This is a genomic window from Micromonospora sp. CNZ297 (assembly GCF_007827625.1).
In genome coordinates, this window is the sequence record NZ_VISU01000032.1 from 1 (window position 1) to 49,736 (window position 49,736).

At 69.3% G+C, this 49,736-nt stretch carries 49 protein-coding genes; 37 read left to right on the forward strand and 12 right to left on the reverse strand.

All coding sequences use genetic code 11. The annotated features are described in order from the left end of the window. Positions 1 to 172 precede the first annotated feature (172 nt). From FB454_RS31595 to FB454_RS31685, 20 genes are all read left to right on the forward strand, one after another. The gene (locus FB454_RS31595) at positions 173 to 619 is read left to right on the forward strand and encodes a hypothetical protein (protein WP_145824068.1); all 447 of its coding nucleotides are present in this window, start codon (positions 173 to 175) and stop codon (positions 617 to 619) included. After that, positions 616 to 750 (forward strand): hypothetical protein, encoded by a 135-nt coding sequence (locus tag FB454_RS35585; protein WP_486485485.1) that lies wholly within the window; start codon positions 616 to 618, stop codon positions 748 to 750. The genes FB454_RS31595 and FB454_RS35585 overlap by 4 nt, the downstream gene beginning before the upstream one ends. A gap of 6 nt (positions 751 to 756) precedes the next feature. Further along, positions 757 to 1,746 (forward strand): DUF2637 domain-containing protein, encoded by a 990-nt coding sequence (locus FB454_RS31600; RefSeq protein WP_145824069.1) that lies wholly within the window; start codon positions 757 to 759, stop codon positions 1,744 to 1,746. A gap of 14 nt (positions 1,747 to 1,760) precedes the next feature. Further along, positions 1,761 to 2,165 carry a hypothetical protein gene (locus tag FB454_RS31605; RefSeq protein ID WP_145824070.1) on the forward strand — a complete coding sequence of 135 codons (405 nt, stop codon included), beginning with the start codon at positions 1,761 to 1,763 and terminating at the stop codon, positions 2,163 to 2,165. A 366-nt stretch (positions 2,166 to 2,531) separates the two neighbouring features. Beyond that, the gene (locus FB454_RS31610) at positions 2,532 to 3,497 is read left to right on the forward strand and encodes a recombinase family protein (RefSeq protein WP_186461700.1); all 966 of its coding nucleotides are present in this window, start codon (positions 2,532 to 2,534) and stop codon (positions 3,495 to 3,497) included. Between the two features lie 209 nt (positions 3,498 to 3,706). Further along, the gene (locus tag FB454_RS31615) at positions 3,707 to 4,084 is read left to right on the forward strand and encodes a hypothetical protein (RefSeq protein WP_145824072.1); all 378 of its coding nucleotides are present in this window, start codon (positions 3,707 to 3,709) and stop codon (positions 4,082 to 4,084) included. A 100-nt stretch (positions 4,085 to 4,184) separates the two neighbouring features. Next, positions 4,185 to 5,285 (forward strand): ParB/RepB/Spo0J family partition protein, encoded by a 1,101-nt coding sequence (locus FB454_RS31620; RefSeq protein WP_145824073.1) that lies wholly within the window; start codon positions 4,185 to 4,187, stop codon positions 5,283 to 5,285. A gap of 134 nt (positions 5,286 to 5,419) precedes the next feature. Then, the gene (locus FB454_RS31625; RefSeq protein ID WP_145824074.1) at positions 5,420 to 5,599 is read left to right on the forward strand and encodes a hypothetical protein; all 180 of its coding nucleotides are present in this window, start codon (positions 5,420 to 5,422) and stop codon (positions 5,597 to 5,599) included. Between the two features lie 418 nt (positions 5,600 to 6,017). After that, entirely contained in the window at positions 6,018 to 6,491 is a 474-nt protein-coding gene (locus FB454_RS31630; RefSeq protein WP_145824075.1) for a hypothetical protein, read from the forward strand. Next, complete coding sequence (locus FB454_RS31635) at positions 6,488 to 6,733, forward strand: hypothetical protein (protein WP_145824076.1); 246 nt, start codon at positions 6,488 to 6,490, stop codon at positions 6,731 to 6,733. The genes FB454_RS31630 and FB454_RS31635 overlap by 4 nt, the downstream gene beginning before the upstream one ends. Then, complete coding sequence (locus tag FB454_RS31640) at positions 6,733 to 6,996, forward strand: hypothetical protein (RefSeq protein ID WP_145824077.1); 264 nt, start codon at positions 6,733 to 6,735, stop codon at positions 6,994 to 6,996. Before FB454_RS31635 ends, FB454_RS31640 begins: the two co-directional genes overlap by 1 nt. A gap of 3 nt (positions 6,997 to 6,999) precedes the next feature. Further along, a complete protein-coding gene (locus tag FB454_RS35205; protein ID WP_222433950.1) occupies positions 7,000 to 7,146 on the forward strand; it encodes a DUF6011 domain-containing protein in 147 nt (48 codons plus the stop codon). Then, positions 7,143 to 7,406, forward strand: coding sequence for a hypothetical protein (locus FB454_RS31645; RefSeq protein WP_145824078.1), 264 nt, complete (start codon positions 7,143 to 7,145; stop codon positions 7,404 to 7,406). The genes FB454_RS35205 and FB454_RS31645 overlap by 4 nt, the downstream gene beginning before the upstream one ends. Position 7,407: 1 nt before the next feature. After that, a complete protein-coding gene (locus FB454_RS31650; protein WP_222433951.1) occupies positions 7,408 to 7,818 on the forward strand; it encodes a hypothetical protein in 411 nt (136 codons plus the stop codon). Positions 7,819 to 7,834: 16 nt separating this feature from the next. Next, on the forward strand, positions 7,835 to 8,332 hold the full coding sequence (locus FB454_RS31655; RefSeq protein ID WP_145824080.1) for a hypothetical protein: 498 nt from the start codon (positions 7,835 to 7,837) through the stop codon (positions 8,330 to 8,332). Positions 8,333 to 8,651: 319 nt separating this feature from the next. Then, the gene (locus tag FB454_RS35590; RefSeq protein ID WP_230650718.1) at positions 8,652 to 9,128 is read left to right on the forward strand and encodes a hypothetical protein; all 477 of its coding nucleotides are present in this window, start codon (positions 8,652 to 8,654) and stop codon (positions 9,126 to 9,128) included. Then, the gene (locus tag FB454_RS31665) at positions 9,125 to 10,141 is read left to right on the forward strand and encodes a tyrosine-type recombinase/integrase (RefSeq protein WP_186461701.1); all 1,017 of its coding nucleotides are present in this window, start codon (positions 9,125 to 9,127) and stop codon (positions 10,139 to 10,141) included. Before FB454_RS35590 ends, FB454_RS31665 begins: the two co-directional genes overlap by 4 nt. A gap of 111 nt (positions 10,142 to 10,252) precedes the next feature. Then, a complete protein-coding gene (locus tag FB454_RS31670) occupies positions 10,253 to 10,996 on the forward strand; it encodes a hypothetical protein (RefSeq protein WP_145824081.1) in 744 nt (247 codons plus the stop codon). Positions 10,997 to 11,566: 570 nt separating this feature from the next. After that, complete coding sequence (locus tag FB454_RS31680) at positions 11,567 to 11,938, forward strand: hypothetical protein (protein WP_145824082.1); 372 nt, start codon at positions 11,567 to 11,569, stop codon at positions 11,936 to 11,938. Further along, on the forward strand, positions 11,935 to 13,425 hold the full coding sequence (locus tag FB454_RS31685; RefSeq protein ID WP_145824083.1) for a hypothetical protein: 1,491 nt from the start codon (positions 11,935 to 11,937) through the stop codon (positions 13,423 to 13,425). Before FB454_RS31680 ends, FB454_RS31685 begins: the two co-directional genes overlap by 4 nt. Positions 13,426 to 13,562: 137 nt before the next feature. Here FB454_RS31685 and FB454_RS31690 read toward each other — a convergent pair whose 3' ends face one another. Then, entirely contained in the window at positions 13,563 to 13,958 is a 396-nt protein-coding gene (locus FB454_RS31690) for a hypothetical protein (protein WP_145824084.1), read from the reverse strand. A 427-nt stretch (positions 13,959 to 14,385) separates the two neighbouring features. On the opposite strand from FB454_RS31690, the gene FB454_RS31695 reads away from it, so the two are divergent. Continuing rightward, entirely contained in the window at positions 14,386 to 15,528 is a 1,143-nt protein-coding gene (locus tag FB454_RS31695; protein WP_145824085.1) for a hypothetical protein, read from the forward strand. A 198-nt stretch (positions 15,529 to 15,726) separates the two neighbouring features. Here FB454_RS31695 and FB454_RS31700 read toward each other — a convergent pair whose 3' ends face one another. Further along, complete coding sequence (locus FB454_RS31700) at positions 15,727 to 15,984, reverse strand: hypothetical protein (RefSeq protein WP_145824086.1); 258 nt, start codon at positions 15,982 to 15,984, stop codon at positions 15,727 to 15,729. A gap of 123 nt (positions 15,985 to 16,107) precedes the next feature. Between FB454_RS31700 and FB454_RS31705 the strand changes: the two genes are divergently transcribed. Continuing rightward, positions 16,108 to 17,178 (forward strand): ATP-dependent DNA ligase, encoded by a 1,071-nt coding sequence (locus FB454_RS31705; RefSeq protein WP_486485486.1) that lies wholly within the window; start codon positions 16,108 to 16,110, stop codon positions 17,176 to 17,178. 260 nt (positions 17,179 to 17,438) lie between these two features. On the opposite strand, the gene FB454_RS31710 is transcribed toward FB454_RS31705, so the two are convergent. The 3 genes from FB454_RS31710 to FB454_RS31720 all read right to left on the reverse strand — a co-directional run bounded on the left by FB454_RS31710 (position 17,439) and on the right by FB454_RS31720 (position 22,884). Continuing rightward, positions 17,439 to 20,090, reverse strand: a complete 2,652-nt coding sequence (locus FB454_RS31710; RefSeq protein ID WP_145824087.1) for a hypothetical protein — start codon at positions 20,088 to 20,090, stop codon at positions 17,439 to 17,441. A gap of 264 nt (positions 20,091 to 20,354) precedes the next feature. Beyond that, on the reverse strand, positions 20,355 to 21,494 hold the full coding sequence (locus FB454_RS31715; protein WP_145824088.1) for a reverse transcriptase family protein: 1,140 nt from the start codon (positions 21,492 to 21,494) through the stop codon (positions 20,355 to 20,357). Positions 21,495 to 21,660: 166 nt separating this feature from the next. Continuing rightward, a complete protein-coding gene (locus FB454_RS31720; protein WP_145824089.1) occupies positions 21,661 to 22,884 on the reverse strand; it encodes a phosphoribosyltransferase-like protein in 1,224 nt (407 codons plus the stop codon). Positions 22,885 to 23,130: 246 nt separating this feature from the next. Here FB454_RS31720 and FB454_RS31725 point away from each other — a divergent pair, with 246 nt between their 5' ends. Beyond that, complete coding sequence (locus tag FB454_RS31725) at positions 23,131 to 23,337, forward strand: ATP-grasp domain-containing protein (RefSeq protein ID WP_145824090.1); 207 nt, start codon at positions 23,131 to 23,133, stop codon at positions 23,335 to 23,337. A 316-nt stretch (positions 23,338 to 23,653) separates the two neighbouring features. Here FB454_RS31725 and FB454_RS31730 read toward each other — a convergent pair whose 3' ends face one another. From FB454_RS31730 to FB454_RS31745, 4 genes are all read right to left on the reverse strand, one after another. Continuing rightward, positions 23,654 to 24,667: an HNH endonuclease gene (locus tag FB454_RS31730; RefSeq protein WP_145824091.1), complete on the reverse strand. Its 1,014-nt coding sequence runs from the start codon at positions 24,665 to 24,667 to the stop codon at positions 23,654 to 23,656. A 650-nt stretch (positions 24,668 to 25,317) separates the two neighbouring features. Next, a complete protein-coding gene (locus FB454_RS31735; RefSeq protein WP_145824110.1) occupies positions 25,318 to 25,536 on the reverse strand; it encodes a helix-turn-helix domain-containing protein in 219 nt (72 codons plus the stop codon). A 1,220-nt stretch (positions 25,537 to 26,756) separates the two neighbouring features. Continuing rightward, complete coding sequence (locus tag FB454_RS31740) at positions 26,757 to 27,563, reverse strand: CBS domain-containing protein (RefSeq protein WP_186461702.1); 807 nt, start codon at positions 27,561 to 27,563, stop codon at positions 26,757 to 26,759. Positions 27,564 to 27,792: 229 nt separating this feature from the next. Next, a complete protein-coding gene (locus tag FB454_RS31745) occupies positions 27,793 to 28,260 on the reverse strand; it encodes a hypothetical protein (RefSeq protein WP_230650705.1) in 468 nt (155 codons plus the stop codon). Between the two features lie 290 nt (positions 28,261 to 28,550). On the opposite strand from FB454_RS31745, the gene FB454_RS31750 reads away from it, so the two are divergent. The 14 genes from FB454_RS31750 (at position 28,551) to FB454_RS31815 (ending at position 42,399) form a co-directional block, all read left to right on the forward strand. Beyond that, positions 28,551 to 29,645 carry a MinD/ParA family ATP-binding protein gene (locus FB454_RS31750; protein ID WP_145824093.1) on the forward strand — a complete coding sequence of 365 codons (1,095 nt, stop codon included), beginning with the start codon at positions 28,551 to 28,553 and terminating at the stop codon, positions 29,643 to 29,645. Between the two features lie 47 nt (positions 29,646 to 29,692). Beyond that, positions 29,693 to 30,010 carry a hypothetical protein gene (locus tag FB454_RS31755; protein ID WP_123111566.1) on the forward strand — a complete coding sequence of 106 codons (318 nt, stop codon included), beginning with the start codon at positions 29,693 to 29,695 and terminating at the stop codon, positions 30,008 to 30,010. A 12-nt stretch (positions 30,011 to 30,022) separates the two neighbouring features. Beyond that, positions 30,023 to 30,715, forward strand: a complete 693-nt coding sequence (locus tag FB454_RS31760; protein ID WP_145824094.1) for a hypothetical protein — start codon at positions 30,023 to 30,025, stop codon at positions 30,713 to 30,715. A gap of 3 nt (positions 30,716 to 30,718) precedes the next feature. Then, a complete protein-coding gene (locus FB454_RS31765) occupies positions 30,719 to 32,695 on the forward strand; it encodes a hypothetical protein (protein WP_145824095.1) in 1,977 nt (658 codons plus the stop codon). A gap of 19 nt (positions 32,696 to 32,714) precedes the next feature. Further along, positions 32,715 to 34,184 carry an SCO6880 family protein gene (locus FB454_RS31770; protein ID WP_145824096.1) on the forward strand — a complete coding sequence of 490 codons (1,470 nt, stop codon included), beginning with the start codon at positions 32,715 to 32,717 and terminating at the stop codon, positions 34,182 to 34,184. After that, entirely contained in the window at positions 34,181 to 35,761 is a 1,581-nt protein-coding gene (locus FB454_RS31775; protein WP_230650701.1) for a hypothetical protein, read from the forward strand. Before FB454_RS31770 ends, FB454_RS31775 begins: the two co-directional genes overlap by 4 nt. Further along, a complete protein-coding gene (locus tag FB454_RS31780) occupies positions 35,761 to 37,611 on the forward strand; it encodes a type IV secretory system conjugative DNA transfer family protein (protein WP_230650698.1) in 1,851 nt (616 codons plus the stop codon). Before FB454_RS31775 ends, FB454_RS31780 begins: the two co-directional genes overlap by 1 nt. Further along, positions 37,611 to 38,213, forward strand: coding sequence for a hypothetical protein (locus FB454_RS31785; RefSeq protein WP_145824097.1), 603 nt, complete (start codon positions 37,611 to 37,613; stop codon positions 38,211 to 38,213). Before FB454_RS31780 ends, FB454_RS31785 begins: the two co-directional genes overlap by 1 nt. Further along, positions 38,210 to 38,464, forward strand: coding sequence for a hypothetical protein (locus tag FB454_RS31790; RefSeq protein ID WP_145824098.1), 255 nt, complete (start codon positions 38,210 to 38,212; stop codon positions 38,462 to 38,464). Before FB454_RS31785 ends, FB454_RS31790 begins: the two co-directional genes overlap by 4 nt. Beyond that, complete coding sequence (locus tag FB454_RS31795; protein WP_145824099.1) at positions 38,461 to 38,700, forward strand: hypothetical protein; 240 nt, start codon at positions 38,461 to 38,463, stop codon at positions 38,698 to 38,700. Before FB454_RS31790 ends, FB454_RS31795 begins: the two co-directional genes overlap by 4 nt. Before the next feature lie 128 nt (positions 38,701 to 38,828). Further along, positions 38,829 to 39,188, forward strand: coding sequence for a hypothetical protein (locus FB454_RS31800; protein ID WP_145824100.1), 360 nt, complete (start codon positions 38,829 to 38,831; stop codon positions 39,186 to 39,188). Continuing rightward, the gene (locus FB454_RS31805; RefSeq protein ID WP_145824101.1) at positions 39,185 to 40,264 is read left to right on the forward strand and encodes a M23 family metallopeptidase; all 1,080 of its coding nucleotides are present in this window, start codon (positions 39,185 to 39,187) and stop codon (positions 40,262 to 40,264) included. Before FB454_RS31800 ends, FB454_RS31805 begins: the two co-directional genes overlap by 4 nt. Before the next feature lie 192 nt (positions 40,265 to 40,456). Further along, positions 40,457 to 40,981: a MarR family winged helix-turn-helix transcriptional regulator gene (locus FB454_RS31810; RefSeq protein ID WP_145824102.1), complete on the forward strand. Its 525-nt coding sequence runs from the start codon at positions 40,457 to 40,459 to the stop codon at positions 40,979 to 40,981. A gap of 92 nt (positions 40,982 to 41,073) precedes the next feature. Continuing rightward, a complete protein-coding gene (locus FB454_RS31815) occupies positions 41,074 to 42,399 on the forward strand; it encodes an MFS transporter (protein WP_145824103.1) in 1,326 nt (441 codons plus the stop codon). Positions 42,400 to 42,660: 261 nt separating this feature from the next. Here the strand turns inward: FB454_RS31815 and FB454_RS31820 are convergent, their stop codons facing one another. From FB454_RS31820 to FB454_RS35595, 3 genes are all read right to left on the reverse strand, one after another. Next, positions 42,661 to 43,827 (reverse strand): hypothetical protein, encoded by a 1,167-nt coding sequence (locus tag FB454_RS31820; RefSeq protein ID WP_145824104.1) that lies wholly within the window; start codon positions 43,825 to 43,827, stop codon positions 42,661 to 42,663. Further along, on the reverse strand, positions 43,824 to 49,031 hold the full coding sequence (locus FB454_RS31825; RefSeq protein WP_186461703.1) for an NACHT domain-containing protein: 5,208 nt from the start codon (positions 49,029 to 49,031) through the stop codon (positions 43,824 to 43,826). The genes FB454_RS31820 and FB454_RS31825 overlap by 4 nt, the downstream gene beginning before the upstream one ends. Before the next feature lie 368 nt (positions 49,032 to 49,399). Beyond that, positions 49,400 to 49,522: a hypothetical protein gene (locus FB454_RS35595; RefSeq protein WP_486485487.1), complete on the reverse strand. Its 123-nt coding sequence runs from the start codon at positions 49,520 to 49,522 to the stop codon at positions 49,400 to 49,402. Positions 49,523 to 49,736 lie beyond the last annotated feature (214 nt).

Genomic DNA, 49,736 nt, shown 5'->3' on the forward strand with positions numbered 1-49,736 from the left:
CAGCACGGTGGTGAGTCTGGGCCGCCCCCGACGAACCACCGTGGTGGTGGGCGCCCGGTGGACCGGCCCCGCGGGGGGGCGCCCCCCCCCCCCCCCCGGGGCCCCGGGGGGGGGGGGCCCCGCCGCCCCCCCCCCCCCGCTTCCGTTCCCGACGAGCTTCCAGGAGGACGCCGTGCGCGACTACACGATCTACCGCGACGCCAACCGCGTCCGCTGCTACCGCGACGCCACTGGCGTCACCTGGCACGCCGACTGCCGCTGCGGCGGCGTGATCGGCGCACCGTGCCCCGTCTGCAACCCGACCAGCCCTGAGCCCCAGGAGGCCAAGATGACCGACCTGATCTGCACCGAGCGCCTTGTGATCCCGACCTTCAACGCCGAGTTCGTGCCCGAGGAGGACGGCGGCCCGTGCGCGGGCGGCGCGGTCGCCCGCGTGGTGATCGAGCACGACGGCGAGAAGTGCGGGGACGGCGGGCTGTGCCTGTTCGACCCGGAGGAGGGCGTGGAGCTGGACCCGTGGCGGCAGACGCGGCTGCTGTGCGCCGACCACCTGCACGAGCACGAGCGGGCGGTGGCCGAGCGCGGCGAGCTGGTGGGGGAGACGCTGACCCACCTGTGACGACCGAGGAGAGCCGCCCGGGACCCCCGGGCGGCCTCGACCTGTTGGAGGGGAAACCGATGGAGAGCAAGACGGTGCCGGGCGTGCCGGCACTGCCGACCGGCGGCCGTGCCGCCGAGGCCGCCGGGTAGGCCGGCGTGGTTCACGTGGAGAAGGTCGACGTGCCGGAGCGGCCCAGCCGGGGCGCGTGGGTGTCGGTGTGGCTGGCGTTCGGTGCCGGCATCGTCGCGTCGCTGGCGGCGAACATCGCGCACGCCGGTGCCGATGCCGGCGCGAAGGCGGTCGCCGGGTGGGCGCCGCTGGCGCTGCTGCTGTGCTCGGAGGTGATGACGCGGGTGCCGGCACCGCGGCACCGGCTGTTGAAGGCGGCGCAGGTCCTCGGGACGGTGATCGTCGCGGGCGTCGCCGCGCTGGCGAGCTACCGGCACATGCGGGGCCTGGCCCTGGAGTACGGCGAGGACAACCTGACGGCGAGCACGCTGCCGCTGTCCGTCGACGGCCTGGTGGTCGTGGCGTCGATCGGGCTGGTGGTGCTGTCGCAGATGCGGCGGGCGGCGATCGCGGCCGAGCGTGCCGCCGCCCTGGCGGCTGCCGTCTCGGCGCGGCCGGTGCCGCCCGCCCCGGTGCCGCCGCCCCCGGTGCCGGCGCCGGTGCCGCCGCCCGAGCCGAAGCCGGTGCCGCCGGCCGCCGTGCCGGAGCCCGTGCCGGTGCCGGACCCGGAGCCCGAGCCGGTGCCGGGTGCCGTCGAGCCGGACCCGGTGCCGCAGCCCGAGCCGGAGCCGGTGCCGCAGACGGCGCGGGTGCCGCTGCCGGCGCTGGACGTGGTGGTGCCGCCGGAGCCGTGGCCGGCGCAGCAACCGCTGCCGCTGCCGGACCCGGTGCCGCCGGACCCGGCGGCCGACGAGAACGCGGCTGCCCGGAACGCGTGGCGGGACTCGCTGGCGGCCGGGGAGCCGCTGACGGGCAAGGCGCTCGGCGACCGCTTCCGGCGCAGCGAGCGGTGGGGCCGCAACCGCATCACGGAGGCGAAGGCGGAGCTCCAGGCAGAGCAGGAGGCCGGCGGCGACGTCGCCGGCGAAACCGACCAGCAGGACGCCCGGGTGCCGGTCGGCGCCGGGGTCGAGTAGAGGAGGAGCGACAGATGATGTCGATGGCGATGATGCAGGCGATGCGCGCGGCGCAGTTCGACGAGGCCCCGTACGCCTGGGTGCTGACCCGGGACCGGGACCACGAGCTGCACGGGACGGCGGAGTCGGAGGTCGGGACGAGCGGGCCGAGGAAGGCGACCCCGGAGATGGTCGAGCGGGCGCGGACGGAGGGCCGCCGGTTCCGGCTGCTCGACGAGGGCGACATCGACGCGGGCGCGATCGCGGACGGGAAGGACGTCGACTCGGGCGAGCGCGGCGTGGTGTACGAGGGGCTGATCTGGACGGCGGGGGAGCCGGGCGGCGAGGAGGACTTCGGGCCGCTGTACGACTTCGGCCAGCCGAACTACGGGTGCGTCGAGATCCAGTACCACGACGGCGAGCGGTGGGTTTCGCTGTAGTGGCGAGCTATCCGGCCGCAGTGGTTGAATGTGACCGGCCCCATCCCAGGGGGCTGTGCGGGTCGCGGGGCCGGTTAGGAGAGCCGTCGGGGGACAGCAGGAACTGACCGGCCCCCGCGACGAGCGCACATGGGGGCGCGCCCCGATCGTTGGGGCCCAAACCGTTGAGAGCCCCGGACCCCAGCACAAGGGGGGTCCGGGGCTCTTGCGTCCCCGAGTCGCGCCGCGCGGGTGTACGGGTACGGTGTCGGGAACGTGACTGTCACGCGTCGGTAACTCCTAGGTGCCTGTAGGTAGTACGGTGCCGTGGGGCACTGTTACCCTCTAGGTCGGTCGAGTTCAGGCCGTTTTCTGGAGGTCGAGACGGTGCGGTGCTACGGGTACGACGAGACAGGCCGAGAGATCATCGAGGCCGAGGCGGCGGTGATCCGCGACGTCGTGAAGCGCATCCTCGACGGGGAGAGCATGCGCTCGACCGTCGCGGACCTGCGGGCGCGGGAGATCATGACGTCGGCCGGGCGTCCGTGGACCCAGCAGTCGCTGTCGCGGCTGCTGCGCAACCCGCGGCTGGCGGGCCTGCGCACGTACAAGAGCGAGGTCGTCGGCAAGGGCCCCTGGGACCCGATCATCGACATGCCGACGCACCGGAAGCTGTTGAAGCTGCTGGACGCCCCGGAGCGCAAGCAGCCGTACGCCACGAACGTGCGGAAGTACCTGCTGTCGGGCGGGTTCCTGGTGTGCGGGTTCCCGCTGGAGGACGAGGACGGCGCCGGCGCCCACCAGTGCGGGAAGCCGCTGTACACGCAGCCGAGCAACAGCGGCAAGCGCGGCTACGTCTGCCGGGCCGGCAGCCCCAGCTACGGCTGCGGGCGCATCCGGATCGCGGCGGAGAGCCTGGAGGAGGAGGTCGCCGCCCGGGGCCTCGCCCGGCTGGCGTCGCCGAAGGTGCGGGCCCGGCTGGAGCGCGCGGTCGGCTCGGTGCTGAACGGCGCGGAGACGATGGAGAACGTGCTCCAGGCGATCGAGGACCGGCTGGCCGAGGCCGGGCAGGCGTACGCGCGGCGGGAGATCAGCCTGGTGACGCTGACGTCGATCGAGGCCGAGGCGAAGCGGGAGCAGAAGCAGGTGCGGGAGCGGATCGCGCAGGCGCAGCGGTTGCAGGCGCTGCCGGCGACGACGCCGGAGGGCCTGGCCGAGTGGTGGGTCGACGCGCCGCTGGAGCGGCGGCGGGAGCTGCTGGCGTTGGTCCTGGACCGGATCGTGGTGAAGCCGGCGACCCGTGCCGGGGCCACGCAGCTCGACGTGGACCGGCTCGAGTTCGTCTGGAAGTGACCGCCCAGACACTGCCCCCGATCCGTACATCGTCCAACCAGGACGCCGCGTAACAGGGATTCGGGAAAAATTCTTTCAGGGTGGACTTCTGACCTGTACTGATCGGTAGCCACCTGCCTATGATCCCCGTCATCCACCGATCTAAAGGGGCTGGTGAAGCCGCGCGCCCTATCGGGCCGCAGTGGGATGGCTGTCGCATCGAGAGACGGATGACGGGGAGCAGGGCGTTGCAGCGGAAGCGCACGATCGAGGTCCAGACGCTGGCGGAGCGGATCGAGGCCGAGCTGGCGTCGGGGCGGGTGGATGACGCCGACCTGAGCGACGAGCAGGTGGAGAAGGTGGCGGCCGTGTTGGCGCCGCCGCCGCCCGTCGAGCTGCCCCCGCCGCCCGAGGTGTCGCCGCCAGTCGAGGCGTCGCTGTCGTTCGAGCTGTCGTTGCCGGTCGAGCTGTCGAGTGTGGCCCGGGGGGCAGCTCGGCGGGTGCGGCGGACGGTGTGCAGGGTGACCGCCGCCCCGGCGATCGTGGCGCTGGCGGAGTGGATGCCGCGTGCCGACGACGGGATCAGGTGCTCGGTGCTGGCCTCGTGACCTACGTCGCGGCCTACATAAAATATTGACGGCAAGATCGTCTTTTGACTACAATGAATGTGTACGCACCGCGCGTACATGTTCACTGTGGAGGAAGACGATGGTTGCGACTGCGACTGCGACTGCGGAGAAGCCGGCGAAGACGGCGAAGCCGGTGCTGCGGGTGATCCCCGTCGGGAAGATCGAAGCGGACCCGGACCAGCCGCGCAAGCAGTTCACCGAGGAGGAGCTGGCCGAGCTGGCGGCCTCGATGACGAAGCTCGGCCAGCTCCAGCCGGTCGCCGTGCGCAAGCTGCCGAAGGCGGGCACCTACCGCCTGGTCGTCGGCGAGCGGCGCTGGCGGGCCGCCCAGCAGGGCGGCATCGAGGAGCTGGCCGCGATGGTGTGGGAGATGGACGACGAGACGGCGTTCATCGCGCAGGTCGCCGAGAACGTCAACCGGCAGGACATGACGCCGATGGAGGAGGCGGCGGCGTACGCGCGCCTCGCCCAGGCGGGCTGGGAGACGGACGCGATCGCCGAGCTGTTCGGCAAGAGCGTGCCGTACATCGGGTGGCGGATCGACCTGCTCGGGCTGATCGACGACGCGAAGCAGCTCGTGGCGAAGGGCCAGCTGCAGGTGGGCGTCGCCTGGTACGTGTGCCGGCTGGCCGCCGACCAGCAGCGGCGGTTCCTGGTGAAGTGGGCGCGCGGCGAGTTCTCGTCGGCGCGGGACGCGGAGGCGTTCGCCAAGGCGTGCAAGGCGGCCGAGGAGCAGGGCGGGTTCTTCCAGCTCGACGAGGCCGAGCACAGCGAGGAAGAGCAGGAGAAGGTGGTCGCCAAGCGGAAGACGGTCGTGAGCAAGATCGACCGCCTGGCGGCGGCCGGCGAGATCCTGGCCGAGCTGGCGCAGCTGGACGAGGTGGAGCTGGCGAAGCTGCTCGCGGGCGCTGACGGCGGCGTGGCCGCGTACCGGCAGCGCGTCGACCACCTGCGCACGGCGGCGGGGAAGGTGTCGGCGAAGCTGCGCAAGGCGCAGGCGATCGCGGCGTCGGTCAAGGTCGAGCTGGACCCGGAGGCCGTGGTGGTCCCGACGGAGGTCCTGGACGTGACGCCGCTGCCGGCCGACGGCGACCTGCCGAAGGTCGACCCGAACTGCACGTGGGAGGGCCACGCGGACGCGGTGCAGGAGGTCGGCTGGTGCTCGGTGTGCCAGCACTGACGGCTGACCGATGACTGTGGACGCCCCGCGGGATGACCCGCGGGGCGTCCGTGTCTGTCCGGTCGCTGGCTGCCGGGCCGCAGTGGGAGTGCGTATGCTCCGGGCGTGGACGCCTGTTCGCGTGGAGCGCGCTGATGCCGGTCGTGGGGCCGATCAAGCTGCCGCCCTGCGGGGTCTGCCGGCGGGCCCGCGTGAGGGTGCGCCGGGGCGACCGTGACCCGGTGGTGCTGTGCCTGGCCTGCGACGGCGGGCCGCTGGTCGAGAAGGCCCGCGCGGCGCTCGACGACGTGCAGCGGCGGGCCCTGAACCTGTGAGGCGGCGTCGCCGTGCCCGCTACCTGTACGGTCGCAGTTTGACTGCGGGTGCTCGGTTGGATACAATGTTTATGTACAACCCTCGGCTGTTGGAGGCGATCGGTGCGCGGCGTGTGGTCACGGTCCTGTGGGCGTGGCCGCTGCCGTCAGGGCCGGGCCGCCTACGGCAGGCGATGCGGCGAGCGCAGGCCGAGCTGTACCGGCAGGCGCGGATGCTGAACGCGGTCCCGCTCGGACCGGCGGCCTTCCGGGTCGCCCGACGCGCGGTGTTCGACACCCACGCCGGCCCGGCGCTCGTCGCGGAAGTCAGGGCAGCGAAGCTGCCGGAGCAACCGAACGGAGAGGGGACCACTGTGTCCGCAAGCTGTACGGCCGCAATGCACGACTGCGGCGACCTAGCACGGCCGGGTGACGCCGGATGAGCTGGGACGCGAAGGTCGAAGAGGAGGCCCGCCAGGTCAAGGCGGCCCTGCCGGGCTACGTCGCGGTCCGCCAGATGGCGGCCGCCGCGCTGGCGGCAGCAGCCGAGGATCTCGGCCTGGAGCTGCGCGAGCGCGACCGGCGCGACCTGGCCGAGGCCGTGGTCGACGCGATCCACAAGGCAGCCGAGCTGCAAGGCATCAAGTTCGCGTGCGACGTCGCCGACATGGAGGTGGCCGCCGACGACCGGTGGCTGCTCGCGCCGGCGAGGGAGAAGGCCAAGACCGACCCCGAGTCCCGCGCGGTGCTCGCCCACCTTGAGCAGCACGCCGAGGGCGCGCGGAAGGTGCGCAACGAGCTGGTCGAGCGACTGGCGCGCGTCGGTCGACAGTGGCTGGCCGAACAGCCGGCGGCGGTCGTGCCGCTGACGGCGCCGGCCGACGCCCGGACCGAGGCGAGGGCGGCGGCGTGACCGCGCCCGCCGTCCCGGCGCCGCAGATCAGCGCCGACCAGGCCGCCCGGATCCGGGAGGCCTTCGAGGAGCTGGGCCGCCAGCTCGCCGAAGTCTTCCGGGCGATCGGCGAGCTGTTCCGGCGGATCCTCCGGGCGCTGCGCCCGCTAGTCCGCCTGGCGGACCAGCGGCGGGTACGGCTGCGGGTGATGCACCTGGAGTACCGGCGGCGGCTGCGCCACCGGCGGCGGCGGGCCCGGTAGTGGCCGAGGAGACGGCGCGGGACCGGGCGCTGGCCCGGGCCCGCGCCACCCGGCGCGAGACGGGAGCCGAGCTGCCGCCGCGCCGGGGCCGGCCGCCGGCCACCCGGCCGCCGGCCGACGCCCCGCCGGTCAGCGACCGGGTGGCGGCCCTGGCCACGGCGTACCTCGTCGACGGCTACACGCCGGAGCAGGTCGCCGAACGGCTCGGGGTCGACCGCGGATGGTGCCGGGCGATCGCCGCCCGGCTGCGAGGGAGGAGGTAGCCGATGCCTGACCAGGTGGCGGCCAGCCCCGACGAAGAGCCCGTGGAGTGCGAGGACTGCGGACGTCCACTGCGGACGAAGCGGGCTCGCGCCGAGCGGGTCGGACCGAAGTGCCGCGTGAAGCGGCTGGCGATGGGAGGAGCAGCATGACCGCGGTCCTGAGGTTCCGGGGCGGGGTCTACACGCCGCTGGTGGAGGCGAAGGCGGTCCTGCCGCTGCCGCCGCTGCCCGACGGCGAGACGGTCGACGTCGCCCACGGCGACGGGATCGTGGAGCTGGAGCTGCTGACCATCACGGGTCCGCCGTCGGTGGTCGCGTCCGCTGTGGACGCTCTGGGCGCGCACCTGGACGAGCTGGTGCCGACGCTGGCACAGCTCTACGACGAGTCCCCACCTCAACATGGAGGTTGAGTTGCAGCTGTTCACGAACCGCTACCAGCGGTTCAGGCCCGACCAGGGCGCGCCGGTCCGGACGACGGTCGGCGCACCCCGGTTCCCGTTGCCGTACGACCTGGCCGGGTACGCCCGGCTGCTGGCGCCGAGCTACGGGATGCTGCGGATGCAGCAGGGGCCGTACCGGCACCTCTACCTGGAGCGGCTGGAAGCGGCCGGCGTGGATCTGATCTCCGAGCAGTTGGCGGAGATCGCCGACGCGGCCGGCAGTGACCGCCTGGTCCTGCTCTGTTTCTGCGACCTGAGCGTGCCGCCGCCGGACAACTGGTGTCACCGGCGGATGTTCGCCGCGTGGTGGGAGGACCAGACCGGCAAGGACGTACCCGAACTGGACCGGCGGCGCGAACCGCCGGCCCCGACCCTGTTCTGACGACGAAGGAGTTCACGTGGAACTGACTCTTGACCGACCGGAGGCGGGCGTGCCGCTCGACCTCGACCCGCACCTCCAGCCCGGCGAGTCCGGGTACTTCTCGGGGGAGTGGCTGGAGTACCCGTACGACGGCGGCCGCCGGTTCGAGTCCGCGTACGCGGGCACGCTGATCCGGCGGTGGAACGGCTGGGCGGTGTGGTCCTGCACCCGCGACGTCGCCGCCGCGGTGGTGACCGACCAGGAGATGGCCCGGCGGCACAACCGGGTGCTGCTGGAGCAGTCCGGGCTGACCGGGGACAAGCTGGAGCTGTACCTGAACACGGACGTGCCAGAGATGAAGTGGGACGGTGACGCGATCGTCGTCGACCGCCGCGGCTTCGGCGAGGACGAGGAGTACCTGCGGATCGAGCCGGACGAGCACGGCCGGTACGTTGTGATGGGCGCTGTCTGGACCTGGGAAGAGGTGCCGGTCGACGCCGCCGACACGGTGCACGGGGTCGCAGAGCGACCGTAGCCGTACAGCTGGGGGCCGGTCCGCTGGGCCGGCCCCCTTCGCGTGGGCAAGATCAACGATGTTCCCGGCGGGAACATCAGCGGGAACAAGGAGCTACCAGCGGCTACAAGCGGCCACGAGTAGACACATGCTGAGCAGGGCCGATAGGATCGGTGCAGCTCAGAGGGTTGGTTCGGTGGGGTTCAAGTCCCCCCTCGGACACTCCCGCGTAGCAACCGTGCGACGTTGGACGTACAGGTGGTCAAGCAATGCTTGACCACCTGATTTCACTCTCTGTTACCGCCGTTGTTGGCAGCCTCGTCATTGGGCGAGGTGGGTCATGACAGACCGGCCGATCGATTCGGTGATCCCGGCCGTGGTTCCATCAGGCGGGCGCAAGATCCGCGGCGACTCGCGTGCCGCCATGAAGCGACCGCCTCTGCCGCTGGCGCGACTAGCTCCTACTCGTGACAGCAGCACGGTGTATGGGCTGGCGACTCTTGATGTGCACGGCCGCGTCGCTGATCGGCCGGTGATGGCCGCTCTCGGCTGGGCTCCCGGCCTCAGGCTGGGCATCAGGGAAAGCGGCGGCCTGATCATCGTCGACCCTGACCCGCGTGGGGTGTTCCGAGTGACGAAAGAGGGCCATGTGCGGTTGCCCGCGGTGGTCCGCCAGTGGTGCGGGCTGACAGCCGGCGATCGGGTGCTGCTGGCGGCCGATCCGAAGGCCGGACGCCTCGTGCTTCACCCGCCGGCCTCGCTGGACGCGGTGGTCGCCCGAGTGCAGGACGAGGCGTTCGCGGGCGGTGAGTCGTGAGCAGCGTGGCGGGCAAGGCCGAACTGGAGGCCGCTCGGTTGTTGCTATCGCGGATGGGCATCTCTCCAGCGGATCTGGTGGCGGCGACGTCCGATCGTCCGCCGGCTCCGACGTTCGCGGAGTACGTGCCGGTGGTTGCCGCTGCGGTCAGTGCTGGGACGCGGCGGGCGTACGGGTCGTACTGGAAGCGCGTGGTCGAGCAGTGGGGCCAGCGGCGTATCGACGAGCCGACACCGTCAGAGATCGAGCGGCTGGCGGAGTACGTCAAGACGCATGTGGTGGCCCGGCGCAACGCGCGGGGCGGGCGCAGCGCAGCGGAGCATCTGATCGCGGCGCTGCGATGCCTGTACCGGCGGGCGGTCGCCGACGGGCTCCTGTCTGAGGCCGAGAACCCGGCGTTGAAGGTGGCGAAGCCACGGCGGCTGCCGAGCACCCGGCGGGCATTGGCGGACACCCGGTTGGCGGAGATCAACGAGGTAGCGGCGTCCACGGGTGACGACCCGGCGTTAGACAGTCTGCTTCTGCGGTTGCACACCGAGACGGCGTGCCGCCGGGGTGGGGCGTTGGCGTTGCGGCCGGTCGACCTGGACCCGGACCAGTGCCTGATCCTGCTGCGGGAGAAGGGTGAGACGGTGCGGTGGCAGCCGGTGTCGCCCACACTCATGCGGTACCTGCTGCGGCACGCCGAGCAGCGGCACGCGACCGAGACGGGACCGTTGTTCCGGTACCGCAACGGGCAGCCGATCACCTACCGGCGGTACGACCACCTGTGGGTGCGCATCGGTGAGCACCTGCCGTGGGTGCACGCGCAGCAGATCAGCACGCACTGGCTACGGCATACCACGTTGACCTGGGTGGAGCGCAACTTCGGCTACGCCATCGCCCGGGCCTATGCCGGTCACTCCGCCAGTGGGGGAGATGCCGGAACCACCGCCACCTACGTACGCGCAACTATCCACGAGGTTGCTGCCGCGCTGGCGGCACTTACCGGTCAGCCACATCCGCTGGCGTAGTGGGGTGTTGGGGCGGGCCCTGTCCTAGGCGGACTGGGTCCGCCCCAAACGATTGGAGTGGGCCCCTCCGGTAGGCGCTCGCCGTCGTACAGCGCGGTTACGGTGACGGCTATGGGCTTTCCGCAGGTGCCGGGTCCTCGGCGGTCCGCCGAGGAGGACGCTGACCAGGCCTTGTCGTTTGCCATCGGACTGGACGACGCGTCACCGGAGCGGGTCGCTGCGGTGGCCGCTGTGCTCGTCAATACTTGGCAGGCGGATTCGGGTCGGTTTGCGGCGGCGGCCGCGGTGTGCCGACGCCGGCAGGGCGAGGGGGACGAGGATGTTTGGGGGGAGACTGCGAACCTTCTGGACCGGGCCCTGCGCATAGTCCACGACGCCGGTGCCGACAACGACGATGATGCTCGGGTCCGGCTCCTCGGACAACTCTTCCCGGATCCAGGGCCCTTCCGGTGGGACACGGCGCGACGTCGCGATCCTGTGTGGTGGCTGCGCCGCCTGGCGGCACTGCGCGTCCGCGCGGTCCACCTACCAGCCGGCGCGCCTGCCGGGTTCCAGCGGCTGGTCCTTCGTCGGGGCCTGCTCGTCGTCGGTCAGGTCGACTTTCAGGTGTGCCAGGGGTGCCGGCGTGGCTACCTGCGGAAGATCAGCGTTGATGGGGCCGCCAAAGGCTATGGGATCGGCACCCGCGCCGTGCTCAAGCTCTATCGGCGGTACCCGGGCCTCACCTGGTACACGACCACTCAGTACGACACCGCTGGGACGTTTTGGCAGAAGGTCGCGCGGCGAACGGATGGGGCTTTTACCGAGAACCACGACGGCGCGTGCGAGCACATGAAGATCGACCGACGGGGCTGACCCACACGTCGGCATAGCTCAGCTGTTGCGGTGACCATAAACCTTGACCGGGTTGGCACCAAGGCAGGAGTCGTCACGCTGTCCCTCATAGGGCAACGTGACAACCGGGAGTCTGATGTCCGACGGCTCCTCGACGATTTGTGCATCAAGCTGGGCTTCTGCCTGCCACCCGAGGAGAGCCAACGGCTTCGCGAGTCCCCTCCGGGTGAGGTGGACAGCTTCACTGATGGGGTCTTCGAGGCCGAGGGAACGGGCGACATGAGGTACACGGACCTCCGCCGTCAGGTACGAGGGGTCGTCGATCAGTACATGAGGCGATGGGTAGGGACCGAGGATCAAGCAGCCGGAGGTCAGACCCGGTGAACGTTCGTGGTCACCGCACTATGCAGGGGATCCCCCGGCCCGCGGTTTTCGGCGACGGTGCGGTGGGCTGGTGCGCGATGAGGTTGTTCGGCTCCAGCCAGACCTCGTGTGAGGCTCTACGTCGCTGACCTGCTCGGACGCGGGATATCCACAGGGAAGCACCCGGTGGGGTGGACGAGGCGCGGCCGATTGTCGGAGGCTTCCCGCATGGAGTTCCCGAAAGCAGCCACCGTCCTGAGTGCGCGTCTCGCCGCTGGCGATGACAGCCTCGCCGCCGCCGGCGCCGTCCACCTGGCCATCGAAGCCTGGAAGCACTTGGGCGGGGTTGATCCCGCGTGGGACCGCTTCGGACTGGAGGTCCTGGACGTCCGCAGCCGCCTTTACGAGGACGACGTCGTCGTGGACGCGGCTGCCCCGGACGCCGACGGGCCCGAGGTGCGGGCTGCGGTGAGGGATCTCATTGAGCACCTTGCCCAGCACCACGATCGCCGTGCCGTCGCCGAGGATGGGCTGGCTCAACGGCTCGACCACGACGCGGCCGCCCAGCAACTACGCCGGGCGGCAGCGGCCCTGGCATGACGGTCGGCTTCTGGTACGAGGAGGCGCAGCGGGCGATGCGGGCGGCCACTGCGGCGGTGACCAGACGTCGTGCGGGGACCGCTGGGGAGATCAACGGTCTGGTGGGTGCCCGGTCGGACCTCTATCACCAGCTGGCCAGGGTGACGGAGCTGCTGGTCGGTGGTCGTCCGGTGGCGGAGGTGCCGGACAAGGCGGCTGCCGCGCTGGTTCTCGGGCGGCATGGGCAGAGCCTGACCCGGTTCTACGTGGGGTTGCGGGCCGCCGCAGTGGTGAACGAGCGGCTACCGCCAGCACCGGAGGTCTCCGATGGCGCGGCACGGTCGCTGCGCCGGGCCGCCGACGCGATTGGCGTCATGGGTGACATCATCGCCGGTCACGTTCCACCCGGGCGGCGTCCCGATACGCCAGAGGGGATCGCTATCCGTGCCGGGGGCGGTGTCCAGGGAGGGCTTGGTGATATTGCCCGGCTCGCTGTGGATGCCGTGCGGCTCGACGGCCGCCTTCCCGCTTGGCTGGACCGGGGTGGACCTCTGGCGCAGACGTACAGGCCGGCGGCGGAGGCAGCCAGATGGACGAGCGGCAGCCGGTTGGGTGCCGTCGCCAAAGAGCTGATCGCCGCCGCGAAGGCTCAGCCCGACCTCCGTGAGCTTGATATCGCCCGATCGCCACAGCATCCGGCGCAGGCGGTAGACACCGTCGATGCGGCGATCGCGGCGGTCCGCGCCGCGCGGACCTGGCTGTGGCTTCACCCCGACCAGGTCACCGGAGCGCACCTCCAGGTCGGGACGCAGCTTGGCCTGACGGTGCACATCCTCAGAACCGACGGATCCCTGGCGATGATCGGGGGTTGGCGGCAGGCGGCGATAGCCGCTGCCGAGCTGCGCGCGGCACCGGCGGCCGGCCCTGGCCAGGACGCCGCGGCCGAGCTTGGCGAGGCCCTGCGGTGGACCCGGTCGCTGCTGAACCCTGGGGTCCAGGGCCGCATGCCGCATCGGGTCAGGGAGGCTACGCGGCTCGGCAGTGAGATGTTGCTGATGGCCGCCACCCTCCATCGAGGCCTCCGTACGGCGATGCAGCGGCGAAACCTGTTCGTTAGGGGGGATGCAGTCCTCGAGCGTCCCGTCGGTTCGCTTGTCTATCGAGCCACTCCCCGTTGGCGGCCCGCAACAGTCGGCGATGATCTTGTGCGCGACCTCAGCCGGGCGTTGTGGCAGATTATCGGGTCCGACGCCGAGGGTGACCCGGCGAGCATGGTCGCTCATGTGCTTGCCCAACCGCCTCGGCCGCGAGCGGTGAGCCCAGCAGCCGCAGAGAGCCACAGTCCGACGCCGGATGTGCCGCAGGACGACCGGGCGCGCTCGGTTCCCAGGCAGGGCGAGGGCAGGCAATTAAACCCGGCTGGCGCTGAAAAATTAGCCGCCGTATTGGGCAGCGAGGCGGTCGAAGAAGGTGGAGAGCAGTTGCCGGGCGAGATTGCGGTTGACTAGCTCGGCCCGCCTGACCGGTACACCTCGTATCCCGCAGCTTCCGGTCCTCGGCGGTCATGTTGCGGCATGGCCACTGCCCCTTGAGTCGGCGGTTAGTCGTCGATCCCCGCCGCACGAGATCCCGCAGCTGCTAGTAGTCAGCAGGGAGGGATGGTAAGCCGCCAGTTCAACGTTCGTTTGCTGTTGTTGCCCCCTTGTGCCAGCCAACCGGCGAAGAACAGCTGGTCGATCAACTCTGAGACCATCATCGAACTGAACCGGTCGAACGCCAGGGACCAGCCCGCAGGGTCCTCATCGGTGCGCATAACCTCAGAGAGGTAGTGGTCGTACCACACATCCGGCCGGAAGTAGAGCAGTTGACCGCTTTCGTCGGCGGCCGCCGAAAGCGCCTCGCAAACCAAGTACATGGAATCCCGGTCCTCGAACGCATGCCGTGTCGAGTCGACCCAATCCTCCGGGCCGACAAATACGGCGTCGACCCGGTAGCACCAACCATCGGCGTCCTCCACCATCTCGCCGTCGTCGATCAACATCTCGTTCTCCCCTCGCGTCCGCTGTCGCGGCGCTCAGTCTCCCGCGCCGACCGAACACCCCGTACAGGGGCGTCCGCCCCGCGGCGCCGGAGGCCCTCGATGCCTAGGGAAAGCCGGCCCGCCAAGTCGACGCTCGCGGGCGGGGCACCGATGGGCAGGGGGCTCATTGGGTCGGACAGCGGGTCGGGTTTTCGTGGGGGGGACCCGAGTTCGTCCCCGAAACCCGCCAAATCGCTCCCGTCGATCCCGGCGAATCCATCGCCGTTGCAGATGATCCTGACTCGCCTTGCTGGTTCGATCCGGGGAGAGCCCGCGACAGTTGAATAGGCGCTCTCACCAGACTCAACAGCCGGAAACAAGTGGACGGCCACTGGGCGGCCGGTGGCAGCATGGTTGACCACAGACCGAGAAAACGAAGAGGTATTACGTGCCGAACGACGATGACCTCGACCAGGGCGAGGAGCGTCCGGACCCCGACGGTCACCGGGACGACGGCGAGCAGCCCGACGAGCCGCCGGCGCAGACCGGCGGGCAGCGCCAGCGCCGGCGATCGCCGCTCGACTGGCAGATCGAAGGGGCAGCCCGCCTGCACCGGCAGTTCATACAGAGCATGCGGCCGAGCTACATCGAGTTCCTCGGCCAGCAGGCCCAGATCGCGGCGATGAAGGCCCAGATGCAGAAGAACTGGCCGCAGATCAACTACGCCAAGCTGATGGCCACGAACCCGACGGTCCTGAACGTCGCGGAGATCGCCCGTCAGATCACGGGTGCAGGACTGACGAACTGGCCTACGATCCAGACCCGCGCGATCTGGCCCGACATCACCAAGAGTCTCCGCAATCTCGTCCAGGCCAACCTTGCCCTGAGCGTGCCGAACATCGGCGCCTGGGTCGAGCAACTTCGGCTGGAGCACTACCCGCCGAACTGGCCCGATGACATCCGCATCGAGGACGTCCGGATGCTCGCTGACGACGAGGGGATCCCGCTGTGCTGGGTACCCCGGTCCGAAGTGATCACCGCGCTCTGCGAGGCCGACCCGGACCGCCGGCGAGACGTGCTGATCGAGCACCGCGCCGACGTGCTCGAAGACTGCACGTTCAGGCTCGCCGAGGTGACGGCCCCCGAGCTGGCCAAGTACGCCAGCGCAGCGGGGGAGGTCTTGGACGCGATGCGGGCGGACCTCACCGGGCCGGCGCAGGCATACGCGATGAACGTGATGGACGCGACGCTGCGCGGCACCCTGTTCAACGCTGTCCCGAAGAGCCGCTTCTACAACCCGGTCGTGGCCAAGGTTGAGGAGTCCCGGGACTGCTACCTCTCCGAGCTTCGCGAATCGGCAACGCTGTGGCCGCTTCTACGGGTCTTCGACCGGTTCCACCCTGACCGGGGTGACGACGTACCGTCTCTGGCGAACCGGCACGCCACTGCGCACACCGTTGACGACGTGCAGTACACGCCGGTGAATGCCCTGATCGCGGCGATGCTGGCCGTGTCGATCCTGCGCGAGGTCCAGGAGTCGACGGCGCCGACCGACGATCCAGCTGATGAGGTCGAGGAATCCACCGTCTGACCGCCGGCACCCGGAGGCCCTGGGCTCCCCGGGGCCTTCCTTAGCACTAGGAGTGCGTTGCGGCCGGTCAACTGCCGGAGGTGGCGGCGGCGACCAGCCAGGCCGGGCCGCCGTCGAGGGAGGCGCGGTCGCGCCGTACCACCATGTGGTCTAAGGGTGAACCTCCAGAGCGGGTTCCCGCCTGGCACCCTGTCCGAATCACGATCGGGCTGGAGTAAGACCGCTTCCTGCTGAGCTCGCTGGATGATGGCTGGGGAGGAGCCGTTCCAGGTCGGCGGGCCGCAACTGATTGCGCAGTCGCTTGCGCGCCTCGTTGACCCACTCGAGGTACGCGCTGGCCCGCTCCGGCACGGGCCGCTGCCCACCGGCCTGCAAGTTGGCGACGGCGAGGCGGAGGTCAGTCAGCGCGGAGTGCAGGGCGTTGCGGCTGGTGCCAGCGATCGGGTTGATGAGCACGTCGAGATCCTCCCCCGGGCAGTCGTTCCCTCGCCAAGGTGACATCGGGTGATACGGCCGCCCGCCGGGGATCCTCTCCCCCACAATGGCGAAAGTGAGGAGCGTTCAAGGTCGACGCGGGCGGTGAGCCCGGCCTGGCGCCGGGCCAGCGCGGCGACCGGCCCGGTGCTGCGCCGACCGGTCGCGCCGATGCTCGCCAAGCCGGTCGACGCCGTGCCCGAAGGCCCCGGCCTCGTACAGCAGCCCAAGTGGGACGGTTGGAGGTGCATCGCCTTCCGCGAGACCGACGGCGTCTACCTGCAGTCGCGGGCCGGCCGAAACCTCACCACCTACTTCCCAGACATCACCCGGGCCATCCGGACGCTCCCGCCCGGGGTCGTGCTCGATGGTGAGCTGATCGTGTGGCAGCGCGGCCGCACCAACTTCACGCTGCTCCAACGGCGGGTCACCGCCGGCCGCGGGCTGCTCAGCCTGGTCCGCGAATGCCCCGCCCACTACGTGCTGTTCGACCTCCTGGCCGACGCCGGCGGCGAGGTTGTCGTCGACCGGCCGCTGTCGGAGCGTCGGGCCCGGCTCGAGCAGCTGCTCGTCGGCGCGCCGGCGCAGGTGACCGTCACCCCGGAGACGACCGACATGCGGCAGGTCGCCGACTGGCTGCTGCACTGGACCGTCGCCGCAGGCATCGAGGGCGTGGTCACGAAGCGGGCGGCCGGGACGTACGAGATGGGCAAGCGCGGCTGGTGGAAGTTCCGGACCCGGCTCGTGACCGAGGCGATCGTTGGCGGGGTGACCGGCAGCATCCGCAACCCGGTCACCGTTCTGCTCGGCCGTTTTGACCGGAGGGGGCGATTGAAATACACCGGCCGCAGCCACCCGCTGACCGGCGCCCAGCGGGAGGAGCTCGCCGGGGTGCTGTCTCCGCTACACCCTCTGCAGCATCGCTGCGCCGCCCCGGTGCACCCGTGGCCGGAGCCGCTGCCCGCGTCCTGGTCCGGGCAGCTCGAGCGGCCGGAGCCGCTGCGGTACATGCAGGTGGAGCCGACCGTGGTGGCGGAGATCGACGCAGGCGTGGCTTTCGAGCACGGCCGCTGGCGGCACGGGGTGAGGTACGCGCGGCACCGGCCGGACATGTCGGTGTACGACGTACCGCTGCTGCTCGGCGAGGAGGAGGGCTACTTCGGCGACCTGGGGTGAGTGTCCGTCGGTCTGCTGATGAGCAGCGGGGGCTGCCGGATCCGCTGCAGCACGCCTCAAACAGTCGCCTGAGCCCGAGCCACTTGCATCCGCTTCTAGCCGATGTGAGTGCGCTTCACGGCGCCGATGTGGGGTCCACGCCGGATGAAGGAAATCGTCCGTCCGGATCAACGTGGCAACCGATGGCTCAACGCTCCACCCTGTAACCGGCATCGCTGCTATCAACTGCGTAAAGGTTCCGGGCCTCGATCGCGACGACTTCACTCGCGGAGAAATCCGAGGGCTCGTAGCCCGACGCCCGCGGGCAGGTGGCACACGTGGGAGTGGTCCAGTGCCTTGAACTCCGCGCGTTCGTCGTGGTGGCTCCAGGAGTCAATGAGGAAGACGGTGAACTGGCCGCAGGCTGGACAGTGATCGGTGTGCAGGAGAGGCCGTAGCAGTGAGTAGCGGCCGAACTGATCACCGAGGTAGGTGCTGCCGGCCTCCATGTGGTCCTGCGTCGCCTCGGTTGTGACCGCCACAACGTTGTGGTCGCCCATCAGCTCGCGGTAGGTGATCGTTGTGGTGCCGGTGAAACTGTCCCACTTCGAGGATTCGACATGCCGCAGGGGATAGTCGACGAGCCACTCGACGGCGGAGATGAACGCCTCGAGCTGAGCCCGCGCGTCGCGGACGAATTCGGGGATCTCGTGAACGGCTGGACCGCGGCCGTGCGCGGCATCGTTGCGGCGCTGCTGGAGACCTCGGACCGCGGCGAGGGCGGTGTCGGGGATGGCCCGATAGTTCTGCAGTGGTGAGTCGGCTGGCAGGGTGGCGGAGGACGCCGCACTTCGAAGATCACCCAGAAGTTTGGTCCACGTGCCGAAGGTGACCGGTGTTCCCTGCCGCAGCTTCCTGGCCAGCGCCTGAACAGCCGAGGGCGGCAGAGCATGTGTGACGGCCAGGGCCGCGCCAATCCCGGCGCAATAAGCGACCGTGGCCTCGGCGCATTCGAGCACGGTCCCGTAACCAGAGTCGTCCGCCTGGGCGGCTTCTACGGCCCGCCAGCGACGGGCAACGGGATAGGGCATCGTCGTCCGTGTGCGGGAGCCCTGCTCGTCGAGGGTGTGCGCGGCGTCGCGGCGCTGCCTAGTGAGCCGGCCCGCGGTTATCAACTGGGCGCGGCTCGCGTCGAGATCACGCCACCGGAAGAACGAGTCGACGGCCCGATGGGCGTCTTGCTGCCAGCTGAGGAACGTCTTCGCCGCGTCGGTCAGGTCGGTAATGGCGCGGAGCGTCTGCTGGTCGGGACGAGGTACTCGCACCGCCCGGAGATCGTCGGGCTGGATCACGATCACCTGTCCGGGACGCCCGCGATGCCCGAGCAGGGCGTCACCGCCGAGATAGCTCGCATAAAAGACCTCCGCCCCCGGGCTGAGCGCCTCGCGGGGCCGCAGGAGCGTCGACGCCTCGGCGCTCCGGCACCGCTCGTCGACAATCTCGGCCCGACCACCGGCCCCGACGCGCCGGAGGCGGGGAATCAGCAGGTCGCCCGGCTGCGGGGCGGCCGGCGCGGGGTGAACGTCGAACACGTCGGTAAGGGCAACGAAGGCGGGGTCCGGGCTTTCCTGGGCATGGGCGGAGAGAAGCTCGCGAAGAGACTGAACGCCATCGATCACGGAGTGCCGACCGTTCGGCTGGTCCGAGACCTGGACGATGTGACGACGGGCGCCAACCGATTCCGACAGAACGAAAGTTGCGTCCGCAGTCAGCCAGACGACCTGCACTCGCCACGAACGACACACTGAAGCCAGCTGCTCAATCGGCCCGATCCGCCCGCCACTCTCCACGAAGACGACCAGCGGAGCGTCATCGGCACCCCGGCGCTGGCGCGCCAGCGCGGAAAGGATCTGAGCCGATGCAAATCGGAAGTCGGACTCCGCTCCCGAAAGAGACTTCCTGTTGTTCCGGTAAGTACCGTCCTGGTCGAGCCACGCGATACGAAGTGCATCCGAAAGCGCTGGGCGATCCTCCGGGGAGTCTCGCTGCTCGACAGTCGCTCCCACGAGCGCCTCGAATTCCAAGCGCACCAGAGGGGCCGGCTCCTGGTCCGGATCGAGCTGGACTACGGAAAGTCGCTCGACAGCTTCCAAGCAGCTCATGATGTCCTGAGGGTCATCGCTGACGTCATCCGGCCGGATCAGCTTGGTCGCGAGCAGGTCGTCGGCGTGGCGACCGCGGGCGTGTGCCTCATCGATGACGACGACGCTGGCGAGCCCCAGGCCGCAGCCGCGAAGATAGGCTGTCCACGTCTGCCAGTCGTCGGTGACGATGACCGGCTGAGAGAAATCTCCGTCGGCGAAGTTTTCGATCGCCGCTCGCAAAGCGTGCAGCGACGTGAACTCGGCAAAAGCGAGCGCATCGATATCGGCACCGGCCCGCGCGTAGAATGCGTAGTGGTTGACAAAGGTTCCTTGATCGCCACGGTGAAGCGCTGCTCCGGTGACCAACGAGTCCCCGTGAACACCGTCATACCATTCGAGGACGACTTGCCCGACGCGGCCCGCGGGAACGAGACCGGGTCGAGCGAGCAGGGTTTTCAACAGGTGCATCGACCGGTCGGGCACGACGACGAGCTCCGTCAACTGGGCCAGCAGCGTCTTTCCGGCGCCGTTCGGCGCCACGAGGTGAGCCGCCGACAGCGACGATCCGTCCGGAGCCCTCAGGTCCAGGGTGGCGCCGTGAAAGCGAGCAGCCTCGGGTCCGACGGCTTCAAGACGTACGGCCACCAGCTCGAGCATGTAGTACGACCCCATCTCTCCCACGGCGCTGCCGGACCGGACCGGCCAATTGCCACCAAGGCAACCATGCTCAAGACTTTTGCTCAATCGCCGTGACAGCACGATCCCCGGCGGGTGGAGCGTGGCCGTCATCGGCGTACGCCTTGAACTGCAGAGCCTGGTACGCGACGGGGTACACAGCAGCCTTTGGCGTCGGTACGTCTGCAAGGGCAGGCCGCAAGCATCCGCCGACTACCCTAGGTCACCGCAAGCGGGGACAGCAGTGTCCGGATTTAGCCGAGATGAGTGCGTTCATCCAGCTGGTTGATGCCCAGAGCATGTCATTTCATGCCGCGGCCTAGAGCCGCCGAGTAGCCATCGCCGGCGTCACGACCGCGACTGTGCGTCGCGGACCGGTTAGGCGATTCGCGTACCGTCGCGCACCTCGACTTCGCGCCATCGGGCCGCCAGTGGAGCGGCGAAGTCTGGGTCGATGTCGTGCGCGTACGCCAGCAGGCCGCGCATGTGCCGTACGAATCCCACGGTCGAGGTAAAACCCCGGGACGAGGCGTGCCGGCCGATGCCGAACTTGCCGGCCCCGTACAGGTGGTTGGCCAGTCGTGCCTTGATCTCGCGACTCAGCTTGATGCCGCTGTCCGTGACGGTGACACCGAGCACGACCTTGCGCCCACCCGGCGAGGTGAGCCTCGTCTTTTTCTCGTGCAGGTGGAAGCCGTTGTGGGAGACGATCCGGCGTATGAGGCGGACTACGTCCCGGCACGTGTCGCGGGAGAACTCGCCGGCGCCGCTGAGGACCAGGTCGTCCGCATACCGGGTGTAGGTCAGACTGTGGTCGGAGGCCATGCTCTGGATCTCGTGGTCCATGCGACGCACCACGAGGTTGGCCACTGCGCCGCTGCTCGCGCCGCCCTGCGGCAGGAAGCCGAGGTAGTTCACCCGGTATCGCGGAATCATCGGATAGTCACCGGTCCGCGGGGCCGGAATGGGTGTCTGAAGCGCGAACTCCGAATAGCGAGTGGTGATCCTGCTCAGCTCGAGCGACACCAGCCGGTTGTACCCGAGGTTGCGGTACAGCGAATACACCCGGTACTCGTTGATGCTGTGGAAGAAGTCGTGTAGATCTAGCTTGATCATGAATCTTGCGCCGACGTGCCGCCTCGCGCAGGCGGCGACGGACCGGTCGCGCGTGTACGCGTAGCTGGCGTGGTGCGGTTTCGCGCGGGTCAAGACGTTGGTGAGGATCCAGCGCTGCACCTCCATGAGGACCGGCTCCGGAGAACTGATCATGCGCATCTTGCCGCCATTGCGGCGCATCCGGGTGAACTCCTCATACGGGTCGATACGCCGCTCGACGATCGCCCGAAGGTAGGAGTGCTTGGCTCCCGTCAGGTGTGCGAGGTGACCAAGGGTGAGGACGGGTGTGGCGCCGGCGTCGCGTAGTAGCTCTGTCTCCCTGATCGCGTTGTTGGCGGTCTCCGCGGAGATCCCGAGTCTTGCAGCTGCGGCGCGATAGAGGTGAGGAGAGTCGAGGGTCATTTACCTTTGAAGTCCTTCCGCCGATGGACAGGCGGCGGTGCAAGTGAAGGCCCCGCGCGCGGCACCGTCGGCTTGCCCGGCGTCGGCGAGAGCTTGGCCAACGCAGAGGATGACATCCCCTGCCCGCCGGACTATGCCCGGCGTGCCAGCGTCGAAACGCTGGATGCTAAACATCCTCGACTCTCCTCAGCGACCGAGGATAGTACGGCTCGGCGCGGCCCTGAAGCATGAAACGCGAGCCGCGTTGCCTCCACTGTCGACGGCGCAGCTCCTGCCAGCCCTCATCGGTCACCCGGTTCTGCTCGTCGGTCATTCCGAGCCGGTGGAGCGTGGCCAAAGCGTGCTCGACCTTCGCCTTCGGCATACCGGTCTCGGCGACGAGGCGGGTGGTGTGGCGCGTGCCGCCGGCACAGGCTCCCAACGTCAGAATCAGGCTTTGCAGGTCACTCTCGGTCGTGCGTGCGACCGCAGCCGCCAGCGCCGAGCCGCCGAGCCTTTCTGCCGCCGACAGGTAGTCCGCTTCGGGCCGGTGCGGTTCGGCAGCGAAGGCGATGAGGTCGGGCGGGAACTTCCGATCGGGCAGGAAGGGTTCCCAGGCGCCGGCGGAACGCTTGCGACGTCCCGTCTGCCACAGGATGTGGGGAAGATTGTTCGGGATCGTGTGCTGGAGAACCATGAGGCCGCCGCTGCCCCCGAAACCCAACGCGAAGAGCTTGCTTTGCGCATACTTGACGCACAGCGCGCGCACCGCCTGTTCCTGGTCGGGCGACCAACCGGCATAGCCGAGACTGGGCGCCTGCTCTACGACAGTGACGCTGGCGATCCGGGGATCGGCGCGAATGCGTTCGAACGCCTCCGCGGAGGCCGCGTAGAGCAGTACGTGGACCCTGATGAATCCATAGGATTTCCAGCTCTTGATGGTCTTGTTGCGGAGCCACGAACCGACGTACTTCAGGCACTGGCCGCCGGATCCGGAGTAGTCCTCCACGAAGACGATGGAGCGGCACCTGCGGTCGCGCAGGTCCGCCAGCGAACTGGCCGGTCCCAGGAACGACGGATCCTTGAACGCGACGTTCCTGAGTAGGTTTGCGGCGAGGGCCTCGCTGCCGGGTGCTCCTAACAAGCCCTGAACCGGGTCGAAGTCCTCGAAGGCGGTCGGCAGGAGTGAGGACAGGGAGGGTCCAAGACCGAAGTCGTCGAGGTCCCTGATCGGCACCAACGCCGCTGGCTTTTCGTAGGCCGCAGCGTGCAGCGCGCCGGTGAGCCCGGCGCGCACGGTCGCGTCGTCTACGAAATGTAGACTGTCGATCAGCAGCGCGGCGACCCCCCGCTCCTGCTCGGTGAAGTTCGTCAGCCACCGCTGTCCAGCGGCGGTTCGGCTGGCCTGCATGACGGCAGACTACTTGCGGGTTACCGGCTCGGCTGGAAGGGCTGGTTGACCTCACCCTGTTTTTAGCGGAACCCGCTGCCGCCAATGCCGCTGGTCCGTCAGCTTTTGCAATCATGATCGGACGCACACTCGGCCCGCACAGGTGCGGCCTGGCCTCGTACTGTGCGTAAGCGGTGGGGTCGCTACGGCTCTATCTGAACTGGATAGTCGGATGGCGACCGTGGAAGCCCCGGCGCGAGCCTTCTCGTGACTGCGGATCTCGCGCGACATGAGGATGGCCAGTGGCGCATCGTCGAGGTCCGAGACGGCCAGGTCAGCGATCGGCCGCGCATCACCGCGGCTGCCGAGCCCGATCACAGGCCTGAACGCGAGGAAATAGTAGATCACGCAACGGCGTCATGGTCAGACCGGCTGCTCCGCTTAGCTGGATTATGTGCACGGATCTGCCGCTGACCGAGCGGTCCGGTGGCCAGGCCTCATGATCAGCTGCCGGCTTCAGGAGAACTGGCCAGAGCCCCTCATGCTGGGCTGGCGAATACAGCAGGTAACGAATACCGCGCACCGCCAGGCCACCGGGCAGATGCGTCGGTGTATGACGTGCCGCTGCTAATCGAAGAGTAAGCCTGAGTCTAGCGCTAAGCACGTCCTCAAGTAGCTGATGAGACTGCCGCGGGGCGCCGCATCGGGGGAGCAGGCGCGTGCAGAGTCGCATGCTGGCCAGCCGCCGGCGGATATCATTAGATCGCGCCGCTCGGTCTGGCTGATAACCTCACGAGCGCGATACCTCAAGACTGTTGTACGAGTTGGTAATCGTATGCGTGACGCGTCCATACGGGTTGTCGCCGACGGTGAGGTTCCACGTGACGTACAGCGCAAATTCACAGTCAACGGAGCCCCAGGCGTCCAGCTGAACCAAGTCGTCACCCCACTTGTTGCTCTGTGCAGCGGCGGCGATGAACTCGACGTCGCAGGTGCCTTTGAAATCCACCTTGAGATGGTCGCCGTGGCGGCCGAAGTTGGTGATCGCAACGGTGAGCGCTAGATAATTGATGTCGACAGGAGTCCAGGACGCATCCTCGGAGCCCTTCTGGTGGAAAGCCGCCTCGACATCGTCCTTGATTCGTGATACCAGATCGGTGAGGCCATCACTGGCTACGTCAGTCAGGGTGCTGCCGCATATTTTTTCAACGATCGTTTGCACGGTGCGCCCGCAGGCGTCAAGCGAAAGCGACACGGGCCATTGTTCGTCGAGGACGAAGCTGCGGTCGGCGAGGAAGTCAACCTTGTCCTCGTCGAGCAAAGCGAGTGACCGCACCACTGCTGGAGCATGCTGCAAGAAGGCGTCCCGGGTTCTATCATCGTGCAGGTTGGCGGTGGCCGCACGGGTGAGGCTCTTGGCGACGGCGTTGGCCGTGGCCTGCTGGCGAACCAGCCTGATTACCTCGCGTTCGTGTTTCAGTGCGGTATCGAGCAGCTCGGTGTACGACCGGGCCTGGGGGAACACGCGGTTGCTCTTCTTGCGGTTGCAGTCGCCGCAGATCAGCGCGAGGTTGCGGGGCCGGTCCACGTGGAAATCGGCAGGCAGACCGTGGCGCCGGATCGCCTCCCGCAGGTCAGCATCGCTGATGCCGCGGGGGATGATGTGATCAACCTGGGTGTCGATAAAGAGTTTGGACTGCCAGCATGAGTGGCAGCGCCCGTCCCAAACCTCGAACAGCGCGGTGTGCAGCTTGGGTCCGTCGCGGCCGTAGCCGACCTCACCCCGGGGCAACCGCCTAGTCATCAGTGCTCACCCCGGCTGCTCGCCATCGATGCTGGCGGCCGCGTGGCCGCCACCAGGCTCTGCGCGACAGCCTTCGACAGTGCTACGGAAGGGCATCTCATTCATTTGCTTGAGCCTACGCCGCCCCAACGACGCGCAACGCCACCCGCGACCCTCGAAACTACCTGCAAGAGGGCTCCCACACCGAGAACAATGCGTGTACTTGGCTCGGCCATGCCCAGGCCTCGCGACGGGTTGGCAATACGCCCACTTCGTGACGGGCAGAGCGGGAGAGTGCGGAGCGAGGGTCCGACTGATGGAGAGATGGCACTGTCCTCCGGCGCCGCCGCTGGATCCGCGGCGAGGTCCACATGGTCGCCGCCGACGGTTCGATCAGCCAGGTTGTCGGCGCCGTGGTGTCCGGAACGGTCCAGGCCGGCGAGCGGTCGGCCCTTCAGCGCCGAAGCGATACCGCTGTTGGTTGACAGGCTCGGCCAGGACGGCGAGCAAGGAGGTGCGCGAGCTGGCGTAGCAGGGCCTCGATCAGATCACCACGCCGGTCAGCTCGGTGATGTGGCGCGAACCGCCGGCCCGAGTCGGGTCCGGGCCGGCCGCGCTGGTCGTAGTGGACTTCTGGCGCCAGAGTCCGTGACGCCCACGTGGATCCTGGCTCAGGCCTTCTTCCGCCTTCTAGCGCCCCCTCTTTGCCGTAGTTGCACGCCTGATTCCGTGAGGATCCGGTGGATATAGCCGTAGCTACGGCCGGTTGCCTCAGCGAGCGTTCGGATCGACTCGCCTGCGGTGTAGCGCCTTACGAGCTCTCCAGCGAGAGCCTGCCGTTCACTTCCGATCAGGCGTCGCCCCTTCGCCGTCGGTGCTAGGACGGCAATAGCCTGCGCGTTTGTGTTGGACGAGAACCCTCGGGCGCTGATCTCCGGCATGAACTCTTGCGGTGCCACGGAGGCCGCCGCTGACTCGACGCGGACAGAGTCGGTTATCACGACGACCCTGACACCGGGACCGGGCAGGGCGAGGCTCGGCAGCAGTCGGTCATTGAATGGCGCTGGCCACAGAATCAGAGTTGTGTTTTCGGGCCAGCGTTCGGATGGCGTCACTACGGGCGTGGCGACTACGCATTCTCCCGGACCAACAGAGGCCATTGCTGATCGGCGGTCGTCGGCGCGCATCCTGTTGCCGATGACCGCGCGCGGGGTTCTGGTCGTGCCGTTTAGGTGCTCGGCGATGTAACTCGCATCCGTCGTCGTCGGCGCTATGACGACGCATCGCGCGTTCATAGCAAGCGCTCCATCCAGAACTTGGTCGAGAGCCTGCAATCGCGAGTCGGGGCCGGGGAAGGCGTCCATGCGGTCGAGAACATTCCACATTCGGTCTGCCAGATCATCTCGCGGGGAAGTGCCGGCCGCGGCGGTCAGGAGCCGCGAGTGCAGCTCGGGCAAGCTGTCGCTCGGCAAGACCAGGGGTGTGCCGTTGCTACGTGCGTATTCCGCCAGGGCAGTCACTGCGGCGCCGCGGAGTTCACGCTCGTCCGGCTCTTCCTCGTAGAAGAAGCGGGTTGCGTTTATCAACCCCTTGTTGACCATGTCCTGCATGGTCATGTGCCAGATCACCGGAAGGCCTGTCCAAGCTTCCTCTTGCCGATCGACAAGCGTGACGGTCCGGCGAACACTGAGGCGCGACTCGGCTGTCTCGGCGAAAGGGGGCCCGAGAGGGTAGTCATAGATGGCGAGCTCGAATTCCATTGACGAGAGTGCTTCGCCGCTGAGCTTGTGCTGAACCGACGCGTGCGTGGTGACGATGACGCCGTTCCTCGGCACATCGAGTTCCTCGAGAATCGCCAGTGCTGCATTGGCGCCGGTTAGCAAGACGACAGGCTCGACGCTGTCCGCTTCCAGGCGTGCGGCCCACTGTGCGGCGAGCGTCTGGTTCGCGGCCACGACAAGGCAGAGCGACTCTGGCGCGATCTCCGCCAGGTGAATCTGGAGCGGTAGGCGAGCACCGGTGCCGGGCGGAGCCACCACGACACCCCGTGTGGGGCACGCCGGGTCGCGGAGCCTGTCAAGCAACTGCCGGTGGTCAAGGCGCAGAGCGGTCACTTCGCCTCCCCTCTGATCATCACGCGGCGACGGATCCAGGTCAGCGCCGCAGCTAAGGTTTCCAGCTCTTCGGGCGACGGCTCGGCTCGGAAGTGGAAAACTTTGTTCCTGATCTCGCGCACGGGGTCGAGGGTGCTCCGAACCAGATCGCGATTGTTGCCGAAGCGCAGACGGAAGAAGCGGCCGAAGTTCTCGCCGTTCAGTAGCACTGATAGCAGCTCGGCCATCGTCAGATCCTCCAGTCGGCTGCGCGCGCGACCGGGATCGGCCGGGACCGAAGCCGCGATCAGACCGGGGAGGGAGCCGGCGTCGCAGGCCGAGCGCATCAGGTCGCGTACGCCGAGCTCTATGTCCTGCAGCAGTACGAAGGGACGCGTGCGGTGCCACAGAAAGCGGCTCACGTCCGCGGGCGTCACGATCGCGAGTAGGCGGTCCTCGTCGCCGACCAGGAGAGCATTGCCCTGCTCAACGGAGGCGAGCACCTCACCGAGCTCTTGCGACGAGCGGACGAACCGAAGTTCCTCCAAGTGGTCCTCTACCATCGCATTGAGGGCGCTGTTGCGCAGGAGCGGCAGCCCTGTGGCAATCGACCTATAGGTGAAGACGCCGATCACGCGCTGCGCGGCAGTGACGACCGGGAGCTGGTCGTAGTCGTGCGCACGCATCACATCAAGCGCGCTCCCGACTTTCGTTCCCACGGGGACGGTCAGCAGATCCTGGTCGTCGGGCACAAGCTGGCCGACCCTGGCAAATCCCGGCGTCCTGAGCACGGCCGTTGACACGTCGAATGCTGCGCCACCCACGCGGCCGTGCCTCCTCGAATCCGACGGCGACTCTATCCGGCGCATTGCGTCCGCTTTCATGCGCCTGCTGCCAAGAATTCCAGGGCACGCGCCGCCCGTCGACCGCTCAGTACGGTGGACCGAGCATCTGAACGGCCGCTGCGAGCAGACCAGGACGTTCCTGGGACTGGCGAGGCTGGACGCAGGCCGCGGCCGACGTCGCCGGCTGCGAGGGACCCAAGCAAATGGGCTATTGCCTTGAGCTGCCTGGTTCCTGGTCAGGGCCAGGTCGGTGGCTTGGAGTCCTGCTGTCGCCCCCTCGGGCGGTCTCCTCCACTTGCAGAAGGTTGTCGATGATCACCGCGATGCCGTCTTGGGCGGCGGGTGAGAGCTTCGTGATAGATCGCGCCATTACACGGACGCGTCGGCTGTGTTCTTCGGGCTCTTCTTGGTCGCCGAGGAGGTAGCCGGCGGGTACGTCGAAGAACTGGGCGAGCGCGCGGAGCGTGGATGCTTTGGGGTTGATTCGGGGTGCGCGCAGCAGGTTGCGGATGCCTTCGGCGGTGATGCGGTGGCCGGCCTTGGTGAGTTCCCGGGCAACCTCGGCCTCTGTGTAGGGTGGCCGACCTTCGGTGCTGGCCTCGAAGAGGGTTCGGAGCCTCGTTTGGATCAGGTGCGAGGCTGCGGCCTCGGCCTGGTCGGCTGGTGTGTCCTTCATGGAGTCCCCCAACTCCAACCACAGTTGGCCACAACAAAAACTGCGGTTGACGCTCTTCTGTGACCTGTGCTTAGCTCTCGGTATCGCGCTTGCAACTGCGGTTCGGTTGAACCCGAACTGGAGTTGCCTGGAGCGTAGCGGATCGGGTCGCCGTACGCGAGATGGCATCCCGGCACGCGGGCGGCGGCGTAGGAGGGGACACGTCGTCGCTGTAGGGCCTGCTTCGTCTGGTCAGCGTCCAGGTCGTGACAGTAACGGGGGACCGGCCGCGTCGATATTGGCGTCGGTCAGTGCTGTACGGCAAGCCTTACGGGGAGGCGGACGTGCAAGGTCCATCGGACGAGCAGCCCGAACAGCTCGCCGCCCGTGCGCCTTCCGGCGGGCGCGGCGGTGGGCAGTGGGAGCCGGCGGACAGGGAGAGGGCCCTCCCGCCGGCTCCCACCCCCGAACAGATCGCGGCCCGGGCCTTGGCCTCGGTGCCTTCGGGGCCGCGCCTTGTCGGTGAGGCGGCGGTGCGGGAGATCCCGCGGGAGTTCGGCGCCGGCAGGCGGGTGGAGACGCTGTGGTGTCGGGCGGCGTCGCTGCGGTCGGGCTGTCCGCTGGTGTGCGTGTCCTCAGCGGACGGCGGCGTCGGGCGATCCGTGCTGACCGTCGGGCTCGGCGCGCTGCTGGCTCTTGCTGTTCCCGATCCGGTGGTGGCGGTCGACGCGACCTTGCGGGCGTGGGGTGGCCTGGAGCATCGCGTGGCCCGGCGCACCTCGTCGACGGTGTGGGACGCGGTGGCCGCAGATGCCGGTTTGACGGAGATCGGGGCCGCAGAGCGGTTGACGCAGGTAGGGCCGACGGGGCTGCGGGTGCTGGTCGGGGAGAGCAAGTTGACCGCACAGCGGCGCCCACCGACGTGGCCGGAGATGTTCGGCGTGATCGGCCATCTGCGCTCGGTCTACCGGTTGGCGCTGCTGGATCTGCCGACGGCCGACAGCACGTCGACGTGGCGGGCGCTGGGCTGGTCGACGGTGCCGGTGCTGGTGTCGAGGGCGACGGTGGACGGGGTTCAGCACACGCTGCGGCTGCTGGCCCACATGCGCGGGGCGGGCCTGGTGCACGTGCCGGACCGGGCGATTGTGGTGGTCATGGCGACCTCGCCGTCCGTGGCTCGCGAGGTGCGGGCGGTGGAGCAGTTGGCGCGGCAGGCTGCTGCGGCACTGGTGCGGGTGCCGTATGACCCGGGGCTTGCGCGGGCGGATCCGCTTGACCCGCGGGCGCTGAGTAAGGCCACTCGGTCGGCGTTGACCGAGGTCGCCGCGGCGGTGATCGACCGGTGCCCGGTCGAGCCCGCGGCATTCTCCGGCACTGGATCGCCGGATTCAAACGGGGAGGACTAATCGTGTTGCATCAGCTTGCGGCGGCCCTGACGGTGCGCGCCCCGGCGGTGACGGCGCTGCTGGCGCCGACGCCGACGCCGGAGCCGTCGGGTGATGGTTTCGACTTCAGCCGGATCAGCCCGGACCCGTCGGCCGTGCCGCGGTCGGACCTGTTCTACAAGCTGGCCAACGCCGCGCTGTTCCTCGGTGTGATCTCGGCGGTGGCGGGGCTGGCGGCGGGGGCGATCGCGTTCGGCATCGGCCCGATCTTCGGCGCGCACATCATCAGTGATCGCGGGAAGTCGATGATGTGGAAAGCCGGCCTGGTGGCGATCGTTGTCGGGTCAGCCACGTCGATCATCGCGTTCCTGCTCACCGAGATTTAGCAGGTGGCGGCCATGAGCAGAGCGGAGTTTAAGCCCACCACCGGCCGCCGGATGCCGATGGTGGCTGCAGTGCTGGTCGTGGTGGCGCTCGCCGGTGTGGCGGTGTTCGCCGCCGGGCGCGCGAGTACGCCGGAGCGGCAGGTGACCGCGCGGTACACCGAGCGGGTGCAGGCAGGGGTGCCGGTGGGTTTCCCGGGCACCCCTCGCGGAGGTGGGGACGCGGCGGCGGCGTACACGCAGGCGCTGGCCTCTGCCGGTACGCGGCATGCGACGGGCAGACAGGCAGTGTTGGACCTGATCGCCGCCGAGGGAGCCGGATCGGCGGTGCAGGCCCTCGTGGGGCCGGCGGCGCACGGAGAGACGATCTCGCAGACGGTCGTGGCGCGGATCTGGGTGCCTGACGCGGACCTCGACGCGGTGGTGCCCGAGGACCGCGAGGTGTCGGTGCGGATGCTCGTCTGCACCTTGAGCGGCGCCACGACGAGCAGCCCTGCGGATCCGAATACCGGATTGGCGGGCGGCTGGTACGTGCAGTCGGTGACGGTGCGGTGGTCGCAGGGCCGGTGGCGGCTGGTGACAGCGGAGCGTCCGGCGCCGGTGCCGCCGCCGGATCAGCGCGGTGCGCGCCGCGACGGCGGACCGCGGGACATGCAGCCCCTCGTCGACGTGCTCAGCGCGCGGTCGTGGGCGCCGGGGACGGTGTGACCGATGTCCGTGGTGCCCGTGATGCTCCGGCTGCTGCTGGCGGTGCTGTCGCTGACGACGGTCGGGCTGACTGCTGCGGGACGGGCTGCGGCGGCTCCGACGCCGGTCCCGTCGCCGTCGGCTTCGGCCTGCCCCGCACCTCCAGTCGATGGCCGGCCTGGTAGCGGCGCGGAGCCGCTGGCACAGCCGCAGGTGAATTGGTGCCTGCCATGGGTGCGGTGGCAGGCGGGCGACGGTTGGACGACGGTGTGCAGCGCGGCGGCCAGCGCCGCCGACCAGGAACGCTGCGACGCGGTGACGCTGACCGTGCAGTCACCGCCGCCGGACGGCACGCCATCGGTGCTTGATGAGCGCCTGCCTGCCGCCGGTGAGCAGCCGGTGCGCTGCGAGCGCCTGGACACGAAGGCAACGAAGGACCAGGCGAACGCCGAGCGGTGGAAGGCGAAAGCGGACCGCTGCCGCGCGCTACGCCCGGTGCTAGTGGCGTCGTCGTCACTCAAGCCGTCGTCGGAATGTGGCCTGGTGGACGTGTCGTGCAAGGTGGGAGCGCAGGTCAAGGAGGCGGCGCGCACTGGCTTCGAGGGCCTAGCCGACGTTGCCGTCGCAGGGTTCGCGTGGGCGCTGGGCAAGTTGGCCGAGGTGGTGTTCACGCAGTCCTCCACCGTCGCCGACGAACCGTTCTACGGCGTCTACAACGACATCAGCGGGGTGCTGATCGTGGTGGTGCTGGTGGTCTTCGTGCTCTCGACGGCGATCAACGGGCTGCGGCTGAGTGGACCTGGGCCGCTGTCGAGCCTGGGCGGGCTGGTTCGGGCGATGTTCGGCATCGCGTTCGCTGGCGGTATCGCGTATCTGCTGATGGCGGCCTGGGACGAGGCGACGGTGGCGTTGATCGCCCGCAACCAGCAGCGGGACTGGCAGCCGAGCATGTGGGTCGACGCGCTCAACACGCTCACCGCCGATACCGGCACGATCCTGCTGGCCTTCATCGTCGCGATCGTTGGCGTGATCGGGCTGGTGCTGGTGTTCGTGATGCTGCTGTTCCGGTCGCTGCTGGCCGCCGGGGCGGCGTTGTTCGGGGCGATGGCGATGACCGGCCAGGTCATGGCCGAGACCCGTACGTGGGGCCGCAAGTGGTTCTGGACCTGCAACGCGCTGGCCAGCAGCAAGTTCTTCATCGCCGCGCTCTGGATCTACGGCACCCGCACCAGCTACGAGAGCGACAACGTGGTCAACGTGCTGCGGGGCCTGTTCATCATCGTGCTGATGGTCCTCGCGCCGTGGATCCTGCTGCGGCTGACGAGCATGTGGGACGGCTACCTCGCCGATGTTGATGCCCGCGGTTTCTTGACCTCGGCGGCCACGGCGGTGGGGATGGACGCCGCTTCGCGGCGTTTGGCCGAGCCGTTGAGCGGCGGCGGTGGCGACATGGACGCGACGTCGCTGATGCGGGGCAACTCCGAGGCCATCCCCACCAGCCCGACCAACCCCGGCGGGCCAGTCGGCGCGCTCGCCGGGCTACCCGACACGGTCGAGGCTCTGCACGGTCGGGGGGACAGTGATCAGTTCGGCGAGCCCGCCGGGCAGGCGGGTGGCGAGCAGGGCGGGGGCGAGAACGCCGACGAGGCCGCCGGGGTGGAGCGCGACTCGCGCACAGCGCAGGGCGATGTGGCCCACGGCCAGCTCACGCTGCCCGGCGACGCCACCGGCGAGCAGGGCGCGCTGCCGGTGACCCCGCAGGGGGCGCGCGAGCAGGCAACCGCGTTCACCGGAACTGATGCCCCGGTCGCAGGCGGCCCACCGCCTGGTGGCAGCGGCGCGCCGGGTCTTGGCGGCAGCCCCGGGCTGCCACCGGTCGACGAGGCCGGTAATGGAGGCGCGACACCGACGAGCAGTAGCCCGGCTGCCGGCCAGGCGGGCGGGCAGGGCGGTGCCGCCGCTGCCGGTGCAGCCGCCGAGATTCCGATCGTGCCCGTCTAGGCGAGCAGAGGAGTAGGGCGTGACTCAGTTCCACTTTCCTCCGCGGTCCACCCGCGGGTCGATCCTGGGCTTCTCCTGGGGGCAGATCGGCACGGCGGTGGCTGGGGTGATCTGCCTGGTCATCGCCGCGAACATGTTGGCGGTCGGCCGGCAGGGCGCCGCCGGTGGTCTGCTGCTGGCGGCGGTGCTGCTGCTCACGGTGGGGCTGTTGCGGATCCGGGGTCGCCGAGTCACCGAGTGGACGCCGATCGTCGCGGGGGCGTTGGCGCAGCGGGTAGCCCGGCAGGACCGCTACCGCGGCGCGGTGTGGGCGGCGAACCCAGGCACGAAGCATCTGCACATGCCCGGCCCGGCGGCCGGCTACCAGTGGCTACCGGCGGTGGCCGCAGACGGGCTGACCGAGGTGGGCTTGCTGCACCACCGGCGGGAGGGCACCGTGACCGCGACGCTGGCGTGCGCGGGCAGCAACCTCGTCCTGGCGGACACATCGGTGCAGCATCAGCGGCTCACCGCGTGGGCGGACGTGGCGAACCTACTCGGCACCGAGTACGCCGACAGCGGCCTTGCGCGGTGGTCGCTGACGGCGAGGGCGGTGCCGGACGTCAGCAACCGGGCACAGCGGTACCTCGCGAAGCAGGCAGTCGACACCGGCACGGCGGCGTACCGGTCGCTGGCGGAACTCACTGCGGCAGCCGGGCCCGGCACGCAACGCCACGACGTGTTCCTGACGGTGGTGTTCGACGTGCGGAAGCTGTCCGGAGAGGTCGCGGACGCGGGCGGCACGGACGCCGCCATCGCCACGGTGGTGCTGGACAAGCTCACGGGCGTGCGGGCGGCCGTACGCGAGGCCGGCATCGAGACCGGAGGCTGGCTGACGCCACGGCAGTACGCGGCGGTGCTACGCGGCCAGTTCGACCCCGAGGACACCGACCTGGAGGTGGCGCCGCACACGGCGGGGCCGGTAGCGGCGGAGACGGTGGGCTGGTCGTCGTACCGGCACGACTCCGGTTTCTCGCAGACGCTGTGGGTGTACGAGATGCCCCGCCAGCCGGTGCCGATGACGTGGATGACGCCGCTGTTCACCCGCACCGTCGGCCGGCGCACCGTCGCCGTGGTTGCTGAGCCGGTGCCGGCGCAGTTGGCGCAACTGGCGACGCGACGGGACAAGGTCGCCCGCGCCGGTGACGAGGTGACCAAGCGGCGGATGCGCCTGGTCCGCACCGCCCGGGAGGACGAGGAAGCCCGCGCGGTCGAGCAGATCGACCGGGAGCAAGCCGCCGGGCACGTCCGCTACCGGTACGCCGTGCTGGTCACCGTGACGGCCGACAGCCCGGAACAGCTGCGCCACGACGTGCGCGCCGTCAGGCGGGTGCTGGGCCGGTGCGGCTGCCAGGCGGTCGTGCTCTACGGCGAGCAGGACCAAGCATTCGTGGCCGGGGCGCTGCCCCTAGCGCGCGGCCTCAAGCCGATGCGGGGATGGTTCGCATGACCCGCACACGCAGAAACGACAAGCCCCGGGTACGCCGGGAAGGGTCGTGGTCGCAGCGCCTCGCGGATTCCGCCGCCCGGCGCGACCTCGCGGCGGCGCAGGCGGACCTGGCACGGGAGCAGCGGGTGCTGCGGCGGCTGACCGAGCAGTTGCTGGGCCCGCCCTCCGTGGACGGGCGGGGGGCGTTTGGCCGGGCCGCGGGACGGGTGTTCTGGCGGTTGCGGCTTCCGCCGCTGGTCACCACCAGCGCGCAGTTGTGCAGCGTGTACCCGTTCGTCGCCGACCCGGGCCTGGGTGTGGACGGGCCGCTGATCGGGCAGGAGGTGTACTCCCGCGCCGGGTTCGTGTTCTCGGTGCACGAGCTGTATCGAGCGGGCGTGCTCAGCGCCCCCAACATGGTGGTCACCGGGGAGATCGGGTCGGCGAAGTCGTCGCTGCTCAAGACCATCGCGTTCCGCGGGATCCCGTTCGGGGTGCGGTTCTACATCGTCGACGTCAAGGGCGAGTACGACTCTCTCGCCGACGTAGCCGGCATCCAGCCGGTGCGGGTCGGCCCCGGTTCCGGCGTGGTGATGAACCCTCTGGCGGGCATCCGCCGGCTGCCCGATCAGGGTGAGGCGGAGTGGTTGCAGATCCAGCGGGCACGCAGGTTGTTGCTGCTGGAAGGGCTGTTGGAGATTCAGCTCGGCGGGCCGCTGAGCGAGGCGGAACGATCGTTGGTCGAATACGCCCTCGACGCGGTCACCCGCGCCGACGACGGCACTAGCCCGGACCGGATGGCCACCCCGACCCTGTCGCGGGTCCTGACCGCGATGGGCGACCCGTCCCGGTGGGCGCACCGGCTGGCCGGGGTGCATTACGACGTCGACCAATTCACCGCCGACAGCCGCCGCGTCCGGCTGGCCCTGGAACGGCTGATCACCGGCGCGCTCGGCGGGATCTTCGACGCCCCAGCCGCGTCGACGCTGGCGATCGACTTCGACCAGCCGGGCGCGATCCTGGACCTACGGGCAGTCCGCGCATCAGACCAGATGACCGCGATGGCGATGACCTGCGCGCAGTCGTGGCTAGAGGCCGAGCTGACTCGCCCGAACGCCCCCGCCCGCGTTTGCCTGTACGACGAGTTCGCGCTGGTCAGCCGCCACCTCGGGCTGATGAGGCGCATGCGCGAGCAACTAAAGCTCGCCCGAGCGCTCGGCACGGCGAACATCCTGGCCTTCCACCGTTTCACGGATCTGTCGGCCAGCGGCAGCGCCGACTCCGAGCAGGTCCGCATCGCCCGAGGGCTGATCGAGGACACCGGCGTGCGGGTGTCCTACCGACAGGCCCCGGGCTCACTGGAGGCGGCACGCGAGTTCCTGGGCACCACGGACGTGGAGACCAACCTCCTGCTGCACCTGCGCCGCGGTGTCGGGCTGTGGAAGGTCGGGCTGCGCTCTTACGTCGTCAAGCACCAGCTTTCCTCGCTTGAACGGCGCATGGTCGACACCGATAGCCGGATGCGGCAAACCCCCGGTGCCGAGCCAGAGAGGGTGCCGTCGCCGGGGGAGCAGGCCGTGGTGGGGCAGGTGCGGTGATGGCCAGCTCACTCATGTCCCCGGGACACCGACTGCCCCGCCGAGGGATGGCCCGCGCCGACATCCTGGCCCGACTGGCGCTTGCGGGCATCGCGGCGCTGCTGGTGCTGTCGGGCACCGTCACGCTGTGGCTCGCCGGGCAGGCCGGCGGGCTGCTCACCCACGCGGCCTGGCCGGACAGCTCACCCGCCGACGCCCCAGGCGTCGCCCTACGGTTCGTCACCAACCCGGGCGACCCGGCCCGGGCGTGGCCGCCCGCCGCCCGGGACACGCTGCCGCCAGCGCCCCTGCTGTACGGGCTGTGGATCGTCCTGCTCAGCGCCACTGTCGTCGGCATCGGCGCGGTGACGATGCGGGTGGCGCGGCGATGGGTACGCCGGCGCGGCTTCGCCGGCCGTAAGGACCTCGACCGGGTGGTGACGGCCGAGGCGGTGCTGCGCCGCGTCGACGTGCTGCGGCCGGGCCTGACCATCCGCGACGCCGACCCACCCGAAACCGTGACGGTGAAGCAGCGGCGCCGCGCGGACCCCCTCGAGGTGGCCCGGCTGCTCGGCCACCACGCCCTGACGGGCGAGCCGCTGTACCTGGCCAACGAGTACACCGAACTGCTGGCCGGGGCGGCCCGGTTCGCCAACAAGACGAGCCGCTACATCATCCCGAGGGTCGCCGACGCCCGCGGCGCGGTCATCTCCACCTCGACCCGGCTGGATGTCGCATCGGTCACCTACGACCTGCGCGCCGAGGTCGGCCCGACGTGGATCTTCGAGCCGCAGGGCCAGGTGCCGGGAGTGCCGCGACTGCGCTGGTCACCCATCGACGGCGCGGAAGACCCCGACATCGCGGCGCTACGCGCCAAAGGCTTCGCCGCCGGCGCCGGCCTCAAAGGCAACGTCGACAACGGCCAATACTTCCAGGACCAGGCCGCGTCGATCATCCGCGGCCTGCTGCACGCCGCCGCCCTCGACGAGCGCGCCACGATGACCGAGGTGGCGAGCTGGGCAGCCAACCCCTCCGACCCGCGCGCCGAACGGATCCTGCGCCACCACGGGCAGACCGTGTGGGCCGACCGGCTCGCGTTCCACCGCGAGACCACGGGCCGCAGCCGCGACGCCATCCAGTCGGTGGTGTTCGGCGCACTCGACGCTTTCAGCAATCCCCGCATCCTGCACGCGTGCTCACCGCCGCGCGGGCAGCAGTTCCATCCCGAGCAGTGGCTCGACGAGTCCGGCACCCTCTACCTGGTCGGCACCCGCGCCGGGCAGGCATTGATCGCGCCGCTGTTCGCCGCCATCGCCGAGGACATCATCTACCGCGCCCTGCAACGGTCCTTCCTCGCACCAGGCGGCCGGGTCGAGCCCTGCCTGTACCTGATCGGTGACGAGATCACCAACATCGCGCCGCTGCCGTCGCTGCCCGCCTTGGCATCCGAGGGCGGCGGCGCCGGCATCGCCCTGTCGATCGCCTGTCAGAACACCCACCAACTGGAAGAACGGTGGGGCCGCGACGGCGGCCAAGCGCTGCGCGACGGCGCGAACGCCCGCTTCGTAATGGGCGGCACCCAGGACGTCAACGCGCTCAAGGACGCCCAGGCGCTACTTGGGCAGGTGCAGGAGTTGTCCTCGGCGGCGTCCTGGGGTGGCGGTCGGGCCAGCGTGCAGGAGAACACCCGCCGGGAGCACCTGGTCGACCTGGCGGAGCTGCGCACACTGCCGGCCGGGCACGCCCTGGTGCTGCTGGGCAACATGCCACCCGTCGAGGTGGTGCAACCCGCCTGGTGGGAGCGACCGGACGCCGACCGGTTCCACAGGGCGCAGGACGCCTTCACCGCCCGGCTGCGGGAAGCATGCTGATGCCGGACCGGACCTTCCTGTTCGACATTCCAGAGCAGGCGTCGCCGCAGGAGCGCGCGACCGCCGAGCTGGCCGGGCTGATCGACACGCTGCGCGGCGCGGTGGAACAGCTCGCCGAGGCCCACACGGCGCTGTCCGACCGCGTCGACGCTCTCGACAGCCCGACCGGGTTCGTGCCGGCACGGCACTGCTGGCGGGACCTTCACCGCGACGACGCCCGCGAGCTGTGGGCGTGGCTGATCGCCTGGACCCGGTGGCTGTCCGACCGGTACGGGCTGGCGCAGGACCTCGGCGCATGCTGGCCGGCGCATCCGGCCCTGGTAGAGGAGCTGACCGCCCTGGCCGTGTCGTGGCACCACGCCTACTCGGCCAAGGCGGACCCCGACGCGCCACTGCGGTGGCACGAGGCGCTGCACCGCGCACGCACCCGCTGGCAGCAGTGGGACGCCACCCGCTGCAGGCACGGCCAGCACACCCCCCACAGCCCGGACACCGTCTGGTCGCAGCCCTGGCCCGATACCGCCGACCAGGCGGTCAGCGAGGACATCCGCGCACGGCCGACGCCTTCGGCGGCGGCCCAGGAGACAGGGGGCAGGACATGACACACCCAGCCGAGATCACCAGCGTTTGGGACTGGCAGCGGTTCGAGGCCGCCCTTACCGGGCTGCGCGTCGGGGTCGACACCCTCGACGACTTCATCGCCGGCATCCACGACGCACGCGACACCTGGCGCGACGACGAAGAGAGGCAGCAGTGGACAGACATCGACGAGCAGACACGACGGGACACGGAGCTGGACTGGGCCAGCGACGGGCACCTCGACGGCGACTACACCCGCGACGTCGACGAGTGACTACCAGCACCTCGTTCGACGTTCCGCTCGCCGCGATCAGCAACAGCCTCACCCAACTGCGCGACGACGTCGGCGCCCTCGTTGACGCGGCCAGCCGGCATCCCACCGCGCAGCGGCGTGCCGTGCTGGTGGACGTCCACCACCAGTTGCGTTTGCTCGGGCAGCGCGTCAACGCCGCGCTCGGCGCCCCGCCAGCCCAGGACCCGCCACCCCACGAGCCCCCGGAGCAGGCATGACCCGCACTCGCTGCCGAGGCACACTCCTGGTGGCTGCGATGCTGCTGGCGGCCGGCTGCGCCAGCCGTACGATCGGAGCTCCTGCCCCGCAGGCAAGCAGCCCTCCGGCCGTGACACCGCCGGCCGACATGCTTCCGGACCCTGACGGCGTCCTGCCCACCCGATCCACCGACGCGGACCCCGCAGCTACGGCCACGGCGACACGGTTCGTCGCCCGGTGGGCACGCCCGGACCTGCCGGCCGCCCAGTGGCGCGCCGACGTGCGCCCCTACGCCGTGCCCGGCTACGCGGACCTGCTCGACACCGTCGACCCGGCCAACGTGCCCGCCACCCGGATCACCGCATCCGGCCGCGTCGTCACCGCCACCCCTGAGCGGGCGGAGGTCGACGTCGGCACGGACGCGGGCGTGCTGCGCGTGGTGTGCGTACGAGACGGCCAGCGCTGGCTGGTGGCCACTCTCGGTATGCCGAAGGGCACCTTGCGATGAACGGGCGGCGGGTCGGCGTCGGCGTCGCTGTGGTGGCTGCGCTGCTGCTGGTGTGCGGTCTGCCGCTGGCGTCGGTGATCACCGAAGCGCCGGCCGCAGCCTGCGCTCCCGCTGCTGCCCAGGCCATGAGCAGCGCGGGCACGCGCGGCGGGATCGGCCGGTGGAACAGCGAGCAGGTCACCAACGCGGCTACGATCGTCACCGTCGGCCAGGAGCGGGGGATACCGGCCCGAGGATGGGTCATCGCGGTAGCCACAGCCATGGTCGAGTCCAGCCTGCGGAACCTGCGCCGCGGCGACCGCGACTCAGTCGGCCTGTTCCAGCAACGGGCCAGCCAGGGATGGGGCACCCCGGCGCAGATCCTCGACCCGGTCTACGCTGCCGGGAAGTTCTACGACAAGCTGCTGCGCATCCCCGACTGGCAGCAGCTGCCACTGACCGTCGCCGCGCAACGGGTCCAGGTCTCGGCGTTCCCCGACAAGTACGGCGAGTACGAGCAGGACGCCGAGCAGGTCGTCGCGGCCGTGACCGGCGTCGCCACGATCAGCGACCTGCCCGGGGCCAGCCTCGCCGTGTGCGGCACCGCCCCGAACGTGGCCGCGTCGGGATGGACCCTGCCTGTGCAGGCGCTCCTGGGTAGCGGCTACGGGCCGCGCGCCGGACGGCTCCACGCTGGCGTGGACCTGATCGCCGCCCGCAACACCGTCATCCGCGCGGCCAGCGCCGGCGAGGTGGTGTGGTCCGGCTGCGACCCCGGCACCGGCAACTGCGACATCGACGGCAGCCCGAGCACCCGCGGATGCGGCTGGTACGTGGACCTGGTGCACGCCGGCGGCTTCGGCACGCGGTATTGCCACATGGTTCGCCGCCCCGACGTACGCGTCGGCGACACCGTGCAAGCGGGCCAGCCGATTGGCCTGGTCGGCACCAGCGGCCATTCCTCCGGCCCGCACCTGCACTTCGAAACCCACCAGGCGGTCTGCGACGGATCGCGCTGCGACCTCAGCAACGCCAACTCCACAGATCCGGTGCCGTTCATGCGCGAACGCGGCGCCCCGCTCGACGAGAGCAGGTGAGGCCCGACCTCGCACTACGACACCACAGCCGACAGCGCACACATCACGGGGGTGAAACATGCGCGCCGACCAGCACCAGCATCCATGCCTGCCCACACCTGAACCGCCGCCACCGGCCGACCGCGCCGGCAGCAAGGGCCAACATCGCAACCGGCACACCCTGCGCCGACCGCGACACCTGCGGAGGCCACGATGAGCGACTCCACCCGGCGGCAGATCGCAGGGGTCTACCGCCCACCCGTCAACTCTCGACCGGTCCCGCCGCCGCGCCCGGACGCAGTGGCGCAGCTCTGCCGCACCGCGAACACCGTCCGCGCGCATCTCGAACGCACGGTGTTGCGGGAGACGGGCATGACCTGGACCAGCTACGACGTGCTGGTGCTCATCTGCGCCCGCCGCGTGGTCGAGCCCCGCGCCATCGCCGTGGAGGTAGGCATCGCCAAGGCCACCCTCACCAACACGCTCAGCGCGCTCGTCGATCGGGACCTCGTGCGCCGCCAGCTACACGAGCGTGACCGCCGACGCGTCGTCGTCAGACCCACGCAGGCCGGTCTGGACCTTGCACGAGAGCTTCAACGCCTCGTGCACGCCCGGCAGGCGGAGCTGTTCGCCGGCCCAGGAATGCCACCAAGAGACAACATCGCCCACGTGTTGCGCGTGGTGGCCGCCCGCTCCCGCCCGGATGACGCCACCCAAGGTCGGGAGGGTGCCCGGTGACCGGCAACATCCGATCGCCGCGCCCCCCTCGGCGGCGTCCGTGCCCGCTGGACAGCGGCGAAGGTGGGGATCCGATGACACGGCGGACGACCATGCTGGCCGAGGAGGCCGTTCCCCGTAGCGAAGTGCCCAAGGCACCCGGACCCGGTTGGCGGCTGGGCGTCCTCTACGGGCCCGCTGTCTACGGCGTCAGCGCCGCCGCCGTCGCGCTCCCGGACGCAGCCCAGCATCTCCACGCCAGCGGCCCAGCGCTCGCGTGGATCCTCACCGCGTACGCCGTGGGCATCGGCGTCGGTGCGGTCACCGCCGGACGCATCACCGATCTGTGGGGCAGCCGCCCAGTCCTCCTGATCGCCGTCACGCTGCTTAGCGCCGGAGCGCTAACCTGCGCCGTCGCTCCCAACCTGCCCGCCGTCGTCACTGGCCGCATCCTGCTGGCGGTGGGCTCCGGCGCGGTCAAAGCCTCCGCGCTCGCGACGGCCGCCCACCTGCCGGCATCGCAACGCCCGGCGGCATTGGCCCGGTTCGGCGCCTGCCTAGCCGTATTCAGTGCCACCGCGCCGCTGGCGGGAGCAGTGGCGGTGGCCTGGTCGTGGCGGGTGGCAGTCGCCCTGCCCGTGCTGTCCATCGCCGCAATCCCGCTCTGCTGGCCCCTGACCACCCCACGCCGGCACCGGGAGCCGCTGGACTGGCCCGGAGCGGCACTGCTCGCGGCCGTCGCCGCCGGGCTCCTCCTGGCCGCCCAAACCGCGGCCCAACACACGAGCACGGTTACCATCACGGCGACGACTGCCGCCACCGCAGCCACCGCGCTCATCCTCGCTATCCGCAGCCGACGCCAACCCGGCGGGTTCGTCCTCGACGGCGTCCTGTCGGCCGCATGGTTTCGGCGCGCAGCGCTCACCGGTGCGGGCGTCTACGCCGGCCTGTTCGCCATCCTCTACGCGGCACCCCACCTGCTGACGAAGCTTGGCTACGGCACCACGCACATCGGGCTGCTCCTGCTGCCCGGCGCCGCCGTCGGTGCCGCGCTGGCCCGAGGCGCCGCAGCCGCCGCCCGCCGCCTGCCTGCCCGGTACGTCCTGTCGGCGGCGAGCCTGCTGTTCGCGGGCGCGCTGTGCTACGCCGCCGTCGACACCGGTCCGATCCGCGTAGCGGCAGCCGCCACGGCCGCGTTCGCCGCCTCGGCGATCGTGCAGATGCTGCTCACCGCAGAAGCCACCAAACACGCCCCGCCACCTTGCCGCGGCGGCGCGATCGGACTGCTCACCCTGGCCACCTTCGTAGGCGGTGGTGGCGGCACCGCGCTCTGCGCCGCCCTGTGGCAGCCATACGGACCAGCCGCCGCGCTGGCCCTCACCGCACTGCTGCCCGCCGCAGCCGCCGTAGCGGCCTGGCGACTGCACTCTCATCAGTGAGGATGTACGAGAGAGCCCCTTCCGGCCCGGTATGAGCCCATGCCTGACTGCTTCGGATCTTTCAAGGTGATTTGTCTACCGGGCTGGGAGGAATGCTCGTGCACACCCACCGGAGCGACGCCTGGCAGTGAGCTGACGAGCGTGCGTTGCCCAGTCCCTGACGAGCCGGCGGGCATGGTCAGTTCATGAACCGTTCTCGTTCTCCCAAAGAGTTTATCGTTGTGCGGCGACGAGGAGTCTCAACATGGTGAGACGAGCGTCTCAATCCTCGCCCTTTGATGCGCGGGCTGATGGCGCGTGCTCGGAATGGCTGACGGTCACGCCGAGGGCAAGTCGGTCTGTGCCGGCAGTGTTTACGAGGGTTTCGTAGAGGTCGGGGCGGAGGATTAGGTCGGCTCCGTGGATGGCTGGTTCGAGTGGGCTGTAGTTGCCATCGTGGATGAGGAAGCCGCGCCATTGCCGGCCGACAATTGCTGCGCCGTTGTCGTCGACGAGGACGTGACGTAGTGCTGGTGTTTCGGGGCGGAGCCCGAGGAGAGCGATGACTTCGATCCGGGGGACGAGTGTGAAGCGTTGGAGTCCAACTCCACGGTCATGCGCCGGGGCGCCCGGTTGGCCCTCGTAGTCGATGAGTGCGGCGAGGGGTCCTCGGGTAGAGCTGAGGGCGATGCGGGCTCGTTCGGCGTCGAGATTGGGTGCGAGGTGTTTGTAGCCGACGGCCCACGGGTGCGGTGTGGCGCGGGAGAGTGGCATGCTGTTGGCTGGTGGCGGTCCGTCGCACGCCTCGAGTCCGGTTGCGATGAGTATTTGCCGGGCTGCGATGTCGGGGTAGCGGGTGGCGAGTGTTGCTTGCCGCTCGAACATTCCGAGCTGGACCCATCCTTTGTATGGCTCCTCGCTGACGCGTACCGGCTCGCCGTCTGCACCGGTGAGTTGCCGGACATCCGCGAAGGTGATTGCGTCGGCGGGGGGCCACTCAGCGTTGTCTTCGACCCATGGGATGGGGGTCAGAGACCAGTGGAGCGCACTGGCTCGGGTTGGGGGCCGCGGAACCCTTGATGCTTCACTGCGCAGCGCCCATCGCGCGTTCGGCGCCAAACGTTGTGCAAGATTATGTTCGAACCGTCGGGCGTCTGATAGGACTCCTTCTAGCGCTCTCGCGGTCCGGATTCCGGCAGCAGCCGACTGCAGTTCGTTCTCGACGACTTCTTCGTCCGCGAGGTACGCGTCCGGGATTCGCTGGGCCGACGGTGACCGCAGATGGTCTATCTGTTCCCCGAAGCGTTTCCCGATGTCGTCGACCTGCCCGACAAGCCGATCGACGATTGCTTCACGCAATCCCGGGGGCTCGTTCGCCTCTTTGAGGCGGTCATCGAGAAACAGAGTCACGAGGCCTTTGGCCCGTTCCTCCGGTGTCGCCGGCGTCATTCGCGCTCCCGGATCAGGTCGTGGAAGGCGGCACGCACCTTTGGGTCCGGTTCTGTCGCCGGCGGGTGCGGAACCGGACGTCCGTGTGCATCCAGGACCTGGCCCGTGAGCGCACGCACCGATAGCCAATCCGTTCCAGCCAGCTGCGTCAACTCTGCCGCCATCTCATCAGTCAGATCGCCAATCGGAAGGCAGGTGCGTATGACGTCCAACAGCCATGTGGTTCGGCCTGCGTCCAAGCCAGCTCGCAGTACGTGGACGAGTGCTGCCTGCGCGATCCTCGGGCGGCACGTCACCAGCAGTGTGGTGGCGAGGAGCGTCTGCCGCAGGTCCGCGCGCAGGGGCTGAGAGATCGTCGCCAACGCGAGCGTCGCCAACGCGATATCCAGTGCGTCCTGAGAGTCAGGGGTCGCGGTCGGCCGGTATGTGTGACCGGCCCGTTCCGCGATCCCGGGGAGCCGATGTTGGATGACCGGGAACGCAGCCTCCCAACACTCGACCGCCGTACCACCCGGCGCGCCGGTCGGCGCCGAAGCGAACGCTGCGACCACAGCCTGCGTCACCCCGTACGTACGCTGCGCATCTGAATCAACCGTCTCGGCGATCGCCGCCGCCAGCGTCTTCTCCGCGGTAACCGAGTCCAGTTCGTGTGCCGCGTTCCACAGGTGTACACGTTCCCGTCCGGCGAACGTGCGCCACCCGCCCCCGCCGCGGATACGGATGTAAGCGAGCGCAAGGCAGTAGCTTGCGACCGTCTTCAACGAGTCGTTTGTGCTCTCGCAGCGGGCGGCGAGGCCCTCGCCAAGACCAGCGAACACCTCGTTATCGGAAAACCGGGACACCTCACGGGCCACGTCGTCAATTAGCCCGATACCCGCCTCTGCACCATAGGTCAGGGTCGCTTCAATGATGCGCCATCCGATGGCGTTCGTGACCGCGTCAAGGTCCCACCTGGGAGCCGCGTCGTCCCGATACCGCTGGTTGTCGAATTCTCGTGCCGCGAGTATCGCACCCGCCCGGCCTTCGAGGACGACGGGACGCTGGTCGCTCACGAGCCGCTTCTGCAACTCCAGCGGGTCAGGCTTCGGGCTGGAGTCCCATGCGCTGTTCCGCTTCTGCTCCGGGCGCGGCGTCCGGGCCGGGAAAGCTGCGCCACCCAATCGGACGACTGCATCGACAAGCTCCGGTGTCACCGCGGACTTGGGCTGGTCGCTGGAGTACAGCATCGGCTGGTCGTCGTAGGTCGCCGCGACGTTGTTCGCGACGATGGCGAGCATCACGTCCGTCTGCGGGCTCCTGCCGAGCTCATTCGCGAGCCGGGTGAGGAGCTCAAGGTCCGTGGTCGGGCGACGCCAGCCCGTCCCGACGGCGAGTCGCAGGGCCGCCAGGACGATGGGATCCGCGGTCATGACCTGGGTTTCGAGTAGGTGCGTGTGTGCGGTGTACGCGCGCACGTCCTCGAACCCGGGCATGGCGAGGAGGGCGTCTGCGCCGTCGATGCCCGCAGCGATCGGATCAATGGTTGCGGCCTCCTCCCACCACCGAGTCACAAAGCCGGAGGTGCCGCGACCGTTGGTGTGTTGCCGCACCAGGTAGACGAGATCGACGAGCTTCTCCAGGCATGCGCGCGCGGCGTCGATGTCGATGCCGGCGATGTCTTCGATGCTGTCGATGATTTCCAAGATGGTGGGGTCCTTATGTCCGCCGTAGCTCGCCAGGAGCAGGCAGGCGCGGCGCCAGCATTCGTCGGCCTCATCCTTCGCGCCGGCGGCGACGCAAATGCGGGCGGTCGCGAGTTCGAAGTTAGCGGTGACGCTGTACTGGGTGTTGGTGTCACAGCGTCGGTCCCGGATGACCTTGATCAGAGAGTGGATGGCATCGACGCCGATGTGGTCGGAAACGCGAGACAGGATTTCGAGGAGGTCATTGGTTGCAAGGGGCCCGTTCTCCGGCAGTCCGAAGTTGGTCGTGGTGGTGGTGCCATCGCCGATGGCGATGAGGTGGGTGAGCACCGGGTCGAGGTCGCTGGGTTGGACGACGATGAGGGAGTTCTCGACGACCTTGTGAACGAGCGAGTGAATGAAATACAGGTCGCACGCCCGCGGGTCCCCGGTGAACGGGTGTGCTTCCGCCGCGAGGTCCGCAAGCGCAACCAGGACGGCCGTGGAGGCTGCTTCGGCCGTGGTAACGCCGGCGGCGACATCGTCTGCGATGCCGATCGTCGCCACGGCGTACCGCAGCCAGGCGCGATAGAAGCCGACGCCCGCGAGCTGGCTGGCGTACTTGAGCGGGATAGTCCGGTCGAGGGCGTGGGCGAGCGTGAGGAGCGAAAGCCACCGTTGGATGTTGCCGTAGTTGGCGGAACGACGGTCGAGGACGGCGTCGGTGGCGGCCTGGATGTCCGCTTCAAGGTCGATGGTTCCCAGCCCTGCGAGAACGTCGGCGGCGGGGATGCCGTGGTTCAGGTACCCGACGATGTCGAGTGCCGGCGCAAGCGTCCACGCCTGCCGGGCGAGGTCGGCCGGGTCGGGTAGGCCGGGTGTCCCGGCTGCGGCGAGGTCGGCGAGTGTCAGGTAGACCCGAGCGCTCTTGTCGGGGTCGGTCATCGCCGCAGCAACATCCGGCATGAACCCCGCCGGGAGACCGGCGGTGAACACGTCGACCAGATCTTCAAGGGACGCGTCGTGGTCGAGTTCTAGGTTCTCGGCACCCTGTTCCGCCAGGTTCGGCGGGATGTCACCACGCTGAGTGCGGAGGCGGAGCGCACCGAGCTGGATGGCCAGGTGGAGGTTGCCGTCGCCGTCGGAGCTGTAGGTGGAGCGTTCGCGTTTCGAGTCGGACTCTTGGGCGTCGATGTACGCCTTCCACGGGGCCGCAGCCCCGGCTCGGTCCACGGACTCACAGAGGCGGAGCCCCCACCCTGACGGGAATGTGGGCCGTCCTTCGTACATGAGTCGCTCGGCTACGACGTCGGCACCGACGATGGCCACCACGACGTCCGCGTACTCGACAATCGAGTCGGTCAGCGACTCGGTCTCGTAGGTGTCAATTGACTTGCGGGTCTCGACGCAGGTGATCAGCGTCGGCCAGTCGAGCCGTGCTTCGCTTTCACGGGCAACGATCCCGACGACCCGCTGAAGCGCCTCCGGCGGTTGGAACGCGCGGATGCCTTCGGCGACGAAGCCCGGCCGGATGAGTTCCTTCAGTTCGTCGTATCGGCCAAGGTGCGCGAGGAGCTCGGGAAGGTGCCGGAACGCCCGCGCGTCGGTGAAGAACCCGCGAGCCGCGAGCCACGCGGCAGCGCTTTCACGGATGGACGCGACCCACTCGTCGTCCTTGCCGCGCAGGATGTGCCGGCTAAAGCTTTCGTGATGGATGCGCAGGCCACCGAGGCCGGGTTGCGAGTTCAGCACGGGTGCGAGCGTCTTGAGAGCCGGCGCCAAGAACGGCTTCATCATTGGGGGAAGCAGTTCGCCGAGCTCGTTCGCGGACAGCGCGAAGTCGCACAGCGCGAGGGTACCGATGGCGAACAACTGGTCGGCGGTCATCGCGCCAAGCAGGTACTCGTAGTACGCGTCGACATCAGTGGCCGTGTCGGGGACACGGGTCAGCCGGTGAATAATGTCGTTGGCCGTGCCCGGTGCTGCGTCGTCGTCGAGCGGCGAGGTGCGGGTCGCGTACCGGCACAGGTAGGTGGCGTATAGCGCGTTGCCGCTGGAGCGGTCGTGGACTAGGTCGACGATGGCGCGTTCGTCGTCGTCATCGAGCTGCTCGGTCCCCCCGGGTTCGGTGAGCAGCCCGTGCTTGGTCGCGAGAGTGCGGATCTCCTCCCACGACATGCGGGGCATCTGGACGGGGTCGCCGGTCGCGGATGCTGCGTTGGCGAGGTGGGAACCGGGTTGGCTGGCGATGAGCATGCATACGCCGGGCGGGAGGTCGATGGCGGCAAGCTGGTCAACGAGGAGGCGGGAGGGGTCCGTCTGCTGGCTGGTACGCCGGCCCAGGACCCGGTCGACGTGGTCGAGACCGTCGACGATGAGAAGCACGCTCTGCCCGGGGCGCGTCTCGCGGCATGCCTGCACTGCGACGGTGAGCGCTTCCGGGGTAGCGGCGAACCTGGGCCGCAGGTCTGTGGTGGCTTCGGGCACGATCTGTTCGAGCTGCCGCAGAAGGCTTCCGATGACAACGTCGGTGAGGACCCGTTCCTCTCGGTTGATGTCGGTGGCACCGAGCCAGCAGTGGTGCCGGGCAACAATCCAGCCTTCGTCGCGGTAGGTGTCTGCGAGTTGTTCGCACAGCCAGGATTTGCCGACACCGGGTTCGCCGGTAACGACGACGCGGCCGCCGGCGGGGGTGACGGCGTCGACATGCTTGCGCACTTCTGTGGTAGCGCCGGCCCGGGGCACGACGACGGCCGTTTCGATGGGGTGTCCTTCGGCGACGGCACCGAAGTCGGTGGTGAGCCCGACTTGGGGTAAAACGTATTCCCGCGCGACGTTTCCGTCGAGTGCGCGGGCGCCAGTGGCTGCGTGCGCCAAGGCGAGCGCCGCGTACTCGGGTCGAATGCTGGTGTTGGGGGTGCGCCCAGCGCCGAGCTCTTCGATAACGCGACGCAGGAGCGCGCGCTCAGCCAAACCGGGCGCGGAGAAGTCGAGCGTCGAAGCCGGGGCGCTGGTGTCGATCGTGAGGTGCTCGCACGCCGTGCGGATTTGAACCTCAGTGAGACCGGCAAGGCGCGTCTTCCAGGGTTCAGTTTCCTGGAGGGCCGTCGGGTTGAACTTGAACCTGCGGGTGGCGACGCCCGGCAGCGGGTCACCAGGGTCGCCTGCCGCGTCAACGGGTTTTAGCACGACGGCGAGGTCGTCGTCCGGGTTGCCGTCGCGGACGATGACCCGGTACGTAGTGCCGGAATGCTGTTCCAGGTCGGACAGGAGAGCGCCGAACAGCAAGTCGAGCCGGAGACTCCTCCTGTCCCCGGAAAAGCTGTCCTTCGACAGCTCGCGGTCCAGGGTCGTGTGCTTGATCTGGATACGGACTCGCCGACCGGTCCTGTAGCCGATAGTCAGGTCGTCGAACCGGTCGCCCGTGAACCCCTTGGTGTCGACCGTGATGTGTTCGGCGGTGCCTAGCACCAGGTCGACGAGGGCGATGCCAGTGATGAGGTCCTGGTACGCGTAGCCGTAGTGCGTCGCCCTCAGGTTCATGCGCGTCCTCAAAATGGTCCCAATCCGGCAAGTCGGGTCCCAGAGGAGAGGTCCCGTCATGCTCGGGTGACTCGATGATGGCACGCAGGACCGACAGAGTTGTGTCCCACCGAGCAGGTCGGCGGCACGGTCGAGCTGACCGCACCGCTGGGCCGTCACGCAGCCGTTGCGCCCGCTTCGATGATGCCTACGTGCCCGCGGCATCAAAGCAGAGACGAGTGGTAAGGCTGGCCGCGTGCGGCTGCGCTTGCGGCGGCGAGAGCCGGTGCCAGCCCGTCCTGGTCGAGGATGACGGCGGACATGAGGTATGTGCCAGGGCCGGGGGCGCGGTTGCGGCCGTGACTTGTCGACAGAGCCTGTGGGGTAAATCAGTCGATCTCCGTCTCGCTGCTGTCGAGATGGGTGGTGATGCGCTGGTGTGCGTCGTGCGCGTGTTGGCGCAGGTGCTCGGGGACGGGTGTGGCGTGAGGCGTGGGGCGAGTGTCGTTCACCGCGTGGACGCGGGCGGTGGTGGTGGCGACGGCGTTGGCGACGGCCGCGTTTCGGCTGGCGGCGCGGCGGGCCTGTTCGGCGGCGGCGGCGAGGCCGGCGTAGCGCGCCGGTAGGGCCCTGAGCTACCCCCGCTTTCATGGAGCTTCTTGATCATGGTCTGATGGCCGTGGGGAGGAAGTTGTCCGTGGCAGCACCGAAGAAGTACCCCGATGA

What these genes read in the sequence shown, in the direction of transcription:
- FB454_RS31810 (WP_145824102.1), top strand. Translation starts at nt 40,457, where the DNA reads ATGAGCGACTCCACCCGGCGGCAGATCGCAGGGGTCTACCGCCCACCC.
- FB454_RS31715 (WP_145824088.1), bottom strand. Translation starts at nt 21,494, where the DNA reads ATGACCCTCGACTCTCCTCACCTCTATCGCGCCGCAGCTGCAAGACTC.
- FB454_RS31820 (WP_145824104.1), bottom strand. Translation starts at nt 43,827, where the DNA reads ATGACGCCGGCGACACCGGAGGAACGGGCCAAAGGCCTCGTGACTCTG.
- FB454_RS31685 (WP_145824083.1), top strand. Translation starts at nt 11,935, where the DNA reads ATGACGGTCGGCTTCTGGTACGAGGAGGCGCAGCGGGCGATGCGGGCG.
- FB454_RS31745 (WP_230650705.1), bottom strand. Translation starts at nt 28,260, where the DNA reads ATGAAGGACACACCAGCCGACCAGGCCGAGGCCGCAGCCTCGCACCTG.
- FB454_RS31775 (WP_230650701.1), top strand. Translation starts at nt 34,181, where the DNA reads ATGACCCGCACACGCAGAAACGACAAGCCCCGGGTACGCCGGGAAGGG.
- FB454_RS31710 (WP_145824087.1), bottom strand. Translation starts at nt 20,090, where the DNA reads ATGACGGCCACGCTCCACCCGCCGGGGATCGTGCTGTCACGGCGATTG.
- FB454_RS31620 (WP_145824073.1), top strand. Translation starts at nt 4,185, where the DNA reads ATGGTTGCGACTGCGACTGCGACTGCGGAGAAGCCGGCGAAGACGGCG.
- FB454_RS35590 (WP_230650718.1), top strand. Translation starts at nt 8,652, where the DNA reads ATGACAGACCGGCCGATCGATTCGGTGATCCCGGCCGTGGTTCCATCA.
- FB454_RS31625 (WP_145824074.1), top strand. Translation starts at nt 5,420, where the DNA reads ATGCCGGTCGTGGGGCCGATCAAGCTGCCGCCCTGCGGGGTCTGCCGG.
- FB454_RS31645 (WP_145824078.1), top strand. Translation starts at nt 7,143, where the DNA reads ATGACCGCGGTCCTGAGGTTCCGGGGCGGGGTCTACACGCCGCTGGTG.
- FB454_RS31720 (WP_145824089.1), bottom strand. Translation starts at nt 22,884, where the DNA reads ATGCAGGCCAGCCGAACCGCCGCTGGACAGCGGTGGCTGACGAACTTC.
- FB454_RS31615 (WP_145824072.1), top strand. Translation starts at nt 3,707, where the DNA reads ATGACGGGGAGCAGGGCGTTGCAGCGGAAGCGCACGATCGAGGTCCAG.
- FB454_RS31630 (WP_145824075.1), top strand. Translation starts at nt 6,018, where the DNA reads ATGAGCTGGGACGCGAAGGTCGAAGAGGAGGCCCGCCAGGTCAAGGCG.
- FB454_RS31730 (WP_145824091.1), bottom strand. Translation starts at nt 24,667, where the DNA reads ATGACTAGGCGGTTGCCCCGGGGTGAGGTCGGCTACGGCCGCGACGGA.
- FB454_RS31765 (WP_145824095.1), top strand. Translation starts at nt 30,719, where the DNA reads ATGTCCGTGGTGCCCGTGATGCTCCGGCTGCTGCTGGCGGTGCTGTCG.
- FB454_RS31760 (WP_145824094.1), top strand. Translation starts at nt 30,023, where the DNA reads ATGAGCAGAGCGGAGTTTAAGCCCACCACCGGCCGCCGGATGCCGATG.
- FB454_RS31690 (WP_145824084.1), bottom strand. Translation starts at nt 13,958, where the DNA reads ATGTTGATCGACGACGGCGAGATGGTGGAGGACGCCGATGGTTGGTGC.
- FB454_RS31605 (WP_145824070.1), top strand. Translation starts at nt 1,761, where the DNA reads ATGATGTCGATGGCGATGATGCAGGCGATGCGCGCGGCGCAGTTCGAC.
- FB454_RS31785 (WP_145824097.1), top strand. Translation starts at nt 37,611, where the DNA reads ATGCCGGACCGGACCTTCCTGTTCGACATTCCAGAGCAGGCGTCGCCG.
- FB454_RS31670 (WP_145824081.1), top strand. Translation starts at nt 10,253, where the DNA reads ATGGGCTTTCCGCAGGTGCCGGGTCCTCGGCGGTCCGCCGAGGAGGAC.
- FB454_RS31805 (WP_145824101.1), top strand. Translation starts at nt 39,185, where the DNA reads ATGAACGGGCGGCGGGTCGGCGTCGGCGTCGCTGTGGTGGCTGCGCTG.
- FB454_RS31680 (WP_145824082.1), top strand. Translation starts at nt 11,567, where the DNA reads ATGGAGTTCCCGAAAGCAGCCACCGTCCTGAGTGCGCGTCTCGCCGCT.
- FB454_RS31825 (WP_186461703.1), bottom strand. Translation starts at nt 49,031, where the DNA reads ATGAACCTGAGGGCGACGCACTACGGCTACGCGTACCAGGACCTCATC.
- FB454_RS31790 (WP_145824098.1), top strand. Translation starts at nt 38,210, where the DNA reads ATGACACACCCAGCCGAGATCACCAGCGTTTGGGACTGGCAGCGGTTC.
- FB454_RS31780 (WP_230650698.1), top strand. Translation starts at nt 35,761, where the DNA reads ATGGCCAGCTCACTCATGTCCCCGGGACACCGACTGCCCCGCCGAGGG.
- FB454_RS31815 (WP_145824103.1), top strand. Translation starts at nt 41,074, where the DNA reads ATGCTGGCCGAGGAGGCCGTTCCCCGTAGCGAAGTGCCCAAGGCACCC.
- FB454_RS31800 (WP_145824100.1), top strand. Translation starts at nt 38,829, where the DNA reads ATGCTTCCGGACCCTGACGGCGTCCTGCCCACCCGATCCACCGACGCG.
- FB454_RS35205 (WP_222433950.1), top strand. Translation starts at nt 7,000, where the DNA reads ATGCCTGACCAGGTGGCGGCCAGCCCCGACGAAGAGCCCGTGGAGTGC.